55 protein-coding genes (1 of these 55 cut by a window edge) are annotated in these 54,851 nt (G+C 73.3%); 16 read left to right on the top strand and 39 right to left on the bottom strand.

Going from position 1 to position 54,851, the window contains the following annotated elements:
- The first annotated feature begins 53 nt into the window (after nt 1–53).
- Together IF09_RS0116970 and IF09_RS0116975 are read left to right on the top strand one after the other, a co-directional pair.
- On the top strand, nt 54–395 hold the full coding sequence (locus tag IF09_RS0116970; protein ID WP_158709995.1) for a hypothetical protein: 342 nt from the start codon (nt 54–56) through the stop codon (nt 393–395).
- A gap of 82 nt (nt 396–477) precedes the next feature.
- Nucleotides 478–756 carry a chaplin gene (locus IF09_RS0116975; protein WP_030296533.1) on the top strand — a complete coding sequence of 93 codons (279 nt, stop codon included), beginning with the start codon at nt 478–480 and terminating at the stop codon, nt 754–756.
- Between the two features lie 132 nt (nt 757–888).
- Here IF09_RS0116975 and IF09_RS0116980 read toward each other — a convergent pair whose 3' ends face one another.
- The 8 genes from IF09_RS0116980 to IF09_RS0117015 form a co-directional block, all read right to left on the bottom strand.
- Entirely contained in the window at nt 889–1,752 is an 864-nt protein-coding gene (locus IF09_RS0116980; RefSeq protein WP_030296535.1) for a tyrosinase family protein, read from the bottom strand.
- A 43-nt stretch (nt 1,753–1,795) separates the two neighbouring features.
- The gene (locus IF09_RS0116985; RefSeq protein ID WP_030296537.1) at nt 1,796–2,161 is read right to left on the bottom strand and encodes a tyrosinase family oxidase copper chaperone; all 366 of its coding nucleotides are present in this window, start codon (nt 2,159–2,161) and stop codon (nt 1,796–1,798) included.
- Between the two features lie 59 nt (nt 2,162–2,220).
- Nucleotides 2,221–2,769 (bottom strand): GNAT family N-acetyltransferase, encoded by a 549-nt coding sequence (locus IF09_RS0116990; protein WP_030296539.1) that lies wholly within the window; start codon nt 2,767–2,769, stop codon nt 2,221–2,223.
- 61 nt (nt 2,770–2,830) lie between these two features.
- Nucleotides 2,831–4,072, bottom strand: a complete 1,242-nt coding sequence (locus tag IF09_RS0116995) for a cytochrome P450 family protein (protein WP_030296541.1) — start codon at nt 4,070–4,072, stop codon at nt 2,831–2,833.
- 71 nt (nt 4,073–4,143) lie between these two features.
- On the bottom strand, nt 4,144–5,376 hold the full coding sequence (locus IF09_RS0117000) for an FAD-dependent oxidoreductase (protein ID WP_030296543.1): 1,233 nt from the start codon (nt 5,374–5,376) through the stop codon (nt 4,144–4,146).
- Nucleotides 5,377–5,540: 164 nt separating this feature from the next.
- The gene (locus IF09_RS0117005; RefSeq protein ID WP_030296545.1) at nt 5,541–6,653 is read right to left on the bottom strand and encodes an acyl-CoA dehydrogenase family protein; all 1,113 of its coding nucleotides are present in this window, start codon (nt 6,651–6,653) and stop codon (nt 5,541–5,543) included.
- Nucleotides 6,650–7,843, bottom strand: coding sequence for an acyl-CoA dehydrogenase family protein (locus IF09_RS0117010; protein WP_030296546.1), 1,194 nt, complete (start codon nt 7,841–7,843; stop codon nt 6,650–6,652). The genes IF09_RS0117005 and IF09_RS0117010 overlap by 4 nt, the downstream gene beginning before the upstream one ends.
- Nucleotides 7,840–8,817: an NADPH:quinone oxidoreductase family protein gene (locus tag IF09_RS0117015; protein ID WP_030296548.1), complete on the bottom strand. Its 978-nt coding sequence runs from the start codon at nt 8,815–8,817 to the stop codon at nt 7,840–7,842. The genes IF09_RS0117010 and IF09_RS0117015 overlap by 4 nt, the downstream gene beginning before the upstream one ends.
- Nucleotides 8,818–9,024: 207 nt before the next feature.
- Here IF09_RS0117015 and IF09_RS0117020 point away from each other — a divergent pair, with 207 nt between their 5' ends.
- From IF09_RS0117020 to IF09_RS0117030, 3 genes are read left to right on the top strand one after another with little or no spacing between them, the layout of a single operon-like run.
- A complete protein-coding gene (locus IF09_RS0117020) occupies nt 9,025–10,155 on the top strand; it encodes a hypothetical protein (RefSeq protein ID WP_030296550.1) in 1,131 nt (376 codons plus the stop codon).
- Between the two features lie 50 nt (nt 10,156–10,205).
- A complete protein-coding gene (locus tag IF09_RS0117025; protein ID WP_030296551.1) occupies nt 10,206–11,105 on the top strand; it encodes an SDR family oxidoreductase in 900 nt (299 codons plus the stop codon).
- A gap of 36 nt (nt 11,106–11,141) precedes the next feature.
- Complete coding sequence (locus tag IF09_RS0117030) at nt 11,142–11,939, top strand: hypothetical protein (protein ID WP_030296552.1); 798 nt, start codon at nt 11,142–11,144, stop codon at nt 11,937–11,939.
- Here the strand turns inward: IF09_RS0117030 and IF09_RS0117035 are convergent.
- From IF09_RS0117035 to IF09_RS0117055, 5 genes are all read right to left on the bottom strand, one after another.
- Nucleotides 11,926–12,759, bottom strand: coding sequence for an enoyl-CoA hydratase/isomerase family protein (locus IF09_RS0117035; protein ID WP_030296554.1), 834 nt, complete (start codon nt 12,757–12,759; stop codon nt 11,926–11,928). The genes IF09_RS0117030 and IF09_RS0117035 overlap by 14 nt on opposite strands.
- 57 nt (nt 12,760–12,816) lie before the next feature.
- A complete protein-coding gene (locus IF09_RS0117040; RefSeq protein WP_030296556.1) occupies nt 12,817–13,581 on the bottom strand; it encodes a PIG-L deacetylase family protein in 765 nt (254 codons plus the stop codon).
- 42 nt (nt 13,582–13,623) lie between these two features.
- Nucleotides 13,624–14,934 (bottom strand): alpha/beta fold hydrolase, encoded by a 1,311-nt coding sequence (locus IF09_RS0117045; RefSeq protein ID WP_030296558.1) that lies wholly within the window; start codon nt 14,932–14,934, stop codon nt 13,624–13,626.
- A gap of 436 nt (nt 14,935–15,370) precedes the next feature.
- A complete protein-coding gene (locus IF09_RS0117050; RefSeq protein ID WP_030296560.1) occupies nt 15,371–16,456 on the bottom strand; it encodes an S-(hydroxymethyl)mycothiol dehydrogenase in 1,086 nt (361 codons plus the stop codon).
- Nucleotides 16,457–16,529: 73 nt separating this feature from the next.
- A complete protein-coding gene (locus IF09_RS0117055; RefSeq protein WP_030296562.1) occupies nt 16,530–17,498 on the bottom strand; it encodes a LysR family transcriptional regulator in 969 nt (322 codons plus the stop codon).
- Between the two features lie 71 nt (nt 17,499–17,569).
- On the opposite strand from IF09_RS0117055, the gene IF09_RS0117060 reads away from it, so the two are divergent.
- On the top strand, nt 17,570–18,472 hold the full coding sequence (locus IF09_RS0117060; RefSeq protein WP_030296563.1) for a dihydrodipicolinate synthase family protein: 903 nt from the start codon (nt 17,570–17,572) through the stop codon (nt 18,470–18,472).
- Between the two features lie 392 nt (nt 18,473–18,864).
- A complete protein-coding gene (locus IF09_RS0117065; RefSeq protein WP_030296566.1) occupies nt 18,865–19,629 on the top strand; it encodes a transglycosylase SLT domain-containing protein in 765 nt (254 codons plus the stop codon).
- A gap of 75 nt (nt 19,630–19,704) precedes the next feature.
- Here the strand turns inward: IF09_RS0117065 and IF09_RS0117070 are convergent, their stop codons facing one another.
- The 11 genes from IF09_RS0117070 to IF09_RS0117120 form a co-directional block, all read right to left on the bottom strand.
- Nucleotides 19,705–20,310: a response regulator transcription factor gene (locus tag IF09_RS0117070; RefSeq protein WP_030296568.1), complete on the bottom strand. Its 606-nt coding sequence runs from the start codon at nt 20,308–20,310 to the stop codon at nt 19,705–19,707.
- Nucleotides 20,307–21,623 carry a sensor histidine kinase gene (locus tag IF09_RS40320; RefSeq protein WP_078613299.1) on the bottom strand — a complete coding sequence of 439 codons (1,317 nt, stop codon included), beginning with the start codon at nt 21,621–21,623 and terminating at the stop codon, nt 20,307–20,309. Before IF09_RS40320 ends, IF09_RS0117070 begins: the two co-directional genes overlap by 4 nt.
- A 21-nt stretch (nt 21,624–21,644) precedes the next feature.
- Nucleotides 21,645–22,367, bottom strand: coding sequence for an ABC transporter permease (locus IF09_RS0117080; protein WP_106975083.1), 723 nt, complete (start codon nt 22,365–22,367; stop codon nt 21,645–21,647).
- Nucleotides 22,367–23,353 (bottom strand): ABC transporter ATP-binding protein, encoded by a 987-nt coding sequence (locus IF09_RS0117085; protein WP_106975074.1) that lies wholly within the window; start codon nt 23,351–23,353, stop codon nt 22,367–22,369. Before IF09_RS0117085 ends, IF09_RS0117080 begins: the two co-directional genes overlap by 1 nt.
- Nucleotides 23,354–23,494: 141 nt before the next feature.
- Nucleotides 23,495–24,430 (bottom strand): phytoene/squalene synthase family protein, encoded by a 936-nt coding sequence (locus IF09_RS0117090; protein WP_051832562.1) that lies wholly within the window; start codon nt 24,428–24,430, stop codon nt 23,495–23,497.
- 66 nt (nt 24,431–24,496) lie between these two features.
- Complete coding sequence (locus tag IF09_RS0117095) at nt 24,497–26,194, bottom strand: serine/threonine-protein kinase (RefSeq protein ID WP_234321029.1); 1,698 nt, start codon at nt 26,192–26,194, stop codon at nt 24,497–24,499.
- A gap of 27 nt (nt 26,195–26,221) precedes the next feature.
- A complete protein-coding gene (locus IF09_RS0117100) occupies nt 26,222–27,949 on the bottom strand; it encodes a peptide-N4-asparagine amidase (protein ID WP_234321030.1) in 1,728 nt (575 codons plus the stop codon).
- Between the two features lie 93 nt (nt 27,950–28,042).
- Nucleotides 28,043–28,543: a ribonuclease E activity regulator RraA gene (gene rraA, locus IF09_RS0117105; protein WP_030296577.1), complete on the bottom strand. Its 501-nt coding sequence runs from the start codon at nt 28,541–28,543 to the stop codon at nt 28,043–28,045.
- Nucleotides 28,544–28,615: 72 nt separating this feature from the next.
- Nucleotides 28,616–28,882: a GlsB/YeaQ/YmgE family stress response membrane protein gene (locus IF09_RS0117110; RefSeq protein WP_030296579.1), complete on the bottom strand. Its 267-nt coding sequence runs from the start codon at nt 28,880–28,882 to the stop codon at nt 28,616–28,618.
- Nucleotides 28,883–28,985: 103 nt separating this feature from the next.
- Nucleotides 28,986–29,873 (bottom strand): hypothetical protein, encoded by an 888-nt coding sequence (locus tag IF09_RS0117115; protein WP_051832563.1) that lies wholly within the window; start codon nt 29,871–29,873, stop codon nt 28,986–28,988.
- Nucleotides 29,870–30,772, bottom strand: a complete 903-nt coding sequence (locus tag IF09_RS0117120) for a phosphatase PAP2 family protein (protein WP_030296583.1) — start codon at nt 30,770–30,772, stop codon at nt 29,870–29,872. Before IF09_RS0117120 ends, IF09_RS0117115 begins: the two co-directional genes overlap by 4 nt.
- Before the next feature lie 230 nt (nt 30,773–31,002).
- On the opposite strand from IF09_RS0117120, the gene IF09_RS0117125 reads away from it, so the two are divergent.
- Entirely contained in the window at nt 31,003–31,635 is a 633-nt protein-coding gene (locus IF09_RS0117125; protein WP_051832564.1) for a TetR/AcrR family transcriptional regulator, read from the top strand.
- 192 nt (nt 31,636–31,827) lie between these two features.
- Here the strand turns inward: IF09_RS0117125 and IF09_RS0117130 are convergent, their stop codons facing one another.
- Entirely contained in the window at nt 31,828–32,385 is a 558-nt protein-coding gene (locus tag IF09_RS0117130) for a TerD family protein (RefSeq protein ID WP_030296587.1), read from the bottom strand.
- Nucleotides 32,386–32,819: 434 nt separating this feature from the next.
- On the opposite strand from IF09_RS0117130, the gene IF09_RS0117135 reads away from it, so the two are divergent.
- Nucleotides 32,820–33,632, top strand: a complete 813-nt coding sequence (locus IF09_RS0117135; protein WP_030296589.1) for a glutamate ABC transporter substrate-binding protein — start codon at nt 32,820–32,822, stop codon at nt 33,630–33,632.
- Here the strand turns inward: IF09_RS0117135 and IF09_RS0117140 are convergent.
- A complete protein-coding gene (locus IF09_RS0117140; protein ID WP_030296591.1) occupies nt 33,616–34,578 on the bottom strand; it encodes an SMP-30/gluconolactonase/LRE family protein in 963 nt (320 codons plus the stop codon). The two genes, IF09_RS0117135 and IF09_RS0117140, sit on opposite strands and share 17 nt — an antisense overlap.
- Nucleotides 34,579–34,869: 291 nt before the next feature.
- Here IF09_RS0117140 and IF09_RS0117145 point away from each other — a divergent pair, with 291 nt between their 5' ends.
- Nucleotides 34,870–35,691, top strand: a complete 822-nt coding sequence (locus IF09_RS0117145) for an endonuclease I family protein (RefSeq protein WP_030296593.1) — start codon at nt 34,870–34,872, stop codon at nt 35,689–35,691.
- 137 nt (nt 35,692–35,828) lie between these two features.
- Nucleotides 35,829–36,131 (top strand): DUF3040 domain-containing protein, encoded by a 303-nt coding sequence (locus IF09_RS0117150; protein ID WP_030296601.1) that lies wholly within the window; start codon nt 35,829–35,831, stop codon nt 36,129–36,131.
- Between the two features lie 21 nt (nt 36,132–36,152).
- Here the strand turns inward: IF09_RS0117150 and IF09_RS0117155 are convergent, their stop codons facing one another.
- From IF09_RS0117155 to IF09_RS0117165, 3 genes are all read right to left on the bottom strand, one after another.
- Entirely contained in the window at nt 36,153–37,820 is a 1,668-nt protein-coding gene (locus IF09_RS0117155; protein WP_106975075.1) for a beta-N-acetylhexosaminidase, read from the bottom strand.
- 72 nt (nt 37,821–37,892) lie between these two features.
- The gene (locus IF09_RS0117160) at nt 37,893–38,330 is read right to left on the bottom strand and encodes a GlcG/HbpS family heme-binding protein (protein ID WP_030296606.1); all 438 of its coding nucleotides are present in this window, start codon (nt 38,328–38,330) and stop codon (nt 37,893–37,895) included.
- Between the two features lie 49 nt (nt 38,331–38,379).
- Nucleotides 38,380–39,597 carry an MFS transporter gene (locus IF09_RS0117165; RefSeq protein WP_030296608.1) on the bottom strand — a complete coding sequence of 406 codons (1,218 nt, stop codon included), beginning with the start codon at nt 39,595–39,597 and terminating at the stop codon, nt 38,380–38,382.
- 210 nt (nt 39,598–39,807) lie between these two features.
- Here IF09_RS0117165 and IF09_RS0117170 point away from each other — a divergent pair, with 210 nt between their 5' ends.
- Nucleotides 39,808–40,266 (top strand): MarR family winged helix-turn-helix transcriptional regulator, encoded by a 459-nt coding sequence (locus IF09_RS0117170; protein ID WP_030296610.1) that lies wholly within the window; start codon nt 39,808–39,810, stop codon nt 40,264–40,266.
- On the opposite strand, the gene IF09_RS41795 is transcribed toward IF09_RS0117170, so the two are convergent.
- The 5 genes from IF09_RS41795 to IF09_RS0117195 form a co-directional block, all read right to left on the bottom strand.
- Nucleotides 40,256–40,774 (bottom strand): hypothetical protein, encoded by a 519-nt coding sequence (locus tag IF09_RS41795; RefSeq protein ID WP_051832566.1) that lies wholly within the window; start codon nt 40,772–40,774, stop codon nt 40,256–40,258. The genes IF09_RS0117170 and IF09_RS41795 overlap by 11 nt on opposite strands.
- Nucleotides 40,771–41,454, bottom strand: coding sequence for an RNA polymerase sigma factor (locus tag IF09_RS0117180; RefSeq protein ID WP_030296613.1), 684 nt, complete (start codon nt 41,452–41,454; stop codon nt 40,771–40,773). Before IF09_RS0117180 ends, IF09_RS41795 begins: the two co-directional genes overlap by 4 nt.
- A gap of 15 nt (nt 41,455–41,469) precedes the next feature.
- Complete coding sequence (locus IF09_RS41800) at nt 41,470–41,901, bottom strand: LAETG motif-containing sortase-dependent surface protein (RefSeq protein ID WP_051832567.1); 432 nt, start codon at nt 41,899–41,901, stop codon at nt 41,470–41,472.
- 125 nt (nt 41,902–42,026) lie between these two features.
- Entirely contained in the window at nt 42,027–43,613 is a 1,587-nt protein-coding gene (locus tag IF09_RS40325; RefSeq protein ID WP_051832568.1) for a glycosyltransferase family 2 protein, read from the bottom strand.
- 90 nt (nt 43,614–43,703) lie between these two features.
- Entirely contained in the window at nt 43,704–45,260 is a 1,557-nt protein-coding gene (locus IF09_RS0117195) for a PLP-dependent aminotransferase family protein (RefSeq protein WP_030296617.1), read from the bottom strand.
- Between the two features lie 29 nt (nt 45,261–45,289).
- Here IF09_RS0117195 and IF09_RS0117200 point away from each other — a divergent pair, with 29 nt between their 5' ends.
- Nucleotides 45,290–46,240, top strand: a complete 951-nt coding sequence (locus tag IF09_RS0117200) for a DMT family transporter (protein ID WP_234321031.1) — start codon at nt 45,290–45,292, stop codon at nt 46,238–46,240.
- Between the two features lie 32 nt (nt 46,241–46,272).
- Nucleotides 46,273–47,145, top strand: coding sequence for a helix-turn-helix domain-containing protein (locus IF09_RS40330; RefSeq protein WP_418953055.1), 873 nt, complete (start codon nt 46,273–46,275; stop codon nt 47,143–47,145).
- Between the two features lie 97 nt (nt 47,146–47,242).
- On the opposite strand, the gene IF09_RS47965 is transcribed toward IF09_RS40330, so the two are convergent.
- Both IF09_RS47965 and IF09_RS0117215 read right to left on the bottom strand, forming a co-directional pair.
- The gene (locus IF09_RS47965; protein WP_051832569.1) at nt 47,243–50,722 is read right to left on the bottom strand and encodes an endo-alpha-N-acetylgalactosaminidase family protein; all 3,480 of its coding nucleotides are present in this window, start codon (nt 50,720–50,722) and stop codon (nt 47,243–47,245) included.
- 152 nt (nt 50,723–50,874) lie between these two features.
- Nucleotides 50,875–51,249: a YbjQ family protein gene (locus tag IF09_RS0117215; RefSeq protein WP_030296620.1), complete on the bottom strand. Its 375-nt coding sequence runs from the start codon at nt 51,247–51,249 to the stop codon at nt 50,875–50,877.
- 194 nt (nt 51,250–51,443) lie between these two features.
- On the opposite strand from IF09_RS0117215, the gene IF09_RS0117220 reads away from it, so the two are divergent.
- Complete coding sequence (locus tag IF09_RS0117220) at nt 51,444–52,286, top strand: SAM-dependent methyltransferase (RefSeq protein ID WP_051832570.1); 843 nt, start codon at nt 51,444–51,446, stop codon at nt 52,284–52,286.
- Nucleotides 52,287–52,314: 28 nt separating this feature from the next.
- Here IF09_RS0117220 and IF09_RS0117225 read toward each other — a convergent pair whose 3' ends face one another.
- Complete coding sequence (locus IF09_RS0117225) at nt 52,315–53,241, bottom strand: helix-turn-helix domain-containing protein (RefSeq protein ID WP_030296622.1); 927 nt, start codon at nt 53,239–53,241, stop codon at nt 52,315–52,317.
- Between the two features lie 86 nt (nt 53,242–53,327).
- Nucleotides 53,328–53,561, bottom strand: a complete 234-nt coding sequence (locus IF09_RS0117230) for a DUF397 domain-containing protein (protein ID WP_030296623.1) — start codon at nt 53,559–53,561, stop codon at nt 53,328–53,330.
- Nucleotides 53,562–53,875: 314 nt separating this feature from the next.
- On the opposite strand from IF09_RS0117230, the gene IF09_RS0117235 reads away from it, so the two are divergent.
- Entirely contained in the window at nt 53,876–54,490 is a 615-nt protein-coding gene (locus tag IF09_RS0117235; protein WP_030296624.1) for an SH3 domain-containing protein, read from the top strand.
- Nucleotides 54,491–54,499: 9 nt separating this feature from the next.
- Here the strand turns inward: IF09_RS0117235 and IF09_RS0117240 are convergent, their stop codons facing one another.
- Nucleotides 54,500–54,851: the 3' portion of a hypothetical protein gene (locus IF09_RS0117240; protein WP_030296625.1), read on the bottom strand. 14 nt of this gene lie beyond the right edge of the window; the window shows 352 of its 366 coding nt (coding positions 15–366); the start codon falls outside the window, past its right edge; its stop codon occupies nt 54,500–54,502.

The following is a 54,851-nucleotide window of genomic DNA, read 5'->3' on the forward strand; positions in this document are numbered from 1 at the left end:
GACAAGGCGTGACCCGGCCGGGGGCGGGCCGGGTTGGACCGGGCATGCGATCCATGCGTATCCACCCCGGCGTCCGCGGCTTCACCCGGGCCGGCGCGGTCCCCCTGCTCCTGCTCGTGGCCGCGGGCACGGCGCAGGCCGCCGGACCCGACTTCCAGTACGTCGGCCAGGACGACAGGGTCCACGGGCTGACCGACCCGCAGGGCTGCGTCGGGGCCAAGGGCGGCGGTCAGAAGGCCGTCACCAACACCACCCGCAGCACCGCGACCCTCTACCGCGGGCCGGGCTGCACGGGTGACGTCGTGGCGGTCCTGCAGCCGGGTGCCGGCGGCCAGATCGAGCCGTATTTCGCCTCCGTGCGGTTTTCCTTCATCACCAAGGCCCAGCGGCCGTGACCGTTGGGCTCCCGCTGCGTTGTATGCCATGTCAAATGCCGCAGCTCGGGCTGTGGCACCCCCATCTCACGAGGAGATCTTGATGTCGCGTATCGCGAAGGCAGTCGCCGTCACCGCTGTTGCCGGTAGCGCCCTGGCCGCCGGTGCCGGTCTGGCCGTCGCCGATGCCGGAGCGCACGGTGCGGCGGTCGGCTCCCCCGGTGTCCTGTCGGGCAACCTGCTCCAGGTTCCGGTGCACGTCCCGGTCAACGTCTGCGGCAACACCGTGAACGTGATCGCCCTGCTGAACCCCGCCTTCGGCAACACCTGCGTCAACGCGTCGGGCGGTGGCGAGCACCACACCGAGGGCTACGGCGGCTGACCGCTGCGCCTGTCGGCCGGCTTGACCGGTAGGACCGAGGGCTGAGGGCCCCCGCCGTACGGCGGGGGCCCTTCTCCCGTTCAGCCGTCCGGCTGGCGCATTTCTGTTTTCAGCTCTTCTGTTCAGCCGATCTCATTCGTAGCGGTAGATGCCCTGGTGGCTGAGCATGTCGCGCGGGGTGATGTTCCACGGCGGCATCGGCTCGTCGAGGGAGATCACCCGGCCCCGCTGGAGGTCTCCCAGTTCGAGCGGCGCCGCGGGCAGATAGCCGGAGGCGGGGTGCTTCAGCTGCCAGCGGTCCCAGAGCAGGTCCACGAAGGCGTGGTGCAGCCAGAACGCCGGGTCGTTGGGGGCCGTACCACCCGTCATGTGGCCGCCGATCCACTGGTGCACCTTGTTGTGGTTGCGCCAGCGCTCGCTCTTCGGCGCGGCCCAGCCCTCCAGCTTGTTGCGGAAGCCGCCGCCCCTCGCCGTGGAGTCCCAGGGCGAGGTGTCGTACTCCGGGTCGTCGAGCGCCCACTGGAGCTCGGCCGCGGTGGGCAGGGCGATCGGGTTCTGCGGCCGTCCGAGGTTGCGGGTGAGGAAGCGGGCCTCCGTGACGCCCACGGTGATCTCCCAGTTGCCCTTCTCGTAGGCGAAGGGGCCGGTCATCACCCGGCGGTCCTTCTCACGGCCGGTGCCGCCCAGGAAGTCCTCGGCCCACAGGGAGGAGACCGGGCTGCTGTCCGTGGTCCAGTCCCAGTACGGGACCGAAACGCCCGGGTCGACGCCCTGCAGCAGCCGCTCGAACTGGAGCAGGTAGCGCCGGTGCCAGGGGAAGAAGGACGGGGACATGTGCCCGACGCGGAGCTTGCTGTCCTTGTCCGGCACGAAGTACTTGCCGTGGGTACGGACCAGTTCGTCGTACGCACCGTTGCGCTTGAGCTCCAGCACGGCCGCCGTGAAGCGCTTCTTCTGGGCGCTGTTCAGGTTCCTCTGGTTCTGCCGGGTGTACATGCGGGGCTCCTCCCGTTCCGTTCTGCGCTGTCCCGTCCGTCCGTCAGCCGTGTTGCGGGGCTGCGAGCGCGAGCTGGTTGGTGCCGAGCTCGTCGACGGCTGCGCGGGCGAGTTCCAGCGGGGTCTCGAAGGACTGGAAGTGGTTGATCTGGCTGAGGTAGCTGCCGTCTGCGCGGCGCATGACGTGCAGGGGGCGGCCGTCGATACGGACCCCGGCGAGGTCGACGGCGATGTGCCGGCCGCGGTACGTCTCCTCGGTGAGGGGCGCCGGGGTGACGGTCTGCCGGGGCCGGCGGGCACGCAGTACGGGCGCCAGGGCCGCGGCGGTGCCTGCGAGCACCGCCGCGGTGAAGGCCGTACGAAGAAACGTACGGCGGGACGGTGCTGCAGAGGCGGGTGTGGCGTACATGCGGTCTCCCTCGCTCGGTGGTCCGCGCTACGGGGTCTAACGCGGCGCGGCGGGCGAGGTCACCTCGGCTGCTCAGGGTGCTTGTAGAAGAGGGTGGTGGGGTGCAGGCGGCCGGCCGGGTCGGTGGCGTAGTCGGGAATGGTGCCGGCCTCCGTCCACCCGGCGCCACGGTAGACCCGCTCGGCCCCGCTGCCGGTCTCGGTGTCGAGGAACAGCAGCACCACGCCGGCCCGGGCGGCCGCCTGTTCGGCTTCGGCAAGGAGCGCGCGGGCGGTGCCGCGGCCGCGTGCCTGCGGATGCACCATGAGCTTGCGCAGCTCGGCGCGGTGGCGGCCGTTGGGCTTGGACTCGCGGTACCAGCTGACGGTGCCGTCGATCCGGCCGTCGCCGCCGTGGCCCGCGCCACTGCGGGAGACCCAGAGGGCGAGGGAGCCGTCCTCGATGGCGGGGGCGAGGGAATCCCACCAGGCGGCCGCCTGCGCGTGATCGAGGTCGGCGAGGAAGCCGAGGGACGATCCGCCGCGGACCACGGCGAGCAGGAGGTCGGCGAGTTCGTCGCGGTGGGCGGCCAGTCGGGCGGCGTCGAGCCGGGTGATGACGGGGATCATGCGGCGAGGATAGGGATCAGCCGGCGGCCCTCTGCCGGCGGGGCAGGTGCGGGTCCCGGAGCTACGTTCCCCGGGACGGGTCGGGGCCGCCGGGGGTGAAGGTCACCGGCAGGCTCTGCGGGCCGCGCAGGCCGCCGGGGCGCCAGGGGATCTGCGCCGGCGGTACGGCGAGGGCGAGTCCGGGGAGGCGGCGCAGGGCGGTGCCGATGGCGATCTGCCCCTCCAGCCGGGCCAGTGGGGCACCCAGGCAGTAGTGGATGCCGTGCCCGAACGCGAGGTGGGCGTTGTCCTGCCGGGTGATGTCCAGCCGGTCGGGGTCGGGGAACCGTGCCGGGTCGCGGTCGGCGACGGCGGAGCCGATGAGCACGGTCGCGCCGCGCGGGACGGTCACGCCCGCGATCTCGACGTCCTCGCGCGCGAACCGCGCGATGCCGGGGCTGACCGGGCCGTCGTAGCGCAGGAACTCCTCGATCGCGCCCGGCAGCAGTTCCGGGTCGGACCGCAGCAGGTCGAGCTGGCCGGGGTGGGCGAGCAGCATCGCGATGCCGCCGCCGATCAGGTTGACCGTGGTGATGTATCCGGCGGCCAGCAGCAGGAAAACCATGGCGACCAGCTCGTCCTCGGTCAGCTGCTGTTCCTCGTCGCGGGCGGTGATGAGGGCGCTGAGCAGGTCGTCGCCGGGGTCTGCCCGTTTGTCCCGGATGAGCTCGGTGACGTACGCGCGCATGTGCTGCCACGCCTCGTTCACCACGGCCGGATCCGGCAGCTCCGGGCCCCGCATGATCATGCGGTCGGTCCAGTGCTGGAATTCGTGCCGCTCGTCCACCGGCACCCCGAGCAGTTCGCTGATCACCGTGACCGGGAGCGGCAGCGCGAAGTCCGCGACGAGGTCGGCGTGGCCGGCCGGGACGACCGCGTCCAGCAGCCGGTCGGTGATCTCCTGGATCCGCGGCCGCATCGCGGCCACGCGGTGGGCGGTGAACGCCTTGGAGACCAGCCGGCGCAGGCGGGTGTGGTCGGGCGGGTCGCTGCGGAGCATGTTGCTCAGCATCGACTCGCGCTCCGTTGCGGGCAGCTGGCGCAGGAGGCGGGTGTCCGAGGCGTCGCGTACGTCGCTGCTGAGCCGGGAGTCGGACAGGGCCGCGAGTCCGTCTTCGTAGCGGGTGACGAGCCAGGCCTCCAGGCCGCCCGCGATGACGGTGCGGCGCACGGGGCCGTCTTCGCGCAGTTTCCGGTACAGCGGGAAGGGGTCCGCGACGAAGGCCGGGTCGGCATAGGGCAGAAGGACCGGCTGTTCGCTCATGTCGCCTCCCGAAGCGAAACGTCCTCTCTACGGAGATTGAGCGTATATGTTCCGGTATCCGGGATGTCGTTTCACCGGAGCGATTCCTTCGGGGGGCGCTCGCGCAGCGCCCCGTACCCGATGAAGTAGGCCGGCACCCGGTTCAGCCACCGCGAGCCGGTGACGAGCTCGGTGAGCCGTTTGGCCCGCTGGGGACGGCCGAACGCGGTGCGGCCGGCCAGCAGCGGCTCGATGACCTGGGCGTGGGCCAGGCGCTGCATGCCCTGGGTCGCCACCGTCGTGGGCATGCGGCGGCGCTGTACGCGGCGTACGTCGTGTAGCCCCACGGTCCCCTCGAGCAGCGGGCCCACGAGGTAGCGGGCGGCGGCCACCGCGTCCTGCACGGCGAGGTTGATGCCGATGCCGAAGACCGGTGACATGGCGTGGGCGGCGTCGCCGATGCACAGCAGCCCCGGCCGGTGCCAGCGGCGCAGCCGGTCCAGCCGTACGTCGAGCAGCTTGACCTCGTCCCAGGAGGTGACGGCGTGGGCCCGGTCGGCCAGCCAGGGAACGGCGTCCGTGAACTGGGCCATGAAGCGGTCCAGGCCCTCGGCGCGGCGTTCGGCATCGGTCCCCTTGGGGATGAGCCCCGCGCACTGCCAGTAGTCACCGCGGTCGATGAGCGCGCTGAAGAACCGCTCGCCCAGGCCTCCCACGAGGCCGCTGGGGTCGTCCTCGTGGCGCGGCAGCCGGAACCACCAGGCGTCCATCGGGCACGGGAAGCCCTCCAGGCCGAGCTCGGGCAGCACCCTGGCGAAGGATCCGCGGCCGTCGCAGGCCACGGTCAGCGTGGCCCTGAGCTCACCCGTGGTGCCGTCCGCCGTGCGGTACCGCACGCCCGCGACCCTGCCGCGCTCCATCAGGAAGGACGTCGCCTCGGTGTCCATGCGCAGCCGGAAGGAAGGCTCCTTGCCCGCTTCGTCGGCGAGCAGGTCGAGCAGGTCCCACTGCGGCACCATCGCGATGTAGTTGTACTTCCCGTGCAGCGCCCCGATGTTGCCGACCGTGACGAGGGACCGGTCCGGCCCGATGGGCAGTTGCACGGAGGTCACCCGCCGCTGCGGCAGCCGGGCGAACCGTTCGGCGAGGCCGATGTCGTCCAGCAGCGACAGGGTGGACGGGTGCACGGTGTCGCCGCGGAAGTCGCGCAGGAAGTCGCCGTGTTTCTCCAGGACGGTCACCTCCACCCCGGCCCGGGCCAGCAGCAGGGCCAGCACCATCCCGGCGGGCCCGCCTCCCACCACACAGCAGGCCGTACGCTCCACGGCAACCACTCCCTTCGCCGGCATCGGGCAGGCCCCACAGGACGTATACCGCACCCGCGGCGGCGGGGACGGCAACGACGGCGCCGCGCCGTGAGGCGCGGTCGCCGCTCCGCATCCCTCCCCACCCGGCCGCGGTACGAACCCGATCGCCCGGGAGACCGGCGCTAAGGAGACGGGAGTTCGGCGAAGTCCGCCACCAGGGCGTGGTGGTGGCCCGGAGTCCCCAGGGCCAGCGAATCGGCCTTGGCGCGCTTCAGGTACAGGTGCGCCGGGTGCTCCCAGGTCATGCCGATCCCGCCGTGCAGCTGTACGCACTCCTCGGCCGCGCGGACCGCGACCCCGGAGCAGTACGCCTGGGCGACCGCCACCGTGAGCGGGGCGTCGGGGGCCCCGGTGGCCAGCGCGTCCGCGGCGGCGCGGGCAGCCGCCCGGGCCGACGCGACATCCAGCCAGAGCTGCGCCAGACGGTGCTTCAGCGCCTGGAAGGAGCCGACCGGCCGGTTGAACTGGTGGCGGCCGCGCACGTGCCGCACCGTCTCCGTCAGGCACCATTCCGCGAGCCCGACCTGCTCGGAGGCCAGGAGTCCGGCACCCGACAGCAGTGCTCCGGCGATCGCCGCGCGGGCCGTCGCCGGGTCCGCGAGGCGGGTCCCCGCGGCCCCCTCCAGCGTCACCGTGGCGAGCGGGCGGGTCAGGTCCAGCGGGACGAGCGGGCTCAGCGCGGCCTCCGCGGCCGGGACCGCGTACAGCCCCGTGTCCGCGAGGACCAGCAGCACATCGGCGGCCACCGCGTCCGCCACCGAGCCGACGGTGCCCGTCAAGGCCCCGCCCCCGGTGTCCCGTACGGCGCCCGGCAGTGGCGCGCCCGGGGCCTGCGTCAGCGGAAGCGCCGGTGCGCACACCTGCCGGCCCGCGGCCAACTCGGCCAGCAGGTGCGCCACTTCCGGCGCCTCGCAGCCGAGCCCGAGCAGGATCTCCGTCGCCAGTACTGCGCTCGTCAGGTACGGCACCGGCGCCACGGCCCGCCCCAGCTCCTCCAGGACCACGGCCGCCTCCCGGTGGCCGGCGCCCTGGCCGCCGAGCTTCTCCGGTACGAGCAGCCCGGCGGTGCCGATCTCCGTGGCGAGCGTGTGCCACAGTTCCGGGTCGTGCGGCCGGCCGGTCTCCGCCCGGACGAGCACCTCCGCCGGTGCGCACCGGTCGGCGAGCAGTGCCCGTACGGCGGACCTGAGCTCTTCCTCCGTCTCGGAGTACAGCAGGTCGAAGGCATCGCTCATCGGGCCAGGTCCTTCCAGGCGAGGTCCTTGTCGTCGCGCGGCTCGGGGGGCAGGCCGAGGACGCGTTCGGCGACGATGTTGAGGAGGATTTCGCTGGTGCCGCCCTCGATGCTGTTGCCCTTGGCGCGCAGGTAGCGGTAGCCGGCGTCGCGGCCGGTGAAGTCGACGAGCTCGGGCCGTCGCATCGTCCAGTCCTCGTACAGCAGGCCCTCCTCGCCGAGGAGTTCCACCTCCAGGCCGCTGATCTCCTGGTTGAGGCGGGCGAAGGTGAGCTTCATGCCGGACCCCTCGGGGCCGGGCTGTCCGGCGGCGAGCTGCTGGCGCAGCCGCTCGGCGGTGAGCCGGGCCACCTCGGCCTGGACCCAGAGCTGGAGCAGCCGCTGGTGCAGTGCGTGGGTACGGAGGGCGGGCCGCTCGCGCCAGGCCGCGGCGACGGGCGCGATCATGCCGCCCTCGCGCGGGATCCGCATGCCGCCGATGGAGACGCGCTCGTTCATCAGGGTGGTGCGGGCGACCGCCCAGCCCTGGCCGACGGCGCCGAGCCGGTGGCTGTCGGGGATGCGGACGCCGGTCAGGAAGACCTCGTTGAACTCGGCCTCGCCGGTGATCTGGCGCAGCGGCCGGACCTCGACGCCGGGGGCGTGCATGTCGCACAGGAAGTAGGTGATGCCCTGGTGCTTGGGCAGCGCGGGATCGGTGCGGGCGATCAGGATGGCCCAGCGGGCGGTGTGGGCGCTGGAGGTCCACACCTTCTGTCCGTCGACGATCCAGTCGCCGGAGCCGCTCTCGCGGACCGCGCGGGTGCCGAGCGCAGCGAGGTCGGAGCCGGCGCCGGGCTCGCTGAAGAGCTGGCACCAGACCTCCTCGCCGACCCACAGGGGGCGCAGGAAGCGCTGCTTCTGCTCGTCGGTGCCGTACGCGAGGATCGTGGGGGCGGCCATGCCGAGGCCGATGCCGATCCGGCGCGGGTCGTTGTCGGGGGCGCCGGCCGCCGCGAGTTCGGCGTCGACGGCGGCCTGGAGGGAGCGGGGCGCACCGAGTCCGCCGAGGCCCTCGGGGTAGTGCACCCAGGCGAGTCCGGCGTCGAAGCGGGCCCGCAGGAAGTCGGTGCGGTCGGTGTCGGCGGGCGGGTGCGCGGCGAGCAGGCCCCGGACGCGCGTCAGCAGGTGGTCGGCGGTGATCTCGGTCATCGGGCCACACCCGGCTGCCGGGGCATGGCCAGGACGACCCGGCCGGTGGTGGCGCCGTCGGCGAGGCGCTGCACGGCATCGGCCACGGCGGGGAGTGCGACGACTTCGCTGATCAGGGGCTTGATGGCGCCTTCGGCGGCGAGGCGGGTGAGTTCGGTGTGGCAGGCGAGGATCGCGGACGGGTCCTTGGCCGCGTAGAGGCCCCAGTGGAGGCCGAGGATCGAGTAGTTCTTGACGAGGGCGTGGTTCAGGGCGGGGGCGGGGATGTTGCCGCTCGCGAAGCCGACGACGACGATCCGGCCCTCGAAGGCCACGCACTTGGCGGAGGCGGTGTACGAGTCGCCGCCCACGGGGTCGTAGACCACGTCGGCTCCGCGCCCGCCGGTGAACTCCTTCACCCGGGAGACGACGTCCTCGGTCGTACGGTCGATCACCAGGTCGCAGCCGAGTTCCTCGGCGGTACGCGCCTTGGCCTTGCCCCCGACGACCCCGATGACGGTGGCCCCGGCGGCCTTGCCGAGCTGGACCGCGGCGCTGCCGACCCCGCCGGCGGCGGCGTGCACGAGCAGGGTCTCGCCGGCTTGGAGGCGGGCCCGTCGGTGCAGGCCGAACCAGCCGGTCTGGTAGCCGATGTGCAGGGCCGCGGCCTCGGCGTCGCCCAGGCTCTCCGGGGCCGGGAGCAGGTTCCGTTCGGACGCGATCACGTACTCGGCGAAGCCGCCGTGCGGCAGGCTCGGGGTGGCGATGACGCGGCGGCCGTCGTCGGTGAGGCCGCAGATCTCGACGCCGGGGGTGAAGGGCAGCGGCGGGCGGATCTGGTACTGGCCGCGGACGAGCAGCGCGTCGGGGAAGTTGAGGTTCGCCGCGAGGACCTGCAGTCGCACCTCGCCCTCGCCGGGGACCGGTTCGGGAATCTCCTCGAGGCGCAGGGCCTCTCGGGGTTCGCCGGGGGTATGTACTCGCCATGCCTGCATCCGGGGCCTCCAGCCGCCGTCGAGGAACCACGCTCCGCGGGCATACTAAGCGGTCGCTTGCCCGTCTGGGAACCGCCGGTGGAGCGGATTCGGGGCGGGACCGAAACACCACGCGTCAATCCGGCCACTTCCGCCCCCGGTCGGGCAACATGTGGCGTGCACTCGTCACGAATTGAGTCCAGGGGGGACCACCGCATGAGAAGAAGCATGTCCGCGGCCGCTGCCGCCGTCGTTCTGGCCGGTCTGATCACGGCGGCCGCCCCGGCCGCGGCGGCCGGCGCCGCGTGCACGCCGGACGTCCTGCGGCTGCCGGCCCTCGCGGAGGGCCCCTCGCCGGCCCACGGGTCCGTACGGGCCTTCGGGGCCGGCGGCCTGGTGGCCGGCGAAAGCGTAGGACTGCCCGCGTACTGGACGGCCGACCACGCGGTGCACGCCGTCCCGCTGCCCGAGGGCTTCGTGTCCGGCCAGGTCCTGGCGGTGAACGCCAAGGGCCTGATGGTCGGCACCCTCCGTCGCGCAGGCGACTTCGAGACCCCGTACGGGTTCACGTACCAGAAGGGTGCGGCGGCGGTCCGGCTGATCGGCGGCGGAAGCACTTCGAGCACGGTGACGGACGTCAACGACTCGGGCCGCTCCGTCGGCGTGGAGGGCGGCGTCGCCAAGGAATGGCTGAACGGTGCCGTGGTGCGCGAGCTGCCCGTGCCCGCGGACGCCCACCCGAGCACCAGGATCGTCTCGGTGAGCGGGATCAACGCGCGCGGGGACGTCGTCGGCACGGCGCAGACGTCCTACGAGGAGGACGACCAGCTCAGGGGGAAGACCTTCCCGGTCGTCTGGCCCGCCGGGGGCGGGTACCCGCCGTACAGCCTGCAGGTGTGGACCGAGGACGACCGGACGGTCCGGACGGCCGCGGCCGGCATCGACGACCGCGGCCGGGTCGTCGGCCACGAGGACCGCAGCTACCGCGACTGGCAGGAGCGCAAGCCGGCCGTCTGGAAGAAGCCCTACGACGCCCTGCCGAACGACCCCGGCCGGGTCAAGGGCTACGACCACGTGACCCTCGACGGGCTCAGCCCGGCCACGAACGTGGCCGTCGGTTCGGCCGTCACCTTCGTCGACGGATACCCCAACTTCCTCCGAGCCGCGTACTGGCCGGGCACGGGAGCCCCTCTGGCCCTCCCCCACCCCGCGGGCACCGGCCCGGACTCGCGCAGCTCTGCGTACGCGGCCTCGGACGACGACCGGGTGGGCGGCACGTTCTACGACTGGGAGACGATGAAGGGCAGCGCCGTGATCTGGACCTGTGCGAGCAGGCAGGCGTACGCGCCGCAGAGTTGACCCCGTCGCGGGCATGGTGATCTCGGCGCCCGCGCGCTATCGATGCCCCCATGACGGACGAGACCCCGCGCGGGCTGCCCGCGCCCCCGCCGCTCGGCACGGCCGCCCTGCCCCCCGGAACGTACGGGGGGCGGGGGGTCCTCGTGACCGGCGGCGGGACCGGGCTGGGCAAGGCCATCGCCGCCGAGTTCGCACGGCTCGGCGCGGACCTGGTGATCGCGGGCCGGCGTGCCGAGCAGCTGAAGGCGGCGCAGGAGGAACTGGCGGCCGTTCCCGGCGCGGGCCGGGTGACGGCCGCCGTCTGCGACATCCGGGACCCGGAACGGATCGCCGAGGTCTTCGACGCGGCGGAGGCGGCCCTCGGCCTGCCGGACGTCCTGGTCAACAACGCCGCCGCCAATTTCCCCTCCCCGGCGGAGGAGCTGTCCCCGGGCGCCTGGCGGGCGGTCGTCGACATCACCCTGACCGGCACCTGGTTCATGACCCGCGAGTTCGGCCGCCGCCACCTCGCCGCCGCGACAGCCGGCTCCATCGTCAACATCGGCGCCTCGTACGCCTGGACCGGCGGACCGGGCTTCGCCCACAGCGCGGCCGCAAAGGCGGGGGTCAAGAACCTGGTGGAGACGCTCGCCGTCGAGTGGGGCCCGTACGGCATCCAGGTCAACGGGCTGGTCCCCGGCCTGTTCCCGCACGCCGACATGACCGAGGACATACGCGACGGCCTGGAACGCGCCGCGCCCGACGACCACGGCTCCCGTCAGCCCGCCCTGCGCGTCGGCGCTCCGCGCGAACTCGGCTGGGCCGCCACCTTCCTGGCCTCCCCCTTCGCCCGGTTCATCACCGGCCACACGCTGGTGGTCGACGGCGCGAACTGGCAGCGCCGCGCCCTGGTCAACCCCGAGGTGGTCCCGGTCCGCACCCAGCTGGGCCGCGGCCCGTTCACCCCCTGAGCGGTGGTTGTCAGTGGCTGCTGCGAGGATCCCTCCATGTCTCTCGCCGATCTGACCTTTGCCTACTGGCGTACGCTCGGCCAGGCCGCCGCCGGGCGCATCGCCCAGGAGGCCGCCGCGCAGGCGGGCGGCCGGGTGGTGCTGCTCGACACCGTCGAACATCTGGGCGGGCCCCTGCACCGCGTACGCATCGAGCGCGAGGGGCGGGAGTTCGCCCTCATACCCGGCGGAGCGGTGCGGCTCGGGTTCGATCTCGACGCCTGGGTGCCGACGCCCGCGCAGGCCGCCGACTACGAGGAGAGCCGGGCGGAGGGGTACGGGTACGAGCTCGAACTGAAGGACTATCTCGCCGAGGTGCTCAGCCCGGTCCGTACCGCGACACTGGCCACCGTGCTCATGGCCGTGGAGGACGAGGCCCTGACCGAGTGCCCGGCCGGGACGCCGGCGGCGCTCGCGGTGCGCGGGCTGCGGATGCCGAGCGCCGACGAGTGGGAGCATGCGTGCGGGGCCGGGGCCGGCACCCTGTTCCGGTGGGGGAACGAGTGCCCCCTGGACGAGCCGTCCTACGGTGGCGGCGGCCTGCGGCACGAACCCAACGCCTTCGGGCTGCACATCGCGTACGACAGCTACGGCACGGAGCTGAGCACCGACCCGGCCGCGGCACACGGCGGTGACGGCGGCGAGGCCGTCTGCGGCGGATACGGCGACCTGCTCGCGTGGCTGCCACTGGCCACCGCCAACCGCAACCCGTCCATGGCCGAGTTCGCGTACGGACCGGACGGCGAGGGCATGTGCGGGGACTTCTCGACCCGGCCCGTGTTCAGCCTCCGCTGAAGTGCGGCGGGCGGCGGGCCGCCTTGGCGGTGTACCCCTCGCGGCAGTCCTCGGAGGTGAGGGTGAGGGCCGCGGTCATCGCCACGCGGTCGAGCGCCGGGGCCAGGGCGGCGTCCGCGTAGGCGTCGATCGCGCGCTTGATGCCCTGGACGGCGAGGGGGGCGTTGGCCGCGATCTCGGCCGCGAGTGCACGGGCCGCGGCGTCCAGCTCGGCCGGGGGGACGAGCAGTTGGACCAGGTTCAGGCGGTGCGCCGTCGCGGCGTCGATGCGGCGGCCGGTCAGCGCCAGGAACTTGGCCCAGCCGGCGCCCGTCTCGCGGGCGATCCTCAGGTCACCGCCCGCGTCCACCGCCACGCCGAGCTGCGCCTCCGGCAGGGCGAAGACGGCGTCCTCGGCGGCGATGCGGAGGTCGGCCATCAGGGCCAGTTCGAAGCCGAAGCCGAGGCAGTAGCCCTGCACGGCGGCCACCACCGGCTGCGGGAGCCGCGAGAGCACGGCGAAGCGCTCGTGGACCCAGCGGATGCCCTCGTAGTAGTTGCGGGTCCGCTCGGCGGCCGTCGCCCCCGCGATGTCGCCGCCGGGGGCGGTCACGTCGATGCCCGCGCAGAACGCCCGGCCCTCGGCGCGCAGCAGGACCACCCGTACGGCCGGGTCGAAGCGGATCCGGTCCGCGAGGAGGCCCAGCTGGCGGGTGGCCTCCCAGCTCCAGCCGTTGAGCCGGTCGGGGCGGCAGAGGGTGAGGACCGCGATCCCGTCCGCGACCTCCAGACGGATGCGTTCCTCACCCTCCGCGATGTCGTTGCCGATGGTGTCGATCACCGAGCCGGCCCGCCCCCCTGACGAGAACTGATGAGCCGTCAGTTTAGGGGCGTGGGCTCAGCGCGAGAAGACCTCGAACGTCACCGCCGGGCGGCCGCCGAAGCGCACCGACGCCTGCTGGGCGAAGCCGGTGAGGAAGTTACGGCAGTACTCCTCCGGGTCCTGGTCGGTGAGCACCTCGATGTACGCCTTGTGCTCCATCAGCGACTTGATCGAGCGCTCCAGGCCGGGCCCCGCGTCCGCCGCGTGTGTCGGCGTCGAGGACCCGGCGACCGCGACCCAGCGCACCCCGTTCCAGGGCTCCAGGCCCTGCTCGGAGAGGAGCTCGGGGAAGATCCACCGGTTGCCGGCGTCGGCGGCGGCGTCCAGGGTGGCCCGGCCGACGGCCTTGTGGTCGGGGGTGTTCCAGTAGCCCCCGCCGCCCTGGCGGCCCCAGGTGTCGCGGTGGTTGAGGGTGATGAGCAGTTCGGGGCGGTGCCGGCGGATGGCGGCCGCGATGTCCCGGCGCAGGTCGAGGCCGTACTCGACGATGCCGTCGCGGTAGTCGAGGAACTCGACGGTGGAGACCCCGACGACGGCGGCGCTCGCGCGCTGCTCGGCCTCGCGCAGAGGGGCGCACTCCTCGGGCGGGATCGTGTCGATGCCGGCCTCGCCGCGCGTGGCCAGGAGGTAGACGACCTCGCGGCCGCCGTCCGTCCAGTCGGCGATCGCCGCGGCGCCGCCGTACTCCAGATCGTCGGGGTGGGCGACCACCGCGAGGGCGCGCTGCCAGTCGGTGGGCATGGGCTCCAGGGGCGCGGGCTGATCCAGTTGTTCGGTCATGCGTCGCACAATAGACGCACCCCGCGCGCCGGAAGCGGCGTTCTAGACCTCGTCGCGCACGAGGGCCAGGAGGCGGTCGAGGACGCGGGGGCCGCCGGCGCGGAGGCCGTCGTGCTCGAACTCGTCCGTCACCCAGGTGCGCAGGCCCCGGATGGCCCGCGCGGTCTGCAGCGAGTGCGCGGTGTCCACGTACATGTCGTCGTGGTAGACCGCGGCGGCCACCGGCACCTCGTTGGCCGCCAGTCGGGCCGGGTCGTACAGGGGCTGCCAGCCGGTACGGGCGGCCAGCAGCTCGGCGGTCTCGCGCAGCGGGGCCAGCGCGGGGTCGGCGGTGAAGTGCCAGGGGTGGATGGTCTCGCCGGTGAAGAGCAGGGGCCCGTCGCCCGCGAGGGCCTTCTCGGCGTCGAAACCGGGCCGGCCCGCGCGGACCCGTTCGGCGGCCCAGGCGGTGGGCGCGGCCGGGTCCTGGGCGTAGATCGGCTCGTGGAGCAGGGCGTAGAGGGGGTGCCCGGCGAAGGAGAGCAGTCCGCGGACGCCTTCCAGGAAGGCTTCGGAGAGGGCGGGGCCCGACACGGTCGGGACGAAGGCGTCCTCGAGGAGGTGGTGCAGCTGGTGGCTGCCGTCGCCGGTGCCGAGCAGGATGCCGAGGGACCGGAAGGCCGTGGCGGTGAGGCGGTAGCCGCCGGGGAGTTCGGCCGGGCGTTGCAGAAGGTGGTCGGCGATGCGGCGGGCGCGCTCGACGTCCATCGGGTAGCGGGCGTAGTGGGCCAGGTTCTTCCGCTCGATGCGGGGGTAGGCGGCCTCGTACACCTCGTCGGCGGTGGCGGTCAGGGACGGGAGACCGCCGGTGATCAGGGCGGCGGTCAGGCCCTCGGGGGCGGTGGAGAGGTAGTGGGTGGTGCAGAAGCCGCCGAAGCTCTGCCCGAGTACGGTCCAGGGCGCGCCGCCGGTGAGGCCGGGGCGGATGGCCTCGGCGTCGCGCACGATGGAGTCGGCGCGGAAGTGGGCGAGGTACTCCGCCTGCTGCTCGGGGGTGCCGCGCAGGGGCAGGGTCTGCCGGCTTGCGGGGGTGGAGCGGCCGGTGCCGCGCTGGTCGAGCAGGAGGACGCGGTACTCGGTGAGGGCCCGTTCCAGCCAGGCCTGCCGGCCGACGAAGCGGCGGGCGCCGAAGCCGGGGCCGCCCTCCAGGTAGAGCAGCCAGGGCAGGGTCTCCGGGTCCTTGCCGGTGGCGACGGCCTCGCGGGCGTACAGCTCGATGTGCTCGCCGTCCGGGCGGGCGTGGTCGAGCGGGACGGTGAAGCGGTGGTCGGTGAGGACGACACCGGGCTGGCGGTAACTGCGGTCGACGGTCACGAACGGCCCCTGGGTGTGCGGCTGCTGCCCCGGGCGGATCGCGACCGGGTCACGGGTGTGGCGGCCCGGCCGAGTGTAGTACGGACCTCCGGGCCGCCCCGCACCTTACCGGCGGCTGCGCGGCCGTAGGCGCGGGGCCTTGCAAACCGCCCGACGGCGCGGGCGGGGCCCGGCCCCGGTGTGCGGACATCGGGGCCGGGCCGGGCGGGTGCAGGGGGTGTCGTCGAAGTAGCGTCGTCCGCCCGTGAGGGCGGGGCCGGCGGGGTCTGGTACGGGTGATCGCAAGGCGGAGGTGGGGGTCCCCCCGCCGAAGGCAGGGGGAGGAGGCGACGCTCGCGTCGCCGACCGAAGACGACGCGGCGAGCACGCGTGCCGGGCCCCGCCGGCCCGGGGGAACCTCCCAGCGGTAGCCGGGGACGGGACTTTGACGACACCCCTAGAACTCGACCACCGAGCGGAGGACCTCGCCGCGCTCCATCCGGGCGAAGGCGGCTTCGACGCCGTCGAGCGGGATCGTCTCGGACACGAAGGCGTCGAGGTCGAGGCGGCCCTGGAGGTAGAGATCGATGAGGAGGGGGAAGTCGCGCTCGGGCAGGCAGTCCCCGTACCAGGAGGACTTGAGGGCGCCGCCGCGGCCGAAGACGTCGAGGAGCGGGAGTTCGAGCTTCATCTCCGGCGTCGGCACGCCGACCAGGACCACGGTCCCGGCCAGGTCGCGGGCGTAGAAGGCCTGCTGGTAGGTCTCGGGGCGGCCCACGGCGTCGATGACCACGTCCGCGCCGTTCCCGCCGGTGAGCCCCTGGATGGCCTTGACCACGTCCTCGGTACGGCCGTTGACGGTGTGGGTGGCTCCGAGGCCCCGCGCCCACTCCAGCTTCCGGTCGTCGAGGTCGACGGCGATGATCCGGGCCGCGCCGGCGAGGCGGGCGCCGGCGACGGCCGCGTTCCCCACTCCCCCGCAGCCGATGACGGCGACGGAGTCGCCCCGTCCGACGTTGCCGGTGTTCAGGGCGGCGCCGAGGCCGGCCATCACCCCGCAGCCGAGGAGTCCGGCGGCGGCCGGCGCGGCGGCCGGGTCCACCTTGGTGCACTGGCCGGCCGCGACCAGGGTCTTCTCGGCGAACGCGCCGATGCCGAGCGCCGGGGACAGCGGGGTGCCGTCCTCGAGGGTCATGGGCTGCGTGGCGTTGTGCGTGTTGAAGCAGTACCAGGGGCGGCCGCGCTTGCACGCGCGGCAGGTGCCGCAGACCGCACGCCAGTTGAGGATCACGAAGTCGCCGGGCGCGACGGAGGTGACGTCCGGACCGACGGATTCGACGATCCCGGCGGCCTCGTGGCCGAGCAGGAAGGGGAACTCGTCGTTGATGCCGCCCTCGCGGTAGTGGAGGTCGGTGTGGCAGACCCCGCAGGCCTGCACCTTGACCAGGGCCTCGCCGGGCCCGGGGTCGGGCACGAGGATCGTCGTCGTCTCCACCGGTGCGCCCTTGCTCCGGGCGATGACCCCTCGTACGCGATGCGTCACGTCGTACCCCACTCTGATCGGATCTGTCTGGATCAACGAACGTACACGGACGCGGCGGCGGAGGGGAGTTGTGTCAAGCAGCGTGAGCCGGAGTGGCGAGTTCCGGTGGCACGGCGGCGCGAAGTGCCGCCCCGAAGGCGGCCACGGCCGGGTGGGCGGCGGCGCCGCTGCGGAAGGCGACCTTGGTGCGGCGCTCCATCAGGAGGCGCGTGAGGGAGACGGCCGGGTCGGCGGGCCCCATGACGCCGAGCTGCGGGACCACCGCGACGCCCTGGCCGGCCGCGACCAGGGCGAGCACGGTGGGGAACTCGTCGACCTGGTGGCGGATCCGCGGGGTGAAGCCGGCGGCCTGACAGGCCCGCAGGGCCATGGCGTGGCAGAGGGTGCCGGGGGTGGCGGTGATCCAGGGTGCGTCGGCGTGGGCCCGCAGCACGGAACCCTGGTCGGGGCCCTGACGGGGGATCCGGTCGGGGCGCCCGTCGCCTGGGGCGGCATCCTCCTCCGTCGTTCCCGTCGGGGCGGCCAGGTACATCGCCTCCCGGTACAGCGGTTCGGTGGCGAGCCCCGGCTCCTTCTGCGCGGGGACGAAGTCGTACTCGTGGATCAGGGCCACGTCCAGGTCCCCGGCGCGCAGCGCGTGCGCGACCGCCGCCGGGTCGGTTTCCGACACCATCGGCTCCAGCCCCGGATGGCGCCGGGCCAGCGTGACCAGGGCGGCCGGGACGATGGCCCGGATGGCGGTCGGGAAGGCCCCGATGCGCAGGGCACCGGCCAGGCCGCTGCGCGCCTCGGCGAGTTCGGCGTCGGCCTCTTCGAGCCGCTCCAGCACGGCCTCGGCGTGCCGGACCAGGTTCTGCCCGGCGGGCGTGAGCCGGACCCGGCGGCCGGTGCGTTCGAGCAGCGGCAGGCCCGCCTCGCGTTCGAGGACGCCGAGTTGCTGGGACACCGCCGAAGGGCTGAAGGCCAGGGCCTCGGCCACGGCGGCGATGGTTCCGCGGCGGGCGAGTTCGCGCAGCAGGCGCAGGCGTCGTACGTCGAGCATCGGCTCAGCTTACGCTTCGGGTAAGAAACGCGAACTGGATTTGATGCTCCGGGCAGATGAAGCTCGTGGGCATGGCACAGGACCTCTCCCTCCACGGGATTCACGTACCGCTCGTCACCCCTTTCACGCACGCCGGGGGCGTCGCCGCCGACGCCCTGGAGGCACTCGCCCACGCGGTGCTCGACGAGGGCGCCACCGGGATCGTCGCCCTCGGCACCACCGGCGAGCCCGCCGCCCTCGACGAGGCGGAGCGCGACCTCGTCACCGACGTCTGCGCCCGGGTCTGCCGGGAGCGCGGCGCGATGCTGACCGTGGGCGCCGGGGCGAGCGGCACCCGGGCCGCCGAGGCGGCGCTCGGCCGGCTGGCGAGGTGGCCCGAAGTGCGGGCGGCGCTGGTGACGGTGCCGTCGTTCGTGCGGCCCGCGGCGGCGGGGGTGCTGGCACATTTCACGCGACTGGCCGAGGTGAGCCCCGTACCGCTGGTCGTCTACCACATCCCGTACCGGACCGGGCAGCCGCTGGACGCGGCCGCGCTGCGGGCGCTCGGTGAGCTGCCCGGGGTGGCCGGGATGAAGTACGCGGGCGGCGGCATCGGCGAGGAGGCGGTGGTGCTGCTGGGAGGGCCGCCGGACGGGTTCTCGGTGCTGGCGGGCGACGACGTGTACCTGTCGCCGCTGCTGGCGCTGGGCGCGGCGGGCGGGATCCTGGCCTCGGCGCACGTGGCGACGGCCCGGTACGCGGAGCTGATGGCGGCCTGGCAGGCCGGTGACGTGCCGCGGGCGCGGGCCCTGGGCCACGGCCTGGCCCGGCTGTCGACGGCGCTCTTCGCCGAGCCCAATCCGGCGGTGGTCAAGGCGGTGCTCCACGCCCGGGGCCGGATCCCCACGCCCGACGTACGGCTCCCGCTGCTGCCGGCGGGCGAGGAGGCGGTCGCGGCGGCGCTGGCACGGCTGACGGAGCTGACGGAGCTCTAGGAGCCCTCGGACCATGACGGGCATGCCGGGAACAGCCCGGCATGGGCGATTCACAAACAACGGGCGAGATGCCCGAATCACACGCGGCTATGGGCGACTTGTCCGTTTTCCCGGAAGGCTTCGGGAGCTCGTGATGTGAGTCACTCGAATAGGGACAACATCATTTATCCGGAGGCGGCTATTCCCTTTTCCCGGAAAGGAATTTCACCATTCCCGGAAGGTGCCCCCAAGGTCATTTCCGACCCCGGCATGGGCAAGTCGATCACCCGGTGGAATTCAAGCCTTGTTCCGGCCCGGCAGGCTCGCTTACGGTCACGTCGTTCCCAGCGGGCAGCTTCCTAAACCGGTAGCCGCCAGGGATCCCCCGCACTCCGCACGTGAGGAATTCCGCCATGCCCGGACTCGGAAAGCACCGTCGGCCGAAGCAGCGCCCGATCGCCCGCAAGCTGGCCTTCGCCGGCACCGGCGGCGCCGCCCTCGCCCTGCCCCTGATCAGCGCGACCACGGCCGGGGCGACCGTGGCGCAGCCGGCTTCGGCGCCCGCCGCGACCACCCAGACGCTGCCCGCCGTCAAGCCGGCGGCGGAAAAGGCAGCGGCTCCGCTGACCTATTCGGTGACCGTCGGCGACACGCTTTCGAAGATCGCCGTCGAGCATTCCGTGAACGGCGGCTGGCAGGCCCTCTACGAGGCCAACCGGAACGCCATCGGCAGCAACCCCTCGATCATTCGCCCCGGGCTCAAGCTGAGCCTCGGCGCGGCGGCGAAGGCGGCCGTCGCCAAGGCGACGGCGGCGAAGGCGACGACCGCAGCGGCGGCCAAGCCCGCCACCACGTACGCGAACAACCTCGACGGCTGGATCCGCCAGTCGCTGGACATCATGGCCCAGCACGGAATCCCCGGCAGCTACAACGGAATTCACCGCAACGTGATGCGGGAGTCCTCCGGCAACCCGCTGGCCATCAACAACTGGGACTCCAACGCCGCGGCCGGCATCCCCTCCAAGGGCCTGCTCCAGGTCATCGACCCGACCTTCCGGGCCTACCACGTGCCCGGCACGTCCACCGACTCGTACGACCCGGTCGCCAACATCACGGCCGCCTGCAACTACGCGGCCGCCCGCTACGGCTCGATCGACAACGTCAACGGCCCGTACTGACCCGTCAGCAGGCAGGGGCCGCCCCGCTCGGGAACCCCGCGGCCCCTCCGTAGGTCTCCCACCCCGTCCGCGCCGTCAGAGCCAGCCCTGGCGGCGGGCCGCGCGGACGGCCTCCATGCGGTTGCGGGTGCCGGTCTTCCCGATGGCCGAGGACAGGTAGTTCCGTACCGTCGACTCGGACAGGTGGACCCGGGCCGCGATGTCCGCCACGGTGGCCCCGTCGACCGCGGCGTTCAGCACGTCGACCTCGCGCGCGGTCAGCGGATTGGTGCCGGCGCTGAGCGCGGCGGCCGCGAGCGAGGGGTCGATCACGGTCTCCCCGGCGAGCACCCGGCGTACCGCGGCGGCCAGTTCCTCCACCGGTCCGTCCTTCACCAGGAACCCGGCGGCCCCCGCCTCCATCGCCCTCCGTAGATAGCCGGGGCGTCCGAAGGTGGTCAGGATCAGCACCCGGCAGTCGGGGCAGCGCGTGCGCAGCTCGGCGGCGGCGTCGAGCCCGCTGAGCCCCGGGAGTTCGATGTCGAGCAGGGCCACGTCCGGCCGCGTCGCGATCGCGGCGGGCACGATCTCGTCCCCGGCGCCGACCTGTGCCACGACCTCGATGTCCTCCTCCAGGCCGAGCAGCAGCGCCAGCGCGCCCCGCATCATGCCCTGGTCCTCCGCGAGCAGGACCTTGATCATCGACTCTCCTCGTTCTCCCGGATCTCCGGGCGCTCCGGGTGCTCCGGGTGCTCCGGGTGCGCTGCAGCCGGGTGCTCCGCGCTCCCCTCGCCCTGCGGTCCGGCCGGCTCCACCGGGAGTTCGGCGGTGACCCGGAAGCCGCGACGCGGGCCCGGGACCGGGCCGCCGACGAGGGTGCCGCCCGCCGCTGCGAGCCTTTCGGCCAGGCCGGTCAGTCCGCTGCCCGGCGGGGTCGAGCCTACGCCGTTCCCGTCATCGGTGATCACCAGGCCGACCCGTTCCACGGAGCTCCGTACCTCGATCTCGCAGGTCGTCGCGCCACTGTGCCGGATCGCGTTGGTGGCGGCCTCGCGGACCACCCAGCCGAGCAGGGCCGCCGCCTGCGGGGGCAGCGGGGGGCCGGACTGCCGTACGACGGGCTCGATCCCGGCGGCGGTCAGCGCGCCGCGGGCCCGGTCGAGTTCGGCCGCGAGGCTGGCCTCGCGGTATCCGGTGACGGCCTCGCGGATCTCGGTGAGCGCCTGGCGCCCGACGGACTCGATGTCGGCGATCTGGCCGAGGGCCGCGTCCATGTCCCGGGGGGCGATCCGGCGGGCCGCCTCCGATTTCACGACGATCACCGAGAGGGTGTGGCCGAGCAGGTCGTGCAGATCGCGGGAGAAGCGCAGCCGCTCCTGGTTCACGGCGGCCCGGGCCAGCTCCTGCCGTGTTTCGCGCAGTTCCTTGACCGTCTCGGACAGGGCGAGGATGGCCGCGGTGACCATGCCGGACACGAGCGTCCCGTAGGCGATGCCGAGGGTGTCCCAGCCCTCGTCCAGTCCCGCGATGGCCCCGGCGAGGGCGGTGACGACGAACATCACCGGGCCGAGCTTGCGGCCCCGGACCACCGCGCCGGTGGCCAGGCCCCACAGCGGGAAGAACAGCAGCCAGTTGCCCCCGTACCCCAGGGCGAGGGCGCAGGTGACCGCGCCGAGCGCGGCCAGGCACCAGCGGGTACCGGCCGCCTCCCGGGCCCGCCGGTCGAAGGCGCGGAACACCAGGGTGACGTACAGGGAGTTGAAGAGCAGCAGGCCGAGGGCGCCGATCCAGGGGTTGGGGGTTTCGCCCTTGATGACGTTGGAGATGGCTCCCATGCCGAGCAGCAGCCACGGGAGCAGCGCGAAGGCGTTGGACGGAGCCATCGGGCCGCAGCCGTGGTCGGGGGCCTCGCCTCTCACCTTGCGGCGCTTCTCCCGCGCCCGCCATTCGGCTTTGCGGACCGCCCGGTCCGCCTTCCAGGCCTCCCTGTTCCTGCGCCTGTCCTGCAGTTTCATGCTCGTTCCCCGCTTCATGCGTCACACCGTCCTCGCGGACCGACGGTACGAGAGCACCGCGTACGAGCCGAACAGCAGGACCCATACGGCGAGCACGGCGACCGCGGCCGGGCCGGGGGCCGCCCCGGCCGCGAGGGACTGGCCGATCTCGGCGAACCGGCGCGTCGGGGTGAAGCCGGACAGAAAGCTCAGCCAGTCCGGGAACAGCTCGACCGGGAACCAGAGTCCGCCGACGACGGAGAGCGCGAGGCTGCACCCGACGTTGACCACGCCGGTGGTCTGGGCGGTGAGCCGGTAGCCGTTGCCGATGCCGAGCAGGGTGAAAGGGAGCGCACCGAGCCACAGGACGAGGGCGACGGCGCCCCACTGCCAGGCCTCGAGCCGCACTCCGTTGACGAACGCCCCGGCCGCGAGCACGGCGGCGATGGCCGGCAGCACGATCACCGAGCCGGTCAGGGTCCGGCCGGCCACCACCTGGCGCGGGGTCATCGGGGTGACCCGCAGCTGGCGCAGCCAGCCGATGCCCTTGTCCTCGGCGACGCCGTTCCCGGTCGACAGGGCCGCGCCCAGGGCCCCGTAGGCGGCCATGGCCACCATGGAGGCCGTCTTCCACTCGCCGGCGCCGTCGGCGGGGCCGAGGTTGGTGAAGAGCAGGTACATCAGCACCGGCATGCCGATGCCGAAGACGACGAAGCCGGTGTCGCGCAGGGTACGGCGGACTTCCAGGCGGACGTAGGCGGTGATCATCGGGTGCTCCCGGCGGCGGCGGTGCGGATGGGCGTGGGGGTGTGGGTCTCGGTGAGGGCGAGGAAGGCGTCGTCGAGCGACGGCGCGGTGACCTCGATCCCGCGGACCGCGCCGAGGGCGGCGAGGGCGACGACCGTGGCGTCCGGGTCCTCCGTACGCAGCCGCGCACGGTCTCCCCGTACCTCTACGGCAACCACCCCGGGCAGTTCGCCGAGGCCCTCGGCGGGGCGCCCGGCCAGGTCGACGGAGACCAGCGACCCGCCGGCGGCGCGGCGCAGCTGCTCCCCCGTGCCGTCGGCGACGATCCGGCCGCCGTCGACGACCACGACGCGGTCGGCGTGGGCGTCGGCCTCCTCCGGGTAGTGCGTGGAGAACAGGACGGTGTTGCCGCGCCGGGCATGGCTGCGCATGGACTCCCAGAAGGCGCGGCGTGCTTCCACGTCGAGCGCCGCGGTCGGCTCGTCGAGCACGATCAGCTCCGGGTTGCCGGCGAGGGCGACGGCGAAGCGGACGCGCTGGGCCTGGCCGCCGGAGAGCCGGTCGATGCGGCGCCCGGCGAGTTCCGTGAGCCCGGCGAGCTCCAGCGCCTCGGCCACGGGCAGGGGGGCCGGGTAGGTCCGCGCGACGAAGCCGATGAGCTCGCGCACGGTGATCCGCGATACGGCGCGCCCCTCCTGGAGCATCGCGCCCACCCGGCCGCCCTGCACCGCCTGCGCGGGGGTCTGTCCGAAGAGCCGGACGCTGCCCGCGTCGGGCTCGTTCAGGCCGAGCAGCAGGCTGATGGCGGTGGACTTCCCGGCGCCGTTGCGGCCGAGCAGGGCGACCGTCTCGCCGCGCCGGACATCGAGGTCGATGCCCGCCACGGCGTGGACGGTGCCGAAGGACTTGGCGGCGTGCCGAAAGCGGATCGCCGGCTCGGCGTTCGCCGGCTTCGCGGTCCGTGTCGGCGGCGTCGGCTCTGGGGTGGGCGTCGTCTGCGTCATGCCCCTCACGCTAGGGAGCGGGCGGGGTCCCCCGGCAGATGCGCATGTACGGACCCCACCAGTACAAATGTCCCGACCGGGTGACCGCGGACCGCACCCCTAAGGGCTGTCCCGCAATCCCCGGCGGGCGCACGACGCCGGCTACGCCGCCTCGCCGCGTTGTCGGAACGCCCGAATACGCCCAGTATGCGGACGCCGGATCAGGGTGCGGACGGGGGCCACCAGGCCGTAGCCGACGTCCTTGCGCAGGGCCCGGACGCCGGCCCGTTCCACGGCGGTCAGCTGGTGCCCCATGAGTTCGGTCATGGTGGCGATCACCGGGCGCAGGCCCGGCTCGACCAGGTCGAGGATGCCGTCGGTGGCGTCCAGGGCGGCCCTGGCGAGCCGGGTTTCGGCGGCGAGGAGCGCGCGTACGGCCGGGGTGTCGCGGGCCTGTTCGAGGTCGGCCCGGGTGACGGAGTGCTCGGCGAGGCGGGCCCGCGGGAGGCAGAGCCGGCCCTCCGCGAGGTCTCCGGCGAGGTCGGCGAGGAAGTCGACCCGCTGGGCGGCGTCGACGAACCGCCGCCACGCGGCGGCCTGTTCGTCGTCGGGGCCGCCCTGGTACTGGAGTCCGGTGAAGACCAGCACCCCCGGCCAGGCGTAGGCGTCGAGGTAGGCCTGGAAGTCCTCGTCGGTCTCGAAGCCGTCGAAGCGGGCCTCGGCGGTGGCGGCGCCCGCCAGGAACCGCGAGACCCAGTGCTCGGGCAGGCCGCGGGACGCGACGGCGTGGGCGTACGCGCGCAGCAGCGGGTCGGGGCCGTCGCCGGTGTGCAGGGCCGCCTCCACCTGCCCTGCGAGCGCGGCCAGACCGGCGGATCGTTCCTGCGGGGTGCCGGTCTCCGCCACGTCGTCGACGAGGTTCATGAAGCCCACCCCCGCCGCCAGCCAGGGCACCAGCGGCGGCGCGGCGAGCAGGCGCAGCGTCAGATACGGGGCCGGCTCGCGGCGCAGGACCCGGCGGGCGACGTACGTGTAGTCGTCGCGCAGCCGGGGGTCCTGGATTCCGGCCGCCGTCAGGGTGGTGCGCCAGCTGGGCATGGTGGTCGTACTCCTCGAACCGTGAAGGGCCGTACGCAGGTGGGGCATGCGTACGGGTACACGATGTCAGGAGCGGTAGACCTTCTTCACGTTGCCCTGGGTGTCGGCGTACACGTAGCCGCCCTGCCCGTACTCGTCGCTGAGGTAGGGCCGCATGGACGGGCTCTGGTCGAAGAGCCAGGGCTCGACGATGACGTAGCGGGAGGTCGGTTTGGCCACGCCGAGCTCCTGCTTGGCCCGGTCGAGGAGGCCGGGCAGGGCGTCCCAGTTGACGGCCGCCATGTCGATCAGCGGCTCGTCCGGCTTGACGGTGCCGCCGGGGCCGGTGCGCTTCGCCTCGCCGTCCCGGTACTGGTAGCGGTCGTAGGTCTTGGCTCCCGGGCCGGTGGGGACGGAGGCGAGCACGTACTCCTCGTAGACCGTCATCTCCACGAACTCGGTCGTGCCGGACTTCTGCTTGAGGGCCTCGAGCGCGGTGCGCACGTTGGCGGGGGTGAGCAGGCTGCCCTTGGGGGCGGCGACCGGGCTGCCGACCGACTTGGGGAGGCTCGCCTTGGGGCTGGCGGCGGTGGAGGGGCCCGTACTGGCGACGGCGTCACCGCCCTTCGCGGAGCCGCTGCCGCCTTCGCCGTCGGGGAGCCACTTGACGAGCCCGATCACGCCGCCTGCCAGGACCAGCGCGAGGAGGCCGCCGAGCAGTACCGGGCGGCGGCGCGGGGCGTGTGCCGCCGGGACGGGCGCGGTGACCGAGTACGGGGACCCGCCCCCGGGGGTGAAGGGCGCCGCCGGCGCGTAGGGCTGCGGGATCTGCGGTTGCACGGGCCGGGCCGGACCGGTGCCGATCCCCGGCTGCGGGCTCGGCGGCCCGAACTGGCCCAGAGCCGTGGGCGAAGCGACCGGCGAGGCACCGCCGGCGAGAGCAGTGCTCGCGTCCCGGAGCAGTTGTTCCAGCTGCGCCGCGTCGGGCCGTACGGACAGGTCCCGTACGAGGAGCCGTTCCAGTACGGGCCCCAGCGGGCCGGAGCGCACCGGAGCCGGGATCGGCTCGTCGAGCACGGCGACGACCGTGGCCAGGGTGGTGGCCCGGCGCAGCGGGTGGGCCCCTTCCGCGGCGACGTAGAGCAGCATGCCGAGCGACCACAGGTCGGAGGCGGCCAGGCCCTCCTCGCCGCGGGCCCGCTCCGGGGCGATGTACTCCGGCGAGCCGATGAGGACACCGGTGGAGGTGAGGGCGGTCGAACCGTGCAGGGCGGCGATGCCGAAGTCGGTCAGCACGGCCGAGCCGTCGGGGCGCAGCAGCACGTTGGCCGGCTTCACATCGCGGTGGAGCACCCCTTCGGCGTGGGCGGCCCGCAGCGCGGACAGCACGTCGAGGCCGAGCCGCAGCACGTCGGCGACGGGCATCGGTCCCGACTCCAGCTTGTCGTGCAGGGAGCCGCCCTTGACCAGCTCCATCACGATCCACGGGTGCCCGTCCGTACCGGCCGCGGGCTCGACGATGTGGTGGATCGTCACCACGTGCGGGTGCGCCAGCCGGGCGAGCGCCCGGGCCTCGCGGATGGCGCGCTCGCGCAGCTGGACGGTGAGTCCGGGCTGGGCGGCGGCGGTCGCCGGGTCCGGCGGGCGCACCTCTTTCAGGGCGACGTCGCGGTGCAGTGCGATGTCGTGGGCGCGCCACACCGTGCCCATACCGCCGGCGCCCAGCGGCGCGATCAGTTCGAAGCGGCCGTCGACCAGCTGTCTGCCGGCCTCACTCATGTCCATGGCCGGTCATCGTAGGGGCAGCCGGTGTCAGCAGCGTCGGCGGTCCACCGTCACCGTGCCCTGGACGGTGGTCAGCGTGCGGTCGTAGCAGCCGCGTCCGGTGTCCGCCCCGTACAGCTGGTAGCGCTCGGAGCTGGTGCCGACCGCGTGCCGCTGCTCGCGGGGGACGTTCGCGGTGTAGCCGGCGTCGCCCGTGTACCGGTCGTCGAGCCGGGTCCGGTCCACGGTCCGGCCGCCGCGCAGGGTGGTCGTCTCGGCGCGGTCGCCGAGTGCGATGACGGTGCGCAGCCGGTCCCCGGCGCCGAGGGTGGTCTCGCCGTCCATCGAGTACGTGCGTGCGGTGCGGACGGTGGTGGATCCGCGGGTGACGCTCTCCTCGTCGGTCCACGTGGCGGTCAGCGCGTCCTGGTTCTCGCCCTCCGTCCAGCGGTGCACGGAGGTGTTGTGGACGGCGCGGGTGACGGTGGTGGTGACCCGGCCGTGGGAGGTGTCGAGCCGGCCGGCGACGGTGAGGCGGTGGCCGCCGTCGGTGTCGAGTCGGTGCTGGGCAGCCGGGGTTCCGGGGGTGGCGGGCGTCCAGCGGGTGGAGTTGGCCGGCTCGCCCTCCTCGTGCCGGGTGAGGGAGCCGGTGACGACGGTGCGCCCTTCGTCCTGCCACAGCAGGAGGTTCACCGGGGTGCTCCAGCCGCTCTGCCCGGCCGGGACGCCGGCGACGGACACCTCGATCCGGTGCGGGCGGCCGTCGTTGAGGAGGGCGGCGTACGGGGTGAGGTCGTAGACGATCGGCTGGACGTCGAAGGCGCGGGGCGCGGGCGTGACGTACCAGAGGAAGGGGTTCGACCAGCCCCCGGTCCACACGGTCGGGAAGGGGGCCGCGAGGCCGGCGAGCTGTCCGTCGACGGAGATCCGGACCTCGCGGTAGGGGCCGTCGGCGGCCTTGCAGGAGTACGGGGCGGCGTCGGGGGTGGTCATGTACCAGTACTCCTCGCAGCCGCCGCCGGAGCCGGTGGCGTACACCTCGGCGAGGAGCCGCTCGGTGTTGCGCGGGGTGGTGACGGAGGGGGTGGTGAGCGGGAGGACGCGGTCGGGGGTGTCGGGGGCGGGGGTGTGCCGGTCCCCGTCGGCGGCGTAGAAGGTGAGTGTGACCTTGACGTCGATGACGCCGGTGTAGGTGTCGTTGACGACGTTGCCGATCAGCATCTCGACGGGCTGCGGCCGGCTGAGGGTGTCGCGGTAGCGGGTGACGTCCTTCTCGACGGACCAGGTGATGCCGTCGGGCGAGGGCTCGGGGGTGGAGGTGCGCAGGATCTCGGTGCCGCCGAGGGAGAGGTGGCCGAGGCGGTCGTACTGGCGGCCCTTGACCTTGCCGTCGAGGCGCAGGACGACTTTGGCCCAGGCGCCGCTGCCGCAAGCGGCCGGGGGCGTGTAGTTCCCCCGATAGGGCGTGTAGTCGCGGAACTGGGCCTCGGCGACGGTCACCTCGCAGGACCGGGTCGCGGGGCGGGCGACGGGCGGGGCGGCGGTGAGGGGGTCGTGCCAGTCGGTGCCGAACTCGGGGGGCGGCTCGGCGCCGGCGCCGGGTCGGGGCGCGGCCGGCCCGGCCGCCGGGTCCTCCGGGACCGCTTCGGTGGCGCGGGGGGCGCCGACCGCGCGTGCGGTGGTGCCGGCCGCGGCCGCGGGTCCCGCGGCGGCGGCCAGGGTGCCAGCGGCGAGCGCGAGTGCGCCGAGCAGGCCCATGATCCTGTGTCGTCTCATGGCCCCGCAGTGAATCCCGCCCGACCGGGTGGACACCAGGGCTCCTGCCCCGCCCCTGGCCGGATCTCGCCCCTGGGTACGGGCTGCGCGCGGTTACGAGGTGCGGAGGACGACCGTGCCGTCGTCGTCCGCGTGGACCGTGTCCCCCGGGCGGAACGTGGCTTCGCCGATCGTGACCGGCTCGTCCACCGTGCCCGCGCCCGTCTTGCCGCTCTTGCGGGGGACCGTGCTCAGTGCCTTGATGCCGAGGTCGAGTCCGCCCAGGGCCACGCTGTCGCGGACTGCGCCGTTGATGATCAGGCCCGCCCAGCCGTTGCGCTGCGCGGCTCCGGCGATGAGGTCGCCGGTGAGGGCCGTGCGCAGGGATCCGCCGCCGTCCACGACGAGGACCGCGCCCTCGCCCGGGGTGTTGACCAGTTCGCGCAGCAGCGCGTTGTCCTCGTGACAGGTGACGGTCCGCACCGGGCCCGCGAAGAGCCGGCGCCCGCCGAACTGGCGGAACGGCGTGGTGCAGATGGCCAGGCTCTCGCCGTGCTCGTCGTACAGGTCGCTCGTGGGGACGGGCGTGATGGGAGTGTCGGGAGTGACGCTCATATGACTCGGGGCTCCTCGCAGCTCGTACGTCGCGCCGTGCGGCCCCAGCCTAAGCAGTGCTCCCGGCCTCCCTCAGTCGCGGGAGTTGCCGAACAGGATCGGGTAGCCGATCAGCAGGACCAGCGAGCCCGCGATCGCGGAGCCCCAGGTGGCGGGGTCGTAGAACTCGTTGGCGATCGGCTTGTCCAGGAACTTCGCGGAGAGCCAGCCGCCGACGAAGGCTCCGGCGATGCCGATGAGGGTGGTCCCGATCAGGCCGCCGGGGTCGCGACCGGGCAGCAGGACCTTGGCTATGAAGCCGGCCAGCAGTCCCAGGACGATCCAGCTGACGATCCCCATGTGTGTTCACTCCGCTTCGTCGTGCGCGCGTGTTCGCGTTCACGGGGGAGGACGCGAACACCGGCGAAACGGTTCTCGGCTGCGGCGGCCCCCTCCCTGTCCGTCATGCCGGCACGCGCGTGATCGACACGGCGGCGGCCGATGCCGGTACGGGTGCGGGTACGGGTTCCGCGGTCGGGGCCGTCCGCGTCAGCAGCAGTACCCCGCGCGCCGCCGCGAGCGCGCCGGCGGTGGCGAGCAGGATCCCCATGGCGCCGCCCTGGAGGTGTTCGCCCAGCAGGACCATTCCGATGGCGGCCGCGGCCAGCGGGTTGGCCAGGTTCACGACGGCGAGCGGCGCCCCGAGCCCGCCCCGGTAGGCCCGCTGGGACAAAAGCATCCCGCCGACCGCGAACACCACGACGAGCAGGGCCACGGTGACGACCCGCACGCTGAGCAGGGCCCCGCCGCGGCCGCCCGCGACGGCCACCGTCTGGGTCAGGGCGGAGGCCACGGCGGAGGCCAGCCCGGATGCCGTCGCGTGCCGCAGCCCCGAGCTCACGTCCCGGCGTGCGGTCAGCAGGACGATCGCGAAGGCGGTCGCCCCGGACACGGCGAGCGCCTCGGCCAGGGTGAGGGTGTCGTCGGGGGCCGGTCCGGAGGCCGGGAGCAGCAGCAGGCCGAGCCCGACGACGGTGGCCAGGGTGCCCCGCCACTCGGTGGCCGCGACCCGGCGGCCGGCTCCGCGGGCCCCGAGCGGGACGGCGGCGACGAGGGTCAGCGCGCCGAGCGGCTGGACCAGGGTGAGCGGGCCGTAGCGAAGGGCGGCCGCGTGCAGCAGCGCGGCGCCCGCGTTCAGCCCGGCCGACCACCACCACGCCCCGTTCCCGAACAGGGCGCCGGCGCTGCGGGCGACCGCGGCCCGGGCGAGCCGCTCCTGGGCCACGGCGGCGGAGGCGTAGGCCACGGCGGAGGCGAGGCAGAGCGCGACGGCGAGGACGGTGGCGTTCACCGGCCGGCCCCCACGGCCTCGGAACCGGCCCCCACGGCTTCGGAACCGGCCCCCATGCCCTCGGAACCGGCCCCCACGGCCTCGGCCGAGGCCTCCTGGGACGTACCGTCCGCCGTCGCGGCGTTCCGCGGGCGCGGCAGGTGCCGTACGACGGGCAGCGAGCCGGTGCGCACCTGCGGGCGCGGGACGACCAGCAGCGCCCCGCCGAGCAGCACGGTCGCGACGATCGCGTCGAGCCAGTAGTGGTTGGCGGTGCCGACGACCACGAGCAGCGTCAGCAGCGGGTGCAGCAGCCACAGCACGCGCCGGCGGGACCGGGTGGCGGCGATCATGCCGAGCGCCAGCATCAGCGCCCACCCGAAGTGCAGCGAGGGCATCGCGGCGAACTGGTTGGCCATGGTGTCGGCGGCGGGCGCGGCCCGGTAGACGGAGGGCCCGTAGACCTGCCCGGTGTCCACCAGGTGCGCGGCGCCGAGCATCCGCGGCGGCGCGAGCGGGAAGGCGAGGTGCAGCGCGAGGGCGGCGCCGGTCAGGACGGCGAGTACGCGCCGGGCCCACAGGTAGTGGCCGGGTCTGCGCAGGTACAGCCAGATCAGGAAGACGGCGGTCGCCGGGAAGTGCACGGCCGCGTAGTACGTGTTCGCGGTGTGCACGAGGGCGTCGCCGTGCAGGAGCAGCCGCTGGACCGCGCCCTCGCCGGGCAGGTGCAGGCTGCGTTCGGCGTCCCAGATCCGGCCGGCGTTGCGGAAGGCCTCGTCGGTGCGGTCCGTGGAGAGCATCCGGCCCGCCTTGTAGACGGCGAACAGACCCGCGACGAGCAGCAGCTCACGTATGAGGCGTCGCCGCTGCCCGGTTGCCGGGCCGTCGGCCGGCCCGCCAGGTGTCGTGTGGGAGCTCATTCCCCCAACTCTCTCTTCCTGTACTCGCGCGCCGCTTGAACGCGGATGGTGCGGATGGTGACGCGCTGGTGCGCCGGTGTACGGCGGCCGGAGCCGGTCGCGAGCACATCGACACGCCAGTGTATCGATACATTCGCGTATCGATACGCCGGTGTACCGATACGCTTGCGTTCCCGTACACTTTCTTACGGAACCACCCGCCGCGGAGCCCCCGAGGAGAGCCGCTCACCATGACGTCGACGCTGCCCGCCGCGCGCCGCTCCAAGATCACCCCGGAGCGGGTGCAGGAGTTCTACGACGCCGTCCTGGAGCAGCTGCGCGAGCACGGGTACGAGGCCCTGACCATGGAGGGTGTCGCCGCCCGGGCCTGCTGCGGGAAGTCGACGCTCTACCGGCAGTGGAAGACCAAGCCCCAGCTGGTCGCGGCCGCCCTGCGCGCACACCGGCAGGGCACGCTGGTCGCCGTGGACACCGGCACGCTCGCCGGCGACCTGCGCGAGGCGGCCCGGATCGCGGCCGGAAACTCGGGGCGCGACACCCGCCTCACCCAGGCCCTCGGGCATGCCGTGCTCAGCGACGAGGAGTTGCAGGCGGCTCTGCGCGAGGCGCTGGTCGAGCCGGAGCTCGCCGCGTTCGACGCGATGGTGGCGCGGGCCGTGGCGCGTGGCGAGGTCGCGGCGGACCATCCGGCCCTGGAGTTCCTGCCGGCCCAGCTGATGGGTGTGCTGCGGATCCGGCCGGTGCTGGAGGGGCGGTACGCCGACGCCGACTACCTGGTCCGGTTCGTCGACGGGGCCTTGTTGCCCGCCCTGGGCCTGGCCCCGATCCCCGTCCCGGACGGGAACCGGGCTCCGGCCCCCTGAACCGGTGGGCCGCCGTCGCGATGACCTGACGGCGGTCCGCCCGCGCTGCCTCGTGGGGACGGCGGCAGCGCGCCACCCGGACGGGGCGGTGGTCACTCACTCGAGGGAGTGACCACCGCCCGGTCTGTGCGGCCTCACGTCAAAGCCGCAGGCCAAAGCCTCAGGCCCAAGCCACAGCGTCAACGCCGTACGTCAGGACCGCAGGGCGCCCATGACCCGGGCGAACTCATCCGGGTCGGCGTCGAAGCCCCGTACGGCGGCGTCCAGCGACCAGACCCCCGAGGCGTCGCGCGTGAACTCCGCGACCGTGGCCGCGGTGGCCGCCGGGACCCCCGCGAAATCGGTCACCGCGAGATCGGTGTAGCCCTCCCGGATCCGGACCCCCGTACCGCCTATGACCGCGAAGGTCTTCGTACGGGCGCCGCGCGGGCCGGTCTCCTGGATGACCACGCCCACCACCACCCGCCCCAGCGCGGGCGCCATCCGGTTCAGTTCGAGGGTCATGACCTCATCGAACCCGAACCCCTGACCGGTGTGGCTGTCGCGGTTCAGCGTGATGGTGCCGTCGGGCGAACGGCTGCCGAAGTGCACGAGGTGGACGGGCTCTCCGTGGGGGTCCGCGGCGCCGTACACCGCCGCGATGATGTCCAGGTCGTGGGCGGGCGTGCCCGAGGGGCTCGGATCCCACCGCAGGGCGATCTCCACCTTGGCCAGGCTCTTGCGCAATCCGCTCGTCGTCGACGTGCTCACCGAACTCCCCCTCCGCTCGCCGGGCGTTGCCCGGCCATGCTTTCATGCCGCGGCCCTGCCGGTCCGGACGAGCGTACGTTCCCGGCCAGTTGAGCCGGTCGCCCGATGGCCCGGGCCCGACGCGTACGACCTCCGGCCGCACCGACGACTGCGGGGCATCCACCCCCGGCCCCCTCGATCACACTACGTGACCGACCCGCTCCGGACGCCGCACACAAGGGGCCCCGTTCATCCCGTTCGCAGCACAATGCCCCGCAGAAACGCCGGTCACGCCGGATCGTTACCTCAAGCTTTGCTCAATTCCAGTGACACCGCGCCCACCGTCTTCCTAGCTTCCTCGTACACGCGTCTTGACGCTTCGTACGTATCCGCGGTTCCACCCGCTGCCGGCGATCCCGCCGGCGGGTCCCGCGTACCCGAGGAAAGAGTGCAGCATGAAGGTTCCCCAGGCCGGTGCTTTGGCCGCAGTGATCGGCCTCGCCCTGACCGCCACAGGCTGCGGCGGTGACAGCGGCCCCAAGGGGAACCTCTCCATCGGCATCAAGTTCGACCAGCCGGGTGTGGGGCTGCGCGAGCAGGGCGGGGTCTTCTCCGGCTTCGACGTGGACGTCTCGACGTACATCGCCAAGGAGCTGGGCTACAAGCCCGAGCAGATCGAGTTCAAGAAGGTCGACAGCTCCGACCGCGAGCTGCTGCTCCAGTACAACGAGGTCGAGTTCGTCGCGGCCAGCTACTCGATCAACGACAAGCGCAAGGAGAAGGTCGACTTCGCCGGCCCCTACTTCCTCGCGCACCAGGACCTGCTGGTCCGCGCCGACGACACCACGATCACCAAGGCCGAGGACCTCAACAACAAGAAGCTCTGCTCGGTCATCGGCTCCACCTCGGCGCAGAACGTCAAGGAGAAGCTGGCTCCCAAGGCGAGCCTCCTGGAGCAAGACGGCTACTCGGACTGCGTCATCGCGCTCCAGGACGGCGTGGTCGACGCCATGACCACCGACAACTCCATCCTGGCCGGCTACGCCGCACAGAAGATCAACGCGGGCAAGTTCAAGCTGGTCGGGCTGAGCCTGAGCAACGAGAGCTACGGCATCGGCGTCAAGAAGGGCGACAAGGAGCTCCAGGGCAAGATCAACGCCGCCCTGAAGAAGATGGTCCAGGACGGGTCCTGGGAGGCGGCCGTGAAGAAGAACTTCGGCCCCAACTACAGGAACGAGCCCGCCCCCGTGATCACGACGGGCAGCTGACGATCGTCGACGCGGTGGCCGGATCCGACCAGTCGGAGTCGAAGGCGGCGTTCACCACGTAGAGGCGTCCGCCGTGGACCGCCGCCGTCGTCGGCTCGTCGAAGCGCGGATCGGTGATCTGCTTGACGAACCGGCCCCGGCGGCCGTCCGCGCTGAGCGTGAACACGTCGACGGCGTAGTCCCAGTTGCGGACGACGTACAGCGTGCGCCCGTGGACCACGAGCCCGTCGCCGTTGGCCACCGATCCGCCCTCGAGCAGGACCTTGGCGGCGGCGCCGGTGCGCGGGTCGACACGGAACAGTGCCTTCACGTTGTCGTTGACCACCAGCAGCGCCCGGCCGTCCGGGGTCCGCTCGATGCCGTTGGAGCCCCAGACCTGGCCGCCGGGCGGGGTCGGGGCCCAGTCACCCGTGAGCGCCACGGCACGGGGGGCACGGCCGGAACCGGAGCCTGAACCGGCGGGCAGGAAGTACAGCACGTCGTTGAAGGAGTCGGTGAACCAGGCTCCCCCGCAGCCGACGACGACGTCGTTGACGAAGGCGGTCCCGGTGGCCGCCTGGTGGGTGGCCAGTATCCGGCCGTCCCCGGCGTGCACGACGCGGATCCGGCCGTCCGCACCGCCGGCGACGAGCAGCCGGCCCTGCCCGTCCAGCTTGAGTCCGACGGACATCGCACCCGGGCCCTGCCCCCCGGTCAGGATCCGCCCGGCCCCGGTGGCGAGGTCCACGCGGTAGATCGCACCGTCGATCAGCGACCCCGTGTAGGCGAGCCCGCCCGGCGAGACGGCGATGCCCTCGGGCTGGAATCCGGCCGGGGTGGGAAGGGTGTCCGGCCGGGACGCGGTGGGCCGGGCCCGGGCGAGCGGTGCGAGCGGCCCCACGAGCGCGGTGCCGCCGAGGGCTGCGGCCGCGCCGAGGAAACTGCGCCGGCCCAAGGGTCCAGTCACGGTGGTGTCCTTTCGACCGCCCTGTGAACAGCGGTGGTTGCAACGCATCGGCTGACCCTCCCACCTCAGCACACGACGGCCGCCCGGTCCGCCCCGGGCCCGGACCTTTCACAAGGGAATGGGGAGCCTCCTCTTCATCCGGCACGGCGGCCGGCAGGGGCAGAATCCGGCCTTCCGACACATGGATTTAACCTGAAGGGCACATGACAATGTAAATCTCTGCTTCGCCACCTGACGCCCCGCCAACTGCCTTGGCGGGGGCGGTGCCTGCCAAGAGGTATCCCCCACACCATGAGAATCTCCCCACACGCCCCCTGGGTCGCCGGGCTCGCCGTAGCGGCCCTGGTCCTCGTTCCGGCCACTGCGTCGGCCGGCTCGCAGCGGACTGCGGCTCCCCACGCCGACGCGGCTGCCACCACCACGGCCTCGGTCGACTCGTACTACGCGGCCGCCGAGGGCAAGACCGGAGCCGCGCTGAAGACCGCGCTCCACGACATCATCAAGAACCAGTCCAAGGTGACCTACGACGGCGTGTGGAACGCGCTGAAGGTGACCGACCAGGACCCGGCGAACCCGAACAACGTCATCCTCGTCTACTCGGGCCGCTCCCAGTCCAAGTCCACCAACGGCGGCGGCGTCAACGACTGGAACCGCGAGCACGTGTGGGCCAAGAGCCACGGCGACTTCGGCACCGCGACCGGCCCGGGCACGGACCTGCACCACCTGCGCCCCGAGGACGTCACGGTCAACAGCACGCGCGGCAACAAGGACTTCGACATGGGCGGCAGCCCGGTCTCGGAGGCCTCCGGCAGCTTCACCGACTCCGACTCCTTCGAGCCGCGCGACGCGGTCAAGGGCGACGTCGCCCGCATGCTGCTCTACATGGCCGTGCGCTACGACGGCGGCGACGGCTTCGCGGACCTCGAGATGAACGACAAGGTCAACAACGGCACCGCCCCGCTCTTCGGCCGCATCTCGCTGCTGAAGCAGTGGAACCAGCAGGACCCGCCGGACGCCTTCGAGCAGCGCCGCAACCAGGTCATATTCGACACGTTCCAGCACAACCGGAACCCGTTCATCGACCACCCGGAGTGGGTCAACTCCATCTGGTGACCCTGACCGGGACCCGGGCCGGCAGCCGCCGCCCGACCGGGCGCGGCCTGCGAGGGTTGGGCCGCGCCAGGTCGGGTATTCGCAGGCCAGAGGCTGCGGTGCGCGCCGCCCGGCGACGGCAGCCGATGGAGGTCGTCATGGACGGAGCCGGACTGTCCGACCGCGAGCGGCGCGCCCTCTCCGCGATCGAGGCCGATCTCAAGGGTGACCGCTCCCTCGTCCGGATCCTGCGCTCCGCACACACACGCCCGCGTCACCGCACCCTGGCCGCCTGCCTTCTCGGTGCGGTGACGCTGGCCCTGCTGGTCGCGGCCTCGGTCACCGTGTCACTACCGCTGATCTGGGGTTTCGCCGCGGCCTGGACCCTGACCGTGATCCTTGCCCTGCCGCTGCTCGGCCAGTGGATCCGGCGCCGCTGGCAGCGCACGGGCCGCCCGTAGCGGCGCCTGCGCCCGCACGGGTCACCCCGGAGGCTGGAGCCGGTCGGCGAGGGCCTTGAAGTCGGCCCAGGCGGGCTGCGGCGGGCGGCTGTCCCAGACCTTCTGGGACAGTGCCGCCAGGGGCAGCCGGATCCCCTCGGCGACCTGGGCCTGGGTCTGGGCGCCGGCCAGGTCGCACCACACGGCGAGCCGTGCGCCGAGTATCTGCGCCGCGTACCGGGCGGGCACCGCGGTGGTGCCGCGCAGGACGAGCGGGGTCCACTGCTCGTAGATCCGCTTGCCGGTGGGGTACGTGAACTGGTTGGGCTGGCCGAGCACGTAGTACAGGTACTCGTCGTTGAGGTTGACGACCTTGCGGCCCTCGCGCAGGTACTCCAGCGGCGGCCGGGCCCCGAGCTCCTTGCCCGTCCAGTACTCGACCTGGATGTCCTTGGCCGCCTGGACCACGCCTCCGGTGAAGAAGCCGTCGTTCCACGCCTTGGGCACCTTGCCGGCCGGACGCACCACGTCCGCCCGGTCGTTGAGCCATCCCTCCGCCAGGTCCTGGATGCGCGCCGAGGGGCCGTACTTCTGCTGCGCCGCCCGCGCGAGCTGCGGGAAGGAGGCCTGCGGGTCGCGGTAGACCAGCGCCTGGTACTCGTCGGCGCCCAGGTGCCAGAACGCGCCGGGGAACAACGGCAGGTACTCGCGGAGCAGCTCGTCGATGAGCTGGGCCGAGGCCGGGTTCGATATGTCCACGGCGCCCTTCACGGCCCGGCCCTGTACGTCGCGCAGCTGGAGGGCGGGGTAGGCGCGCAGCACGGCGCCCAGGTGGCCCGGGGAGTCGAGTTCGGGGACGACCGTGATGTGCAGGCGGGCGGCGAGGGCGTTGATCTGCCGGACCTGGGCCTTGGTGAGGTGGGGCGTGGAGACGATCTCGGGGTGGGTGTCGGACTGGATCCGGAAGGCCTGGTCGTCGGAGAAGTGCAGGCCGAGCTGGTTGAGCTTGAGGTCGGCCATCCGGCGCAGCTGGTCCTCGATCCAGCCCACGGTGAAGTTCTTGCGGGCTATGTCGAGGTTCAGGCCGCGCTGGGGCTTGGCGGGGGCGTCGCGCACGGTGCCCTCGGGGGCCGAACCGGCGGACTTCACCGCTTGTTTGAGGGTGCGGGTGCCGTAGAAGACCCCGGCCTCGTCCGGTCCGGTGACCCGGACCCGGCCGCCCTGGACGGTGAGGGTGTACGACTCGGGCGCTCCGGAGTTCTTGGTGCCGAGGGCGAGTTCCACGTCGCCGGGGCGCGCATCCGCCGTCTCGGCGAAGCCCATGCGCAGCTCGCCGGCGAGTAGCCTCCCCTCGTCGGCGAGGGCCGCGGCGTTCGCCGGCGGTACGACGACCCGCGCGGCGGCGGCCGGCTTCCAGCCGGGGCCGCGGGCCGGGATGTGCTCCCGTACGGCCGGGATGGTGCGCGGGGCGGTGGACAGCGCGTACGAGGGGGTCGGCGAGGGGGCAGGGGCCGAGGTGGCCGGCACCGAGGCGGTGGCGGCACCGGCGGCGGAGCCCGTGGTGCCGTCGCCGGCGGGGGTGCGGGCCCCGTCGGAGGCGGCCGTGCAGCCGGGCACGGCAAGGGAGACCAGCGCGGCGACGGCTGCCGTCACGAGGACGTGGCCTTTGCTGAGCTGCCTGGACCGGATCTGCCTGGACTGTCGCATCATGCACCCCTGTCCCCCGTACCAACGTGGCACGGGGGACACGGGCGCGCGACCCGGAAGACCCGGGCGGGAGCGTCAGACCAGCGCGCCGAGGGCGGCCGCGGCGAAGGCGTGGTCCTGCCCGGGGGCGCCGCCGCCCACCCCGAGGGCGCCGATGAGCCGGCCGTCGCGGTGGACGGGCAGCCCGCCCGCGATGAACAGCAGCGGCCGGTCGAGGGCGGTCGGCAGGGTGTGGAACGGCCCGCCCGGCTGGACGGCGTCGACGAGGTCGGCGGTCGGGGCGTCGAGCTGGAGGGCGGTGAAGGCCTTGCGGGTGCTGGTCTCGCCCGAGATCAGCACGGCCCGGTCGTCGCGGCGGAAGGCGAGCAGGTGCCCGCCGGCGTCGAGGACGGTGACGCTGACCGTGACCCCGGCCTGCTCGGCGGCGGTGCGGGCGGCAAAGACCAGGAGCTCGGCGTCCTCGGTGGTCAGCGGGGCGACGGCGGTACGGGTGGGGGCGGTGGCGCTGGACATGCGGGGTTCTCCTGAGTCGGGGTGCACGGGGTACGGGGGGTGTCGTGGATCAGTGGTGGGCGGGGACGGGTACGGCGGCCGGGGCTCCGGCCGCGACGACCCGGCCGCCGTCGGGGCGGGCGGCCGTTCGCCGCTCCAGCGCGCCGGAGACGAGGGCGAGGAGCAGGGCGGAGGCGGCCAGGGCCGCGCCGACCCAGTTCGGGGCGGTCCAGCCGAACCCGGCGGCGATGACGAGCCCGCCGAGCCAGGCGGCGAGCGCGTTGCCGAGGTTGAAGGCGCCGATGTTGACGGCGGAGGCCAGGGTGGGGGCGCCGGCGGCCTGGTCGAGGACCCGTTTCTGCAGCGGCGGCACGGTCGCGAAGCCCAGCGCGCCGATCAGCACGATCGTGGCGGCGGCGCCGGTCTTGGTGTGGGCGGTGAGGGTGAAGACGGCCAGGACGACGGCCAGGGCGCCCAGGGAGACGTAGAGCATCGGCATCAGCGCGCGGTCGGCGAACCGGCCGCCGATGAGGTTGCCGGCGACCATGCCGAGGCCGAACAGGACGAGGAGCCAGGTCACGGAGGTGTCGGCGAAGCCGGCGACCTCGGTCATCATCGGCGTGATGTAGGTGATCGCGGCGAAGACTCCGCCGAAGCCGAGGACGGTCATGGCCATGGCGAGCAGCACCTGGACGTTGCGGAAGGCGGCCAGCTCGTGGCGGATGCGGACGCCCTCGGGCCGGGGCAGCTCGGGGACCAGCCTGGCGATGCCGAGCAGGCCGAGGACGCCGAGGGCGGCGACGATCAGGAAGGTGATGCGCCAGCCGAGGGTCTGCCCGACGAGGGTGCCGAGCGGGACACCGACGACGTTGGCCACGGTCAGGCCGGTGAACATCATGGCGATCGCGCCGGCCTTCTTCTCGGGCGCGACCAGCCCGGCGGCGACCACGGAGCCGATGCCGAAGAAGGCGCCGTGGGCGAGGGAGGCGACGACACGGCCGGCGAGCATGACGCCGAAGGCGGGGGCGAGCGCGGAGAGCACGTTGCCCGCGATGAACAGGCCCATGAGCAGCATCAGCATGCGCTTGCGGGGGATGCGGGTGCCGAGGACGGTCATGAGCGGGGCGCCGAGGACGACGCCGAGGGCGTATCCGGTGACCAGGAAGCCTGCGGTGGGGATCGAGACGCCGTAGTCGGCGGCGACCTCGGGGAGCAGACCCATGATCACGAATTCGGTGGTGCCGATCCCGAAGGCCCCGATGGCCAGGGCGAGGAGTGCGAGAGGCATGAGGGTGCCCTTCAAGGAGGAGGGGGCGGAGCGGTGGTGCTGGTGCAGTCGGGGGTGGCGCTTGCCGTCGCTGCTTACATGCGCCCACATTAATTGCAGACGCCGAATATTTGCAAGCGCGGGCTATTGCGGCCGTGGCCTATCCTGGGAGGGCACCTGTGGGGACACAGGGAGTCCGGGCAACGGGGACACGGTTCGAAGGAGCAGCCCATGACGGCCACCGACAGCGCACTGACCGGCCTCGCCCAGGGCTGGTGCGCCCTCTCCCTGCTGCACGGGCGGATCGAGGCGCACATCGAGCGTGCCCTGCAGGCCGGACACGGCCTGAGCGTGCGCGAGTACTCGCTGCTGGACGTCCTGAGCCGCCAGCACAGCGGCCCGGGCGGCCACCTGCGGATGCACCAGGTGGCCGACTCGGTGGTGCTCAGCCAGAGCGCGACGACCCGGCTGGTCAGCCGGCTCGAGGACCGCGGGCTGCTGAACCGCTACATCTGCGACACGGACCGGCGGGGCATCTACACCGACGTGAGCGAGGCCGGCCTGGCCCTGCTGGCCGCCGCCCGGCCGACCCACGACACGGCACTGCGCGAGGCGCTGGACGAGGCGGCGCGCAACCCCGAACTCGCCCAGCTGGTCGCAGCCGTGAAGAACACCCGGTCTAGCTCTTAGAGGGTCCCGCGCTCGGGGGCGGTGAGGACGGCACGGGCGAGGACGACGGCACGGCGGACGGGGGCACGGACCTCGACGGCGGGGCCGCGGAACGCGCGCCCGAAGGGGTCGCAGTCGGCCCGGGCGGCTGCGCCGAGCGGGTCCCGGGGGCGCTGGACGGCCGAAGGGACGGCACCACCGACGGATGCGGACTGCCGGTTCCCGTACGGGAGTCCGGTGTCGGCCCGGGGCCGGTGATCTCGGGCGGCGAGGCCGGCGGCACCGGGCGGGGCGGGGCGGTGTCCGGGGCCAGTACGAGGTACACGGCCACGGCGGCGGCAGCCGCGGCCAGTCCCGCCAGCGGCAGCGCGAACCGGCGCAGGTTCAGCCGCAGCCGCGCGACCGGCAGCCGCCGCAGGTGCGGACCCGGCGGATCCGCGGGGCGCAGCTCGCGGACGGTGATCCCGCCCGCCCGGGCGTCGAGGGCCTGGCGCAGCCTGCGTTCGACGGGGCGTTCGCCGTGCGTCATATCCGTCCCTCCAGAATCCGTTCCAGCGCGTCCAGGGCGCGGCTCGCGTTCGACTTCACCGCGCCCCGGCTGATCCCGAGGGTGGTCGCTATCTCGGCCTCGCTGAGCTCGGCCCAGTAGCGCAGTACGAGGACCTGCCGGCGGCGCGGGGTCAGCCGGCCGAGTGCGGCGAGCACCTCGCGGTGTGCCTCGTCGAGGACGACGTGGTCCTCCGCTGACGGGATGTCGGCCGCCGCGGGCGGGGTCCATGCGCGGGCCGTGCGTCTGCGGCGCAGGACCGACCGGGAGGTGTTGACGACGGCCGTGCGCAGATAGCCGAGCGCGTTGTCGACCTCGCTGATCTGCTCCCCGTGGCGCCGGTACAGGGCCGTGAAGGCGTCCTGGACCACGTCCTCGGCGGTGGCCAGATCATCGACGAGCAGCACGGCCAGCCGGACCATGCGCAGCCGGTGTGCGTGGTAGAGCTCGGAGACGGTGGGCTGCGGCGCATCCCCGCGCAGGGCGGGTTCGTACGCCGGCCCGGACCCGGTCCCGTGGTAGCCGGGAACGTGCGGCTGCGCCGGCGTCGGCGGGGTGGCGCGCTCGCGGCGCAGCAGCAACGACCACAAGCCCCGCCACGCCCGGCCGAGGCCGGGCGTGAGGGGGCGTGCGGACGGTACGGGTGGAGCGAGGTGGAGCACGGTGTTCCCGGATTCCTAGCCGTTGGCGCGGCGGCGGACGGCGTAGAGGGTGCCGGCGCCGGCGGCGATGAGCGTGGCGGCACCGGCGCCGATGGCGGCGGTGGTGGCGGAGGAGCCGGTCTGCGCGAGCTCGTCCCCGGCCGGCGAGGGGGCCGCCGTGGGCACCGCGCTGGGCTGGGCCGTGGGCTGGACGCTCGGTGCGGACGTCGGCGGCAGGCTGCGCGACGGCGTCGGCCGGGCGCTCGGCGCCCCCGTCGGCGGGACGCTGCGCGAGGGGGTGGGCGCGGCGCTCGGCATCGCGCTCGACGGCGCGCCGGGGGCGGCCGACGGAGTGGCCGAAGCCCCCTGTGCGGCGAAGGCGGGCCCGGCGAGCGCGAGGACCGCCCCGGCGGCGGCAGCGGTGACGGCCGCCCGGCGGACGGTCAGGGGGACGCGCTTCAGGTTCATCACAGTGGTTCTCCACGGTCGGGTCACGGTCGGTGCGAGGACGCGGAATGCCGCCCTTCACCCCCGCACGACGCGCGACCCCCGGGGAGGTTGCCGCCGATTGAGAAAAACTTTCCTGCGGGCCGTCAGGCCGTGGGCAGCGGGATCCTGCGGACCACCTCGAAGCTGAGGTTCCCGTACGCGGTGAAGAAGGCGGCGGCCGCGAGTTCGGTGGCACCGCCCGGGTCGCGGGCGAGGACCTTGGCCCGGCGGGCCGTCCGGTCCAGCTCCGGCGCGTGCCGGCGGCCCAGCCGGACGGTGCGCGTGACCCCGTCGGCCCGCACGTTCAGGAAGCAGTCCCAGGTGCCCGGCGGGATCGGCCCGCCCCCGGCCACCGTGGTCAGGTCGAACTCCGCCAGGAAGCCGGCCATCGCCAGCTCCGGATCCAGCTCCGTCAGCTCCGGCGCGGGGCGGGCCTGGACCGGGACGAGGTGCTCGCTGCCCGTCTCCCGCGCCCGCAGTACGAGCTCGCTCTCCATGCGGCCGGTCCCGAGCGTCTGGATGTAGGCGTGGCCGGTCAGCCGTACGCGGCCGCCCTGCCAGGTCAGCGAGGCCAGCCGGTGCAGTGTCCTGAGCTTCTCGGTCACGTCGAAGAGCACGTCCGGCAGGCCCGCCGCCGGATCGCGGAACAGCGGGTAGCAGCGGTAGACGCGGCCGCCCTCGACGATCTCCTGCGGCGCCGGTTCCTTCGCCGGGTCGTACTCCATCAGCTGCTCGAAGGCGGCCAGCGGGCCGCAGGCGAACGCGTAGAGCCGGATCCAGTCGATCCGCGGCAGTTCGCCGCCCATGTCCGGCTTCCAGTACGTCTGCACCAGCGTCCGCGCCCGCTCGTACACCTCGGCCGTGAAGCGGGGGTTCTCGTGGCGGGCCTCGACGGCCGGCCGCAGCGCCGTGCGCAGCAGGCTGCGGAAATGCCGGCCGAGCATGCGGCGCCGTCCCACCGGGTCCTGCACCCGCTCGGCCACCAGGGCCATGACGCGCTCGATGTGCGCCACAGTCTCGCCCGCGGTGCGGGCGCGGGCGGTGATGTTCTGCCCGTCGTCGCGCAGGCGCAGGAAGTAGCAGTCGTAGTCGCCGACGACCGAAATCTTCCCGGCGGCCAGGAACACCCCGGTCACGAAGACCTGGTCCTCGCCGTACCAGAGGTCGTCCGGGTAGCGCAGGTGCGCGTCCTCGATGACCTGGCGGCGTATCAGCTTGGCCGAGTGGAGCGAACGGTAGACCTCCGAGGTGTAGAGGTCGGCTTCCTCGGCGTGCCGGTGGGCCTTGTCCGACACCGTCCGGCCGAGTCCGACCTGCTTGGCGAGCACGACGTCGCTGCCCTGGGACTCGGCCATGTCCAGCAGCCGCTCGAGTGCCTCGGGGCCCAGGTAGTCGTCGGCGTCGAGGACGAAGACGTACCGGCCGCCGGCCAGGTCCAGGGCCCGGTTGCGGGGCCCGCCGGGGCCGCCGGAGTTCGGCTGGTGCAGGACGCGCAGCTGCGGGTACCGGGCGGCGTAGCGGTCCAGTTCGGCGCCGCTGCCGTCGGTGGAACCGTCGTCGACCGCGACGACCTCCAGGCGGTCGGCCCCCAGGGTCTGCCCGAGCACCGAGTCGAGGCACTCGTTCAGGTAAGGCATCGCGTTGTAGACGGCGATGATCACGGATATGTCGGGGACGGACGCGTGGTGCATGCACCCGAGCATAAAGTTCGCCCCCGGCGCCTCCGGAGGCGGTGTCCGCAGGAGGCCGGGCGGGAGGCCCCGCCACGCAGGAGGGGGTGCTCAGCGGAGCCGGCCGAGGGCCCGGCCGAGGAGGGCGACGCCCTCCTCCAGCTCGCCCGGCGGGCCCGCCGCATAGCCGAGGACCAGCCCCGGGGAGCCCGGCCGGACGCGGTGCCAGGACAGCGGGTGGGCCTTGACCCCGAGGGCCAGGGCCGCCGCCGCGAGGGCGGTGTCCTCGAAGGCCGCGCCGTCGAAGGTGACCATCAGGTGCAGGCCCGCCGCCGCGCCGTGGACCCGGGCGCCCGGCAGGTGCGCGTCGACCGCCCGGAGCATGGCGTCGCGTCGGCGGCGGTGGCGGCGCCGGACGAAGCGCAGATGGCGCTCCAGTTCGCCCGATTCCATCAGCCGGGCCAGCACCAGCTGGGCGAGGACCGGATTGCCGAGGTCGGCGTAGCGTTTCGCGGCGACCACGGCGTCGCGCAGGCGCGGCGGGACCAGCAGCCAGCCCAGGCGCAGCGCGGGGGCGAGCAGTTTGGACACGCTCCCGGCGTAGCAGACGCCTTCGGGGAGCAGGGCGCGCAGTGCGGGGACCGGTGCGCGGTCGTAGCGGTGCTCGGCGTCGTAGTCGTCCTCGATGACGAGTCCCCCGGCCGCCGCCCAGCCGAGCAGCTCCCGGCGGCGCTCCCCGTCGAGGACGACCCCGGTCGGGAACTGGTGCGCCGGGGTCAGCAGCACCGCACCGGCTCCGCTCGCCCGGAGCGCGGCGGTGTCGAGCCCGCTCCCGTCCACCGGTACGGGCACCGTCTCCAGCCGCCCGTACTCCAGCTGCTGCCGTGCGCCGAGCGAGCCGGGGTCCTCCACCGCGACGCGCCGTACGCCGTCCTCGCGCAGCACGTGTGCCAGCAGGCCCAGTGCCTGGGCGACTCCCGCGACGACGACGACCTCGTCGGGGTCGGCGCGAATCCCGCGGTTGCGGGCCAGCCAGCCGGTGACCGCCGCCCGGAGAGCCGGCGTGCCCTGCGGGTTGCCGTAGCCGAAGTCGGCGGAGGTCAGCCCGGCCAGCACGCGACGCTCCGCCTGGAGCCAGGCCGTACGCGGAAAGGCGGTGAGGTCGGGCACCCCGGGCGAGAGGTCGATCCGGCAGGGCACACCCCGCAGCGCATCGACGAGCGGCCCGTCGGCCTGCGGCCCGAACGGCCCGGGCGGCAGGCCGGTTCCGAGCCGGCCAGCGGACCCGAACGCTCCGGCCGGGGCGGACGGGCCCGTCGGGGCGGACGGATCCGGGGCGCGCCGGGCCGCCTTGGCCGGCGGGGCGGCGACCACGGTCGTGCCCGCGCGGCCGTGGCCGAGCACCTGGCCCGCGTCGGCCAGCCGCTGGTAGGCCTCGGTGACCAGGCCGCGGGAGACACCGAGCTCCGCCGCGAGCACGCGGCCCGCCGGGAGCCTGCTGCCCACCGGCAGCGTGCCGTCGGCGATGGCTGCGCGGATGCGGGCCGTCAGCCATGCGGTACGGCCGCCCGGCGGCGCCTGGCCGATGTCGAGCTGCAGGAAGTCCGAGCCGCCGGCGGACTCCGCCCTTTTGGACCCCTTGGATCGATGCACTTCGGCACTGTCCATGAGTCCAATGCTGGCAGAGCCTGGGCCGTGTGAACACCTCCCCCGGCGCGCCGCGTGACCTCGCCCCCGGCACCATCGGCATGGTGCTGGTCGGCAGCAGCGTCACCGTCTCGCGTTCCCTGGTCCACGCCCCGCTGTTCGCCACGCAGGCCGTCCGCTACGCGGCCGCCACCCTGCTCCTTCTCATGTTCGCCCGGGTCGCCCGGGTGCCGATCCTGCGGCCTCGCGGCCGTGAGTGGCTGTGGCTGGCCGGGATCGCGGCCACCGGGCTCGTGCTGTTCAACGTGGCCGTCGTACGCGGCGTCGCGCATGCCGAACCGGCCGTGATCGCCGTCGCGGTGGCCTCCGTACCGGTCCTCCTCGGGCTGCTCGGCCCGCTGCTGGAGGGCCGTCGCCCCAGCCGAAGGATCCTGGTGGCGGCCGTGGTGGTCGTTGCCGGGGCCGTCCTCGTGGAGGGGACCGGCCGGACCGACGCCGCCGGGGTGGCCTGGGCCGCGCTCGCGCTCGCCTGCGAGGCCGCGTTCACCCTGCTCGCCGTACCCGTGCTGCGGCGGCACGGACCGTGGGGGGTGTCCGTGCACGCGGTGTGGCTGGGGGCCGTGATGCTGGGGGTGCTGACGCTGCTCACCGGACGTCCGGCCGGTCTGCCGGCCGTCGGTCCGGTCCAGTGGGCGGCGGTCGGGTACCTCGCCGTCATGGTGACCGCGGTGGCGTTCCTCCTCTGGTACCGCACCGTGGCCGCCGTCGGCGCAGGCCGGGCGGGGCTGCTGACCGGGGTCGCGCCTCTCGCCGCGGCCGCCATCGGCGCGCTCTCGGGCGGCGGGATGCCGGGGCTGCCGGTGTGGACCGGCCTGATCGTGGTGGTCGCCGGACTGGCGGGCGGACTCCACAGCCCGCAGCCGGGGCCGCCCGTACGCAAGGAGCCGCGGCCCGGGAGGGACACGCACCAGCCGAAGGGCCGGGCGCCCGCGTCCCCTTGAGGGCCCCCGGCCCGGTGGATCACAATCCGCAGATGCCGACGCCCCTGCACCCCAGTGTCCCCTCCAGCAGCCCTCCGTACAGCAGTTGGATGCGGTACTTCTCCCCCACCGCCAACCACCGGCGGCTCGGCCTGGTCTGTCTCGGCGTCGGGATCCAGCAGGGCCTGCTTCCCGTGGTCGGACCGCGCGCCCTGGACCACCACGTCGCCGTGGTCGTCACGCGGGGGCGGGGCTGGTTCAGCCACGGCGGGCGCCCGCCGCAGCCGGTGTGCGCGCCCGCACTGCTGTGGCTGGTGCCGGGGGTGGAACACCACTACGGGCCCGATCCGCAGACCGGCTGGGACGAGTGCTTCGTGGACTTCGCGGGCCGCAGCGTGGAGGCGTACACCGACCTCGGCTACGTCACCCCCGACCGCCCGCTGGTGCCGCTGAGCGGGACGGAGGGGGTACGGCACGTGGTCGACGGGATCGTCCGGGCGGCCCGGCGCGGCGGCCCGCTGCTGGAGGTGGAGGCCGCCGCGGCCGTGCACGGACTGCTCGTGGCGCTGCGCTACGCCCGCGCCGAGGTGTCCCGGCACGGGGACGCGGTGATGGACGCCCTGGCCCGGGACGCACTGCTGCCCATCTCGGTGGCCGAGCACGCGGCCCGTCTCGGGATCCCGCTGCCCGAACTGCGCGGGGCCGTACGGCGCAGCACCGGGGAGGGGGTCAAGGAGTACCTCCTCGGGATCAGGCTGAGCCGGGCGAAGGAGCTGCTGGCCCGGACGGACCTGCCCGTCGCCGGGGTCGCGCGGCGGGTCGGTTACGAGGATCCGGCGTACTTCAGCAGGCTGTTCAGCCGCCGGGTGGGCATGGCTCCGGTCCGCTTCCGCGCCCAGCAGTCCGTGCGGGGCCCGGTCCGCTGACGCCGCGGGTTCACCCTGGAGCAGGACTTCCGGGTCCGCTTCGAACGCGAGGTGCAGGCGCCGCCCGCCGCGTGCAGGTACAGGGTCCCGGCGTACCTCACCGAAGTGACGCCCTGGAAGCGGTGAACGACTGTGGCCGGTACCCCACGTTGAGCTCCGCGACCGACGTCCACGGGTTGCCGGCCACCTCGCTCGTGGCCTTGAGCCTCACGTAGCGCGCGGTGCGGGGCGTGAACGTGACGTCCTGCTGGGCCGTCGTGTTCGGGAAGGTCCCGGCGGCGGCCGCCGTCCCCCAGTTCACCCCGTCCGTGGACGTGAACACCTGGTAGCCGGCGATGCGGCCGTTGCTCTGCGTCTGCCGGGGCAGGCAGTGCAGAGCCGAGACGTCGTACGAGGCGCCCAGGTCGAGGGTGATCTCGTGCGGCATCGGCGCGGTGGCCGCGTACCACTGGGTGTGCCAGATGGTGGAGGCGTCGCCGTCCAGGACGTTGGCGGCGGCGCCGTTCTCGCCGGCGGTCTCCTGGCTGTCGACGGCCCTCACGCTCATCTGCGACTGGGGTACGAGGAGTTCACCTCCGCCTGCCGGTCCGAGGTCGTCCACCGTCAGGTCGTCGAGGACCAGGTCGGCCTCGTTGTGCGAGTCCTCCGGAGTCACCTTCCGTACGCCGATCCAGGCGTCGGCTCCGGCGGTGAACGTGGTGCCGAAGTCGGTGGGCGTACGGGCCTGGTCCAGCGCGGTGGCGGTCTCGGTGCTGCCGGAGCCGGTGACGAACCGGTAGTCCCCGCCGAAGCCGCTCTCGTAACGGAAGGCGACCTTGTACGCGTGCCCCGGGGTCAGCCGCAGCGTCTGGGGCAGGGTGCGGTAGACGAGTCCGGTCCGCTCCTCGTGTGACTTGAGGGAATTCTGCCCGCCGATCACGTCGTCGACGAGCTTCCCGTTCCAGCCGGCCTGCGTGTACGGGGCGTTGCGCTGGGCCAGGTGGGTGCGCGGGTCGGTGGCGGAGCCGCCCGCGCCGCCGAAGGCGAAGGGGCCCCAGCCGGCGTCGGCGTTCTCGAAGTCCTCGGCGAAGGTGTGGCCGCCGAGCGGGGTGCGGGCGGAGCGGACCACGCGTACGTCGTCCAGGTGGACGGTGCCGGACCCGGCCGCGGCGGAGAGCTTCAGGGTGGCGGTGGACTGGCCGGCCGGGACGTCGAAGAGCACCTTCATGCGCTGCATCCCCGTGCCGTTCTTCTCGCTGCCGCCCAGGTTGTTCACCAGGGGGGAGGAGTCGGCGTACTCGGAGGCCGCACCGCCCCCCGAGGGGGTGACGGTGAGGGTGGCGGCCCGGCCGGTCGGGGTGGAGACCCAGACGGAGGCGGCGTAGGTGCCGGGCATCAGGCCGGTGAGCTGCTGGGAGACGGCGGGTGCGGTCCCGGCGGCGAAGGTGAGCTCGTTCTGGCCCTGGGCGTTGCGGGCGACCGCGGCCCCGGTCCCGGCGACCGTCCAGGCGTTCAGGTTGCCCGCGTAGAAGGAGGGGTCCTTGACCGGGGTGCCCTCGCCCCACTTCGGGTCGGCCTGGGCGGGCGCGGCGCCGTCGGTGACCACGTAGGCGGTCTTCGCGGCGGCGTTGACGGTGATCTGGCCGCCGGTGACGGCGAGGTCGCCGACGAGCCGGCGACCGGTGTCGGTCAGCTGGTAGAGCTTGGGCGCGGACCAGCCTGCGGGCAGGGTCCAGGTCGTGGAGCCGCCCTTGTCGTTCCAGTGGTACAGCTTGCCGTCGCGCGGGAGCAGGTAGCTGCCGCCGCTGAGCACGGTGCGCCCGCCGGTGGTGATCTTCCGGGTGTTGCCGGTCGTGGTGGCGGTGGTGCCGTTCGCGAGGGTGACCGAGTTCGCGGTCCACTTCACCACCGGGGATTCCTGGAGGTACTTGGTCGGCAGGTTGACGGCGAAGGTGGTGTTCAGGAAGGCGGTGTAGTCCTTCTTGCCCTGCCAGCCCTCGTACGCGGTGAGTTCGGCGCCGCCGAGGAGCGGGTCCCCGGCGATCCAGTCGTCCTTGGCGTGGTTGGCGATGAACCGGGCGATGGTGGAGTTGATGCCCTTGAGACCGCTGCCGCCGTAGTCGACGTCGGCCGCCCAGTGGTGCCAGAGGGACTGCTCGGTCAGGGTGTTGGGGAACTCGGTGGCGAGCTGGAGGCCGAGCCCGCCGATCTCCCGCTGGAGTCTGCGCGACACGTACCCGTCCCCGTACCAGACGTCCACGTACAGGAAGTCGAGCCCCGGCGCGGCCGTCTTGAGGTCCTGCAGCCGCTTCAGCCGCTCGCCGGACTGGCCGTCCTTCCGCGTGTCCACGTAGTACGACTGGTCGAGCCAGTCCCAGCCGAGTCCGCCGCTCTGGTGGGCCGGGTCGAAGGTCGCGGAGACCGGGTACTCCTCGGTGGCGTTGATGTGGACGCCGAAGTCGGCGTTGTAGGCGTGGCCGGCGGTGGTGAGGGCGTTCAGGTCGGTGGCGCCGCCGAGCCTGGAGCCGATGTTCTTGTAGTCCATGTGCGCGGAGTCGTGGCCCTCCGAGGCGTACCCCTTGAGGAGGACGAACTGGCCGAGGCCGTCGGTGGCGAGGCCGACCCGCTTGGTCTCGTCGAGCGTCTCGGCGAAGGGGTGTGTGGCCTGGGAGGCGAAGTTGAAGGGGATGCGCTGTACGACCCGGTCGGCGGTCTGCTGCCATCCGGTGGGCGGGGTCCAGATGTCGCGGTAGGCGACGGCGGCGTCCTGCCAGTCGACGGTCGCGTCGCCGTTGCGGTCCCCGGTGATCGCGATCCGCACGTACGGGAGCGGCTCGGTGTCGGTGTCGGCGGCGCCGGCGGCCCGGTAGAGCCAGGCTCCGCTCCACAGTCCGGCGCGGCGGTAGCCCCCCTTGTCGGTGACCCGTTTGCTGATCCGGCCGTTCTCCCGGGCAGTGCCGCCGGAGGGGGTGTCGTAGAGGGAGTTGGAGTCGATGGCCGCGGCGACCCTGGCGGTGCTGGCGAGCCCGTACATCACGGTCGTCGCGGCGGGGTCCACGGGGGTGCTCGCGGTGACGGGGGTGAAGGTGTCCCCGGTGCCGGTGGTGGCGGTGTGCATGTTCGCCGTGGCCAGCGCGGCGCCGGGCTGGTTGCTGCGGACGCTGACGAGGGTGTGGTCGGGGATGGCGAGACTGCGGACGCGCAGGGCGGGGGTGTCCTCGATCGCCGTGACCTTGAACTCGACGACCGAACCGGTCACCGAGAGCCGGGACCTGACGGTCACCCCGGAGAACGACAGCGCGTAGTCCACCGCGGAAGCGGACGGGGTGACGGTCACGGCCGGGGTGTACGCGGTGCCGTTGACCACGATCGTGGAGAGGGTGTCCTCGTTGCCGTTCAGCACGTCCCCGGTGGCCCGTCGGGTGTAGCCGACGACCCGGGGGAAGGCGCTGTCCACGGTCACGGACAGCTCGCCCGAGCCGATCGTCACGGGTGCGGCGTCCGCCGCCGCGGCGGCGGGCGCGGGCACGGAGACGACCAGGGTGACGAGGAGACCGGCGACCGCGGCTGCTGCGGTCGGCCAGAGGGGGGTACGCATCGGGCCTCCGGGAGTCGGCGCTTCCTTGGCGGAAGACCGCACGGCACGGAGGCCCGCGGTCCGCTCACTGACCTGTCAGCTTGCGGACCGCACCGCCGCAGGCCCATGGACAAAGCAGAGCCCCGTCCTGGACTTACGTGGCGGATGAGATATCAGGTGGAGGCGGGCGTGATCACGACGGCCGTCCCGTACGCACACACCTCGGTCCCGACGTCGGCGGCTTCGGTCACGTCGAAGCGCATCGTCAGGATCGCGTTCCCGCCGCGGGCCTTCGCTGCCTCCATGAGCCGCTCCATGGCCTGGTTGCGGGTCTCCACCAGGGTCTTGGTCAGGCCCTTGAGTTCGCCGCCGATCATCGACTTCAGGCCTGCGCCGATCTGGCTGCCGAGGTGGCGGGAGCGGACGGTGAGGCCGAAGACCTCACCGATGACCTGCTCGACCCGGTAGCCGGGGACGTCGTTCGTCGTCACGACCAGGACGCCGGTCTGCTGGGCCGCCGGGCCGCCGCTGTAGTCATCGATACCCATGGGACCCACTCTGGCGGCGTGCCCGGGCCCCCGCATCCGGAGGGGGTCCGATCCGGCCGACCCGCCGGCGACCGGGGTCAGGGCAGTCGGGCGACGAGGCCGGGCACGGCCCCGCGTGCGCCCGTACGGGTGGTGGCCTGCCCGCGGCCGACTGCCTACCATGGGCGGTCACCTCAGCCGGAGGGACAGCGCCCATGGAGTCGTCGCAGAACCCGTCGGAACACCCGCCCGCACCCCCGCCGACCCCCCTCATCGACATGCACACCCCGAGCGTCGCCCGGATGTACGACTGGCTGCTGGGCGGGGTGGAGAACTACGCGAGCGACCGCGAGGCCTGCGCGCGGCTGCTGGAGATCGCCCCCAGCACCCAGCTCCTGGCCCGCAACAACCGGGCGTTCCTGCGGCGCGTCGTGCGCATCCTGGTCGAGCAGTACGGGATCCGGCAGTTCCTCGACCACGGCTCCGGGCTGCCCACGCAGGACAACGTGCACGAGGTGGCGCAGCGGGCCGATCCCGCCTGCAAGGTCGCGTACATCGACAACGACCCCATGGTCCTGGCGCACGCCCAGACGACCCTGCACGAGGACGGCCGCACGCTCGTCCTGTCCAAGGACCTGCGCCTGACCCGGCAGATCCGCCAGGACACGGACCGCTTCCTGGACTGGGACCGGCCCATCGCGGCGCTGTTCGTCTCCGTGCTGCACTGCCTGCGGGACACGGACGACGAGAACGATCCCGCGGCGGTCGTACGGAACACCGCCGCGCAGCTGCCGCCGGGCAGCTTCATGGTGATCTGCCAGCTCGTGAGCGACGATCCGGTCGTCCGGCGCGACGTGACGCGGCTCATGGACGTGACCACGCACGGCACCTGGGGCCGGGTACGGGAGAGCCACGAGGTGCGCCGGTACTTCGACGGCCTGGAGATCCTCGGGCCGGGGCTCGTCGACGTGGTCGACTGGCGGCCCGACACCCCGCCGCCGCCCCCGGGGAACCGGCCGCGGGACTGGGTGGAGTGGGGCGGGGTCGGCCGCCTCTGAGCCCGGCCGGCCTGCTCTTGCCGGCCCCCTAGGGGGTGTCGCCGCCGTCGCTGAACTGACGCTTCGCCTCGAGGATCAGGCTGACGCTCTCGTCCTTGGAGGCGGCCACGTTCCGCAGGTTGCTGAGGGCGTTGCGGTGGTCGTCCAGGGCCCGCGGCCTCGTCACGTAGTTCGCGCCGTTGATGTGCTCCACGTACGCCAGCTCGGCGTGCTCCCCGTCGCGGAACTTCAGGTGTGTGATCGGGTAGGGCGGTGTGGCCCCGTACTCACGGGTCATCCGGAGGATGCGGATGCCCACCTTGTCGGTGTCTCCGGCGCGCAGCAGGTGGTCCAGCTGCTCGTGCATCACGGCGGCGTTCCCGCAGCGGCGGTGCAGCACGCCTTCCTCGAGCAGGGCGGTCACCCGTGGCAGCGGGCCGTCCATCAGCCGCAGCTGCCGTTCAGCGCGCAACTCGACCACCCGTTCGACCTCCTCGGGGCCGGCGCTGGGCATGACCGCCCGGACCATGTACCGGGCGTAGTCGCGGGTCTGGAGGATGCCGGGGACGACGAGGTTCTCGTAGACGCAGATCTCCTCGGCGTCGCCCTCCAGCTGGATCAGGCGTTTGAGGAAGTCGGGGGTGACGTCGCTGAACTGCTCGTACCACTCGGCGTCCTGCGCGTGTTCCAGGAGCCGTTCGATCGCCCGCATCTCTTCGGCGTCGACGCCGTAGTACCGGGCGAGATCCCGTACGTCGCGCGGCTTCGGCGGGCTCTCGCCGCGCTCCAGCCGGCTGATCTTCGACACCGAGCTGCGGATGACCGGAGCGACCTGGCGCAGGGTCAGGCCGCGGGCCTCGCGGCACCTGCGCAGTTCCCGCCCCAGCAGGCGGTAGGCCGCCGCCCGGGCCGGATCGCTCCCCATCGGCAGGACGGGAGCGACCGGCTCGGGCAGCGGCTCAGGGAGGGCGGGCATCAGGACTCCCTATGACTGGGGCAGTGGTCCGTCACAGCATGGGCCGCCCCCTTCCGCCCCTCAAGCCGTGGCCTCGGCCTGAGGCGTCAGCCGGTCAGATGGTCGAATTCCGCATGTTTGGCGCCGTCGACGAACGCCTCGATCTCGGCAGTCGTGAACACCAGGGCCGGACCGTCGGGGAAGCGCGAATTGCGCATCGCCACGGCGCCGCCCGCCAGGGCGGCGACCTCCACGCAGTTGCCGTTGCCCACGCTGGCACTGCTCTTCACCCATACCGCGCCGGAAATCTCGCTCGCCACCACGCCGTTTTCCACCTGCATGATCGGACCCCTCCTCGTCGGACGCGCCCGACCGTGCGAACCGTTGTGGGACCGCACGACGAGCACTGACAGAAATGCTAGCCAGATGCAGGGGACACCGGAGTCCCTCGAACGGGTGCCTCGGCCGAGCGGCGCCCGGTGGTCCGACTCCGCGCCCCGAGGGGAACTGATTGGGCATTTCGGGCTAAACGGCGGTGCGTCACCGGGTCGGCACGACCCTCCCTCGCCATAGTCGACCGTGGCGACCGACTGGTTGCCGCCCCGGACCGCGGCAGACCGCGGCCGGGCGGATGTCTTCGTAGAGGAGCCTGCACATGCAGAAGCCCACCAGGACCGTCCTCGCTCTCGCCGCCGGAAGCCTGGTGCTCGGCTTGGTCGGCGCGGGCGCCGCCGCCGCGGACGCGGGCCCGACGGCCGGCACGCCGTCGCACCAGGCCGTCCTTCTCGAGCCGATGAGCGACCAGTCCGGCACCTACAACGACAAGAAGTACACCGTCGGCAAGGTCATCTCACATGGCCCGCTGAAGATCCGCAGCAAGCCGAACACACGTTCCGAGGTCGTGGGCCACGCCAAGCCGGGCCACAAGGTCGCCATCGTGTGCAAGACGTACGGCGAGTCGGTCGACGGCAACAACATCTGGTACCTCCTTCACATCAAGGAGGACCACGAGTCGCAGGACGGACACGACGAGGACGGCGGGCGCGACGAGGACAGCGGGCGCGACGAGGACGGCGGCCGCGATGAAGACGGCGGCCGCGATGAAGACGGCGGCCGCGATGAAGACAGCGGGCGCGGTGAGGACGACGGACAGCAGGACGGGCGGGGCGGGGACGACCGGCGCAGCGGGCAGGACGGCAAGGAGCACAAGAAGGCCTGGATCACCGCCCGTTACGTCAAGAACCTGGACCACGTGAAGTGGTGCGACTGACCCTTCCGGTCAGTCCGCCGGGCGTACGGCACGCGGCCCCACGCACTCCGCCCCGTACGCCCGGACCCGCTCGCGCAGTTCCCGGTCCGCCGTGACCACGACGCAGCCCCGTTCCGCGAAGGAGGCGGCCAGTTCCACGATCCGGTCGTCGCCGCTCCCCGGCGCCGGGTCCACCCGTACTCCGGGCACGGACTCGACGCCCCGGGCGGCGCCCTCGACGACGAGGACGATCTCCTCGACCGCCCCGACCCCCTCGACCGGGGCCCGCTCCGCGAGGCGGTCGCGCAGCCGCTCGGCGGCGCCCCGCCGGTCCCGCCACCAGCCGTCCGGTACGGAACCGACGACGTTCGCGGCGTCCACG

The sequence above is a fragment of the Streptomyces katrae genome (assembly GCF_000717655.1).
Classification (GTDB): domain Bacteria; phylum Actinomycetota; class Actinomycetes; order Streptomycetales; family Streptomycetaceae; genus Streptomyces; species Streptomyces katrae_B.

Coding starts and splice junctions, on each gene's coding strand:
- IF09_RS0116970 (WP_158709995.1), top strand. CDS start 54: ATGCGTATCCACCCCGGCGTCCGCGGCTTCACCCGGGCCGGCGCGGTC.
- IF09_RS0116975 (WP_030296533.1), top strand. CDS start 478: ATGTCGCGTATCGCGAAGGCAGTCGCCGTCACCGCTGTTGCCGGTAGC.
- IF09_RS0116980 (WP_030296535.1), bottom strand. CDS start 1,752: ATGTACACCCGGCAGAACCAGAGGAACCTGAACAGCGCCCAGAAGAAG.
- IF09_RS0116985 (WP_030296537.1), bottom strand. CDS start 2,161: ATGTACGCCACACCCGCCTCTGCAGCACCGTCCCGCCGTACGTTTCTT.
- IF09_RS0116990 (WP_030296539.1), bottom strand. CDS start 2,769: ATGATCCCCGTCATCACCCGGCTCGACGCCGCCCGACTGGCCGCCCAC.
- IF09_RS0116995 (WP_030296541.1), bottom strand. CDS start 4,072: ATGAGCGAACAGCCGGTCCTTCTGCCCTATGCCGACCCGGCCTTCGTC.
- IF09_RS0117005 (WP_030296545.1), bottom strand. CDS start 6,653: ATGAGCGATGCCTTCGACCTGCTGTACTCCGAGACGGAGGAAGAGCTC.
- IF09_RS0117010 (WP_030296546.1), bottom strand. CDS start 7,843: ATGACCGAGATCACCGCCGACCACCTGCTGACGCGCGTCCGGGGCCTG.
- IF09_RS0117015 (WP_030296548.1), bottom strand. CDS start 8,817: ATGCAGGCATGGCGAGTACATACCCCCGGCGAACCCCGAGAGGCCCTG.
- IF09_RS0117020 (WP_030296550.1), top strand. CDS start 9,025: ATGTCCGCGGCCGCTGCCGCCGTCGTTCTGGCCGGTCTGATCACGGCG.
- IF09_RS0117025 (WP_030296551.1), top strand. CDS start 10,206: ATGACGGACGAGACCCCGCGCGGGCTGCCCGCGCCCCCGCCGCTCGGC.
- IF09_RS0117030 (WP_030296552.1), top strand. CDS start 11,142: ATGTCTCTCGCCGATCTGACCTTTGCCTACTGGCGTACGCTCGGCCAG.
- IF09_RS0117040 (WP_030296556.1), bottom strand. CDS start 13,581: ATGACCGAACAACTGGATCAGCCCGCGCCCCTGGAGCCCATGCCCACC.
- IF09_RS0117055 (WP_030296562.1), bottom strand. CDS start 17,498: ATGCTCGACGTACGACGCCTGCGCCTGCTGCGCGAACTCGCCCGCCGC.
- IF09_RS0117060 (WP_030296563.1), top strand. CDS start 17,570: ATGGCACAGGACCTCTCCCTCCACGGGATTCACGTACCGCTCGTCACC.
- IF09_RS0117065 (WP_030296566.1), top strand. CDS start 18,865: ATGCCCGGACTCGGAAAGCACCGTCGGCCGAAGCAGCGCCCGATCGCC.
- IF09_RS0117070 (WP_030296568.1), bottom strand. CDS start 20,310: ATGATCAAGGTCCTGCTCGCGGAGGACCAGGGCATGATGCGGGGCGCG.
- IF09_RS40320 (WP_078613299.1), bottom strand. CDS start 21,623: ATGAAACTGCAGGACAGGCGCAGGAACAGGGAGGCCTGGAAGGCGGAC.
- IF09_RS0117085 (WP_106975074.1), bottom strand. CDS start 23,353: ATGACGCAGACGACGCCCACCCCAGAGCCGACGCCGCCGACACGGACC.
- IF09_RS0117090 (WP_051832562.1), bottom strand. CDS start 24,430: ATGCCCAGCTGGCGCACCACCCTGACGGCGGCCGGAATCCAGGACCCC.
- IF09_RS0117095 (WP_234321029.1), bottom strand. CDS start 26,194: ATGGACATGAGTGAGGCCGGCAGACAGCTGGTCGACGGCCGCTTCGAA.
- IF09_RS0117100 (WP_234321030.1), bottom strand. CDS start 27,949: ATGAGACGACACAGGATCATGGGCCTGCTCGGCGCACTCGCGCTCGCC.
- rraA (WP_030296577.1), bottom strand. CDS start 28,543: ATGAGCGTCACTCCCGACACTCCCATCACGCCCGTCCCCACGAGCGAC.
- IF09_RS0117110 (WP_030296579.1), bottom strand. CDS start 28,882: ATGGGGATCGTCAGCTGGATCGTCCTGGGACTGCTGGCCGGCTTCATA.
- IF09_RS0117120 (WP_030296583.1), bottom strand. CDS start 30,772: ATGAGCTCCCACACGACACCTGGCGGGCCGGCCGACGGCCCGGCAACC.
- IF09_RS0117125 (WP_051832564.1), top strand. CDS start 31,003: ATGACGTCGACGCTGCCCGCCGCGCGCCGCTCCAAGATCACCCCGGAG.
- IF09_RS0117135 (WP_030296589.1), top strand. CDS start 32,820: ATGAAGGTTCCCCAGGCCGGTGCTTTGGCCGCAGTGATCGGCCTCGCC.
- IF09_RS0117145 (WP_030296593.1), top strand. CDS start 34,870: ATGAGAATCTCCCCACACGCCCCCTGGGTCGCCGGGCTCGCCGTAGCG.
- IF09_RS0117150 (WP_030296601.1), top strand. CDS start 35,829: ATGGACGGAGCCGGACTGTCCGACCGCGAGCGGCGCGCCCTCTCCGCG.
- IF09_RS0117155 (WP_106975075.1), bottom strand. CDS start 37,820: ATGATGCGACAGTCCAGGCAGATCCGGTCCAGGCAGCTCAGCAAAGGC.
- IF09_RS0117160 (WP_030296606.1), bottom strand. CDS start 38,330: ATGTCCAGCGCCACCGCCCCCACCCGTACCGCCGTCGCCCCGCTGACC.
- IF09_RS0117165 (WP_030296608.1), bottom strand. CDS start 39,597: ATGCCTCTCGCACTCCTCGCCCTGGCCATCGGGGCCTTCGGGATCGGC.
- IF09_RS0117170 (WP_030296610.1), top strand. CDS start 39,808: ATGACGGCCACCGACAGCGCACTGACCGGCCTCGCCCAGGGCTGGTGC.
- IF09_RS41795 (WP_051832566.1), bottom strand. CDS start 40,774: ATGACGCACGGCGAACGCCCCGTCGAACGCAGGCTGCGCCAGGCCCTC.
- IF09_RS41800 (WP_051832567.1), bottom strand. CDS start 41,901: ATGAACCTGAAGCGCGTCCCCCTGACCGTCCGCCGGGCGGCCGTCACC.
- IF09_RS40325 (WP_051832568.1), bottom strand. CDS start 43,613: ATGCACCACGCGTCCGTCCCCGACATATCCGTGATCATCGCCGTCTAC.
- IF09_RS0117195 (WP_030296617.1), bottom strand. CDS start 45,260: ATGGACAGTGCCGAAGTGCATCGATCCAAGGGGTCCAAAAGGGCGGAG.
- IF09_RS40330 (WP_418953055.1), top strand. CDS start 46,273: ATGCCGACGCCCCTGCACCCCAGTGTCCCCTCCAGCAGCCCTCCGTAC.
- IF09_RS47965 (WP_051832569.1), bottom strand. CDS start 50,722: ATGCGTACCCCCCTCTGGCCGACCGCAGCAGCCGCGGTCGCCGGTCTC.
- IF09_RS0117215 (WP_030296620.1), bottom strand. CDS start 51,249: ATGGGTATCGATGACTACAGCGGCGGCCCGGCGGCCCAGCAGACCGGC.
- IF09_RS0117220 (WP_051832570.1), top strand. CDS start 51,444: ATGGAGTCGTCGCAGAACCCGTCGGAACACCCGCCCGCACCCCCGCCG.
- IF09_RS0117225 (WP_030296622.1), bottom strand. CDS start 53,241: ATGCCCGCCCTCCCTGAGCCGCTGCCCGAGCCGGTCGCTCCCGTCCTG.
- IF09_RS0117230 (WP_030296623.1), bottom strand. CDS start 53,561: ATGCAGGTGGAAAACGGCGTGGTGGCGAGCGAGATTTCCGGCGCGGTA.
- IF09_RS0117235 (WP_030296624.1), top strand. CDS start 53,876: ATGCAGAAGCCCACCAGGACCGTCCTCGCTCTCGCCGCCGGAAGCCTG.